The following is a 56782-nucleotide window of genomic DNA, read 5'->3' as shown; positions in this document are numbered from 1 at the left end:
CTGTTATCCAGTCAGGCATGAAGTTGCTTGCCATCTGCAAGGCGTGGCCTCCGCCATGGGCGGAGCGAGGGCGTTCGTTCTGACGATCGCCACGCCGCTCTGCGCCTAGCGCATGGCCCGACCGTTTCGCCGGTGGCGCGAACGGACTCCCAGAACATCCCTGGATAACACCATGATCAAGTCAGTGATCCCCACCGCTGCGGGCAAAAGCGGCTCGGCGTCTGTGCGCGCTGCTGTTGCACAAGAAGCGTTTCGCGACCGCGAGGCATTGTTTGCCGATCTCGACACCAGCGCCGCTGGCCTCGACGAAGAGCAGATTGCCGAGCGGCTTGACCGTGATGGCAACAATGAGGTGTCGCACGAGAAGCCACCGCATTGGGCGCGCCAGTTGCTGCGTGCGTTCAAGAATCCTTTCATCATCGTGTTGCTGGTGCTCGCGGTGGTGCAGATCTTCGCTACTCCGGACGATCTGTCCGGACCCATCATCATTGCGGTGATGGTGGGTATCAGTGTGCTGCTCAGCTTCAGCCAGGAATACCGTTCCTCGCGCGCGGCGGAAAATCTCAAGGCAATGGTACGCAATACCGCCACGGTGACGCGCAAGGCATCGGATGGGCACAGTGAGCGGATCGAAGTGCCGGTGGGCGAACTGGTGGCGGGCGATATCGTGCATCTGGCCGCCGGCGACATGGTGCCGGCGGACCTGCGTCTGCTCACCGCGAAAGACTTGTTCATCAGCCAGGCCATCCTCACCGGTGAGTCGCTACCGGTGGAAAAGGTGGCGCCCACGCAAGCGCAGATCGAGGCGCACGTGAGTGGTGCTCTGCATGAGAACCCGCTCGACCTCACTACCGTTGGCTATATGGGTACCAACGTGGTCAGCGGCACGGCCAGCGCGGTGGTGGTGTTGACCGGTTCGCGTACTTACCTGGGCTCGATCGCGCGCACAATTACCGGTCAGCGCGTGCAAACCAGTTTTGATCGCGGCGTGAAAGGCGTCAGCTGGCTGCTGATCCGCTTCATGGCGGTGATGGTGCCGATCGTGTTCCTGATCCAGGGCCTGGGCAAGCACAACTGGCTGGAAGCGTTTCTGTTCGCACTGTCGGTCGCTGTAGGCCTCACTCCGGAAATGCTCCCGCTGATCGTCACCGCCAACTTGGCCAAAGGCGCGCTGGCGATGTCCAAGCGCAAGGTGGTGGTGAAGCGGCTCAACGCGATCCAGAACTTTGGCGCGATGGACGTGCTGTGCACCGACAAGACCGGCACGCTGACACTGGACAAGATCGTGCTGGAGCGGCATCTCGATCTGGACGGCGAGGAGTCTGTGGACGCACTGGAGTACGGCTATCTCAACAGTCATTTCCAGACCGGTCTGAAGAACCTGATGGACAAGGCGGTGCTCGAGCATCGCGACCTGGAAAGCACGGTGTCGCGTTATCGGGTGATCGACGAGATTCCGTTCGACTTCCAGCGTCGCCGCATGTCGGTCGTGCTGGCCAATGGCGATAGCCAGCATCTGCTGATCTGCAAGGGCGCGGTCGAGGAGATGCTGGCGATCTGCGGCTCCGAGCGCTGCGCTTCCGAAGACGGCAGCGACAGCATCGTGCCGATGACCGACGAGCGCCGCAACGAGATCAAAGCGATGACCCGCCATCTCAACGAGGATGGCCTGCGCGTGCTGGTGGTGGCGATCAAGCGGGAGCCGCCGGTTACGCACACCTATGGCGTGAAAGACGAGAGCGATCTCGTCGCGATCGGCTGCCTGGCCTTCCTCGATCCGCCGAAGGACAGCGCTGCCACCGCCATCGCCGCGCTGCATCACCACGGCGTGGAAGTGAAGGTGATCACTGGCGACAACGAAGCAGTGACGCGCAAGATCTGCCGCGAGGTGGGTCTGGATGTCACCCATTCGGCGCAGGGTCGTGACATCGAGCCGCTGGACGACGCGGCGCTGGACGAACTGGTCAAGCGCACCACCATCTTCGCCAAGATGTCGCCGCTGCAGAAGGCGCGCGTGGTGAAGTCTCTGCAGCGGCAGGGTCACACGGTCGGCTTTCTCGGTGACGGCATCAACGATGCACCAGCCTTGCGCGAAGCGGATGTCGGTATCTCGGTGGATACCGCGACCGATATCGCGAAGGAATCGGCCGACATCATCTTGCTGGAAAAAAACCTGATGGTGCTGGAGGAGGGCGTACTGGAAGGGCGCGTCACGTTCGGCAACATCATGAAGTACATCAAGATGACTGCCAGCTCGAATTTCGGCAACGTGCTGAGCATCCTGATCGCCAGTATCTTCCTGCCGTTCATGCCGATGTTGCCGCTGCAGCTCCTCGTGCTAAACCTGTTATACGACATCTCACAGCTGTCGATTCCGTTCGACCGCATGGACGACGAGTATCTGCGCAAGCCGCGCAAGTGGGATGCCGGTGACATTGGTCGTTTCATGGTGTGGATCGGTCCGGCCAGTTCGGTATTCGACATGACCACGTTTGCATTGCTGTGGTACGTGTTCGGAGCGAACAATCCGGCGCATCAGGCGTTTTTCCAGTCCGGCTGGTTCATCGAGAGCCTGCTCACGCAAACGCTGGTGGTGCACATGATCCGCACGCGCAAGATCCCGTTCCTGCAAAGTTCGGCAGCCGCGCCGGTGCTTGGCCTGACCACGGCCATCATCATCATCGGCATGCTGATTCCCTACGCCAGCATCGGTCACAAGATCGGCATGGTCGAGCTACCTGGCATCTATTTCGGCTGGCTGGCGGCAACCGTACTGGCCTACTGCGTGTTGACCCAGGTCATGAAGCTGGTTTACATCCGCCGTTACGGCCGCTGGCTCTAGTCAGCCGTTGTAATGCGAAATGAAACGATGTGGCGCCGCAACCGATGCACGGTGACGGCGCCGCATCGATCCGCTCGCGTCGTTCACGCACGGAGATAAGTGTCATGAATGGAACCCTCATCCTGCTCGATATTGCAGGTTACGTCGCCCTGCTTCTGTGGGGCACACACATGGTCACCAGCGGCGTGCTGCGTGGCTACGGCAGTGCGTTGCGTCGCTGGCTGGGTCGCTATCTGAGTCATCGTCCGGCGGCATTTTGTTTCGGCATGGGGCTGACGGCGCTACTGCAGAGCAGCACCGCGACCGGCATGATGGCGACCTCCTTCGCGGCCAGCGGATTTCTTGGACTGGCGCCGGGGCTCGCGGTGATGCTCGGTGCCAATGTCGGCAGCACGCTGGTCGTGCAGCTGCTGTCGTTCGATATCGCACTGGTTGCGCCGGTGCTGGTACTGGCCGGCTTTGTGGTTCATCGTCGCAGCGACGATGCGCGTTACGAAAACATCGGTCGTGTCGCGATCGGTCTTGGCCTGATGCTGCTGGCGCTGCACTTGCTGGTGCTGTCATTGGGACCGGTTGAAAACGCCTCTGCGCTGCACGGTGTGCTGCAGAGCCTGGCCAGTCAGCCGGTGCTTGCCGTGCTGGTGGCGGCGGTACTCACGTGGGCGTGCCACTCAAGCGTGGCCGTGGTTCTACTGATCGTGTCGTTGGCCACGGCTGGCGTTGTCGATGCACAAGGGGCGCTGGCGCTGGTGCTTGGCGCGAATATCGGTGGCACGTTGCCGGCCTTGTTCGATGCGCATGGCAATGTTGCCAAGCGGTTGCCGTTGGGCAACACCTTGGTACGGTTGTTTGGCTGCCTGATCTGCCTGCCGTTGCTGCATCCGCTGATGCAGCTGCTGGCACCGCTCGGTAATTCGCCGGCGCGCATGGCGGTGAATTTTCATACCGCCTTCAATCTTGCGCTGGCATTGATCTTTATCGTGCCGGTCGAGAGCCTTTCGCGGCTGCTGATTCGCGTGCTGCCCGAACCACCGCGGCCAGCTGATGCCGGCGTGCCCCAGTATCTGGACGAAGGTGCGTTGGACAGTGCCAACGTCGCACTGGCCAACGCTGCCCGCGAATCCATGCGCATGGCCGACATGGTCGAAAACATGCTGAAGGGATTGGTCGAGGTGTTCGGCAAGGACGATCGTCAGCGGGCAGCGGCCATCAGCCGCATGGACTCGACGCTGGATCGCCTCGGTGTGGCCATTCGCGAATACCTGGCCGGTCTCGGCGGCGAAGCGTTGAACGAGGAGGACACAGAGCGCACCCAGGAAATTCTGACCTTCGTCATCAATATCGAGCATATCGGTGATATCACTGCCAACAATCTGATGGAATTTGCCGCCAAGAAGGCGCAACGGGGGCAGGATTTTTCGGCAGACGATATCCAGGATCTGGCGCTGATGCATGGTCACGTGATGGAGAGTCTGCGGCTGGGCATGACGGTATTTCTGCGCAGCGATTTGCGTGCTGCGCAGAAACTGTTCGCACGCAAGGAAGTGTTGTGGCGGTTGGAAAACGAGATTTCAGAGCGGCACATTCGCGCGTTGCGCGAACGCCGCGATGAAGGCGGTGCGGGTGATGTCTATCTGCGGATCCTGCGTGATCTCAAGCGAATCCACTCGCATCTGGCCGCGCTGGCTTATCCCGTACTCGAACACGCCGGGTTGTTGCAGGATCGGCTGATTCGCGAAGCGGTCGGCGCATCCTGCGCCACCCCATGACGATGAACCTCATCACCATTCACAGCATGAAGAAGGAGAACACCTGCCTTGGACCCGGATTCCAGAAATAGATTAGCCATAAGTCGATCACTCAGAACCAGATCACCGAATATCCTGCCGTCGTTCTGACGCCGCATGCGCGCACGCTCCATCAAGGAGTGGTGCCCGAACGCGGCGGCCGTTGATGGCCTGACCGCGGTTCGGGATGCGCCCGGCAGCTCTTATCGGAGCCGCCAGCTTTCCCTGCCGTTCCCGCGCTGCGCCGACTCTGCCCAGTCGGTGCACGCATGAGCCTGTTGCATGAAGGGGAAGCCCATGCGCTTTCAAACCACAAAAAACATGACCTGTCGTTTCGCCATGGCGACCCTGATCCTCTCGCTGGGGGCCTGTTCGCACGCGCCAAAAGAGGCGCCACCGCAGCCAGCGGTCATCGATGATCACGGCCTGTTGCGGATACCCGAGCACTCGCCGCTGCGCACGCGGCTGCAGGTGCAGACGGTCGAGTTGCGCGCGCTGCCGCACACACTCGCCGCACCGGCGATGGTCGAGGCCGATCCGGCGCGTACGGCCAATATCTTGCCGTCCCTATCCGGCAAAGTGGTCTCGCTGAAGGTCGGTCTTGGCGACACGGTGCACCGCGGACAACTGCTTGCGGTGATCGGGTCGGGTGATTTTGCGCAGGCGGTTGCCGATGTCGCCAAGGCCCGCGATGCGCTTGACCTGGCGAAGAAAAGCCTCGACCGAGCGAGCGGGGTGCAGCAGGCAGGCGGCGCGGCGGTCAAGGATCTGCAGGCTGCGCAAAGCGGCTACAACCAGGCGTTGGACGAATACCAGCGCGCGCAGACGCGACTGGCGGCAGTTGGCGGTACGGCCGATAGCGGCAAGCATGCTGCCGGTCCCGGCATCAGCGTGCTCGCGCCGATGGACGGCAGCATTACCGCGCTGTCGATCGCACCAGGCACCTACGTCAACGACGTTACCGCGTCGATGATGACCATTGTCAATCTCGATTCGGTTTGGGTCACCGCCAATGTGGCCGAAGACGATCTCGCACTGGTTGTGCGCGATGAGCCCGTCGACGTAACGCTCTCCGCCTATCCGGGCAGCGTGCTGCACGGTCGCGTCAGTTCCGTCAGCAGCGTGTTGCAGCCCGATACTCGCCGCGGCATGGTGCGCATCACCGTCAGCAATGCCGATGGCCGCCTGAAGCCCAACATGTTCGCCACCGCTACGTTCGCTGCGGCGCAACCGGCGCAGGTGTTCGTACCCGAGTCGGCTCTGCTGATGAACAACGACAGCACCACCGTGCTGGTCGAGGTATCGCCGTGGACGTTCCAGCGTCGCACCGTGCAGCTGGGCGATGACGAAGGCACCGGCACGCGTGTGCTGGCTGGCCTGCGTCAGGGCGACCGCGTGGTGGTGAAGGGTGGAGTGTTGCTCAATGATTGATGCCATCCTGCGGTTTTGTTTCCACCGCCGCGTGCTGTTCCTGGTGGTGACGGTGCTGGTTGCGCTGTTCGGGTACTACTCCTGGACGCAGCTGGCGATCGAGGCCTATCCCGAACTCAGCGACGTCACGGTGCAGGTCACCACGCAAGTGCCGGGCCTGGCTGCCGAGGAGATCGAGCAACAGATCACCACGCCGCTGGAGCGCGGACTGTCCGGCACGCCAGGTCTGGTCAATATCCGCTCCAGCAGCACGTTCGGGCTGTCGCTGATTACCATGGTTTTCAAGGACGGCGCCGAAGATTACTGGGAACGCCAGCGCGTCACCGAGCGGTTGTCGCAGGTCACGCTGCCGACGGGGATTACGCCCAGTCTCGACCCGGTTTCCGGCCCGGCCGGCGAGATCTATCGCTATACGTTGGAGTCGGACAGCAAGAACCTGATGCAGCTGTCCGAGCTGCAGAACTGGGTGATCGTGCCGGCCCTGCAGCAGGTGCCCGGGGTGGCCAACGTCGACGTGTTCGGCGGATTCACCAAGGAGTTCCAGCTGGAGCTCGATCCGGCCCAGCTGCTGCGCTACAAGGTCAGCGTCAACCAGGTCAGCAGCGCCATTTCGGCCAACACTGCCAACGCGGGCGGCGGCCGCATCACGCGCGGCGAGCAGTCGTACATCGTGCGCGGCATCGGCATGGTGCATACGCTGAAAGATCTTGGCGATATCGTGGTCACGCAGTCCAATGGCGTGCCGGTGTTCGTGCGTGATCTGGGCAAGCTGCAGTACGGCCATCAAGTGCGCGAAGGCATTCTGGGCAAGGACAACAACCCCGACACGATCGAGGGTATCGTCGATCTGCTGAAGTACGAGAATCCGTCGCGCGTGCTCGAAGGCATCCACGCCAAGGTAGCTGAACTCAATCAGCGACTGGCTGCGCAGGATGTGCGCATCGTGCCGTATATCGATCGCGACGACCTGGTCAAGGCGACCAAGGAAAAGGTGCTGCACACGGTGATGGAAGGCGTCGGCCTGGTCTGCATCGTGCTGATCCTGTTCCTCGGCAACATGCGCGCGGCGCTGGTGGCGGCGGTGGCGATTCCGATGTCGCTGGTGACTGTGTTCATCCTGATGCACTTTCTCAAGATGCCGGCGAATCTGTTTTCGCTGGGCGCGATCGACTTCGGCGTGATCGTCGATGGCACGATCGTGGTGACCGAGGCGATCCTGCGTCGGCGCGAGGAGAAGCCGGACGAACCACTGACCGAAGACGATGTGATGACGATGACTTCGCATGTCGGTCGCTCGATCTTCTTTGCCACGCTGATCATCATCACCGCGTATGCGCCGCTGCTCGCATTCGAGCATGCGGAAGGCAAGCTGTTTGCACCGATGGCTTTCACCGTCGGCTTTGCGTTGCTCGCCGCGCTGTTATGCACCATCACACTGACGCCCGGGCTGACTTTCATTGCGCTGCGCAAGCCACGCAAGCTGTTTCACAACAAGCCACTGGAACGATTGCAGCATGGCTACAGTCGCTTGCTCGATCGGCTGTTGAATCATCTGCCGCTGGTCTACGTGATCACCGGCGTGGCGCTGCTCGCCGTGGTGCTGCTGGGTGGTTCGCTGGGCCGCGAGTTTCTGCCGGACCTGGACGAAGGTTCGCTGTGGCTGCAGGTACAGATGCCCACCGGTCTGTCGCTGGACAAGGCCAGCGAGATGACCGGCGAGCTGCGCCGCGCGGTGCGCGAGTTTCCCGAGGTGTCGTACATCGTCACCCAGCTCGGTCGCAACGATACCGGTACCGATCCTTGGACGCCCTCTCATGTGGAATCTGCCGTCGGCCTGACGCCTTACAGCAGCTGGGCCAACGGCGAGACCAAGGCGCAGTTCCTGCGCAAGTTCAACACGCGCCTGCAGCAGCTGCCTGGCATGAGCATCGGTATCAGCCAGCCGATCGTCGATGGCGAAAATGACATGATCGGTGGCGCACACAGTCCGCTGGTGATGCGCATCTACGGTGACGATCTGGTCGAGATGCGGCGCATCGGCAATAGCATCGTGGATGTGCTCAAGGGCGTGCGCGGTACCGCCGATGCGTCGATCTTCCAGGAGCCACCGATTCCGCAGTTGGCGATCCAAGCCGATCGCATGGCAGCCGCACGTTACGGCATCAATGTGGCCGATATCAGCGCGCTGATTCAGACGGCCATCGGCGGCGCACCGATCACCCAGGTATATGTCGGTGACCGCACCTACAACGTCACCGCGCGCGTGCCGCAGGCGGTGGCCAACAATCTGGAGGCGATCGGCAACCTGCCATTGTCTGCTGCCAGCGGCGCGCAGATTCCGCTGAAAGAGGTTGCGCACATCAGCCTGAAGACTGGTGAGAGCACCATCTCGCACGAGAAGAACGAGCGCGCACTGACCATCCGTGTCGACAACCGCGATCGCGCGCTGTCGGAGTATCTGGCCGACGCGCAGCAGCAGATCGACCGGAAGGTGCATTTCGACAAGCAGGTTTATCGCACCGAGTGGGCTGGCACGTTCGAGAATCAGCAGCGCGCGCAGGCGCGTCTGATTGTGGTGCTGGGCCTGGTGATGGCGATCATGGCAGTGTTTCTGTACGCCGAGTTCGGCAAACTTCGGCAGTCGTTTCTGGTGCTGGCCGTGGTGCCGTTGGCTACATTAGGTGGACTGATTTCGTTGCACCTGCGCGGCGAGACGCTGAACATTGCGACGGCGGTCGGCTTTATCGCGCTGTTCGGTGTGGCGGTGCAGAACGGCATCATCATGATCTCCAACATCAATCGCGTGCGCGCAGGCGGTTTGTCGATCGAGGAGGCGGTAGTGGCCGGTGCCACCGAGCGGTTCCGTCCGGTGCTGATGACCGCCACAGTAGCCAGTGTCGGCATGCTGCCTGCCGCGATGGCTACCGGCATCGGCACCGACGTGCAGCGCGGGCTGGCATCCGTCGTGGTCGGTGGCTTGCCGATCGCGACCCTGCTGACGCTGTTTATCCTGCCGGCGTTCTACTTCGCGATGGAGTACGCCATCGAGCGCCGCGCCGCCCGCAAGTCACCTGTGGCGGGGGAGAAATGAGCATGCGTATTTCACTGACGTCGATGTGCGCATCGCGCCGTCCGCAAGGAGACCAGACGATGAAAGTTCTTAATTACGGACTACCACACCATCACGTAATGGCAGTTCGTTCCGTCATCTTGCTGATGCCTCTGTTCGTGGCCGGCTGCATGGTTGGCCCGAACTTCAAACAGCCGTCCGCACCGCCGGTCGATCACTACTCCGCGCAGCAGTTGCCGGTACCGATGGGTGCCGCCGGTGGCAACGATGCCCAGCACTTCGTTGCGGATATGCAGGTGCCTGCGCAGTGGTGGACGCTGTTCCATTCGTCGGCATTGAACCAGCTGATCACGCAGGCGCTGGCATCCAATCCGGGCATGCAGGGCGCGCGCGCTGCGCTGCGCCAGGCGCAGGAGAACGTGGCGGCGCAAAAGGGCTCGTATTACCCGTCGGTCGATGCCGGCATCAACACGACCCGTCAACGCAACGCATCGACACTGGCCAGTCCGCTGCAGTCCAACGCGAACTACTACACGCTGACGACGGCTCAGGTCAGCGTGTCGTACATGCCGGATATTTTTGGCGGTAACCGGCGTGCGGTGGAGTCGCTGCAGGCGCAGGCCGATGCACAGCGTTTTCAGCTGGAGGCGACCTATCTCACATTGACCTCCAACGTGGTGCTCGCCGCGATCCAGGAGGCCGGCTTGCGCGCGCAGATCGCGGCAACACACGACATCATCGATGGCCAGTCAAAGATTCTCGACACGGTGCGTCGTGAATTTGCCTTGGGTCAGTTGGCCGAGTCCGATGTCGCCGCGCAAGTCGCGTTGCTGGCGCAGGCACAGGCGACGTTGCCGCCATTGGAAAAGCAGCTGGCGCAGCAGCGCGATGCGCTGGCGGCTCTGCTGGGCAATTACTCCAGCGACGATCTGGCTGCCCATTTCAGTCTGGCCGATCTGCAACTACCGCACGATCTGCCCCTTTCGATTCCCTCGCAGTTGGTGCGACAGCGGCCCGATGTGCGTGCGGCCGAGGCGCAATGGCATGCGGCCAATGCGCAGGTTGGCGTGGCCATCGCCAATCGTTTCCCCAAGCTCACCCTGACGGCGGGAGCCGGTAGTTCGCCCACGCGTTTCAACGACATCTTCAAGGATGCGACGAATTTCTGGAATCTTGGCGCCAACGTCGCGCAGTCGATCTTCGAAGGTGGCAGCCTGATGCATCAGGAGCGCGCCGCGAAAGCAGCCAACGATCAGGCCGAGGCGCAGTATCGCGGCACGGTGATCGCCGCGTTCCAGAACGTGGCCGATACGCTTTATGCGATCCGTTCGGATAACGATGCGCTTGCTGCCGCACAGACTGCCGCCAGTGCGGCATCGAAAAGTCTGGTCATCGCCCAGCATCAACTGGCTCTGGGCGATATCGGTGAGGCGGTGCTGCTCACGACCCAGCAGACGGCACAGCAGGCGCAGATCGCGCTGGCCAGTGCGCAGGTCAGCCGCTATGCGGACACCGTTGCACTGTTTCAGGCCTTGGGCGGTGGTTGGTGGAATCGGCAGGACGTACCGGGTGCGCAAAGGACTTCTGGCGTTGCGCCGTTGGCGGACGCTCGCGCGCAATAGCGCCAAGCGAAATCAGGCGCTGCTGCACTTCCACGCCAGCATCGCTGGCAGCTGGTTTGCCTGGTGTCAGGCAGATTCGTTGTCAGCGGCGCGCCGCCGATGCCGCCACCACAGCACCAGCAGCAGTATCACGATGATGCCGACAAGTACCCACAGGCTGCTTTGTCCACGCCCCATCCATGTCATCAGCCACTCGTGATTGTCGGCGCCGAAATAGCCCAGATAGACCCAGAACGGCACGCTGATCAGCGCGGCGAGTCCGTCCATCAGCAGAAAGCGTACAAACGACACGCGATGGCTGATGCCGGCAGTGATGTAGACGGTGGTGCGCATACCGGGCAGAAAGCGCGCGATGAACAGCATGCGGTTGCCGTAGCGGACGAATTTTTCCTGCACCATCTTGTAGCGGGCAGGCGTCAGGATACGTGACACAAAGCGCCATTTCAGGATGTTCGCGCCGTAGCGGTGACCGAGCAGAAAGATCGCCGAATCACCCAGCAGCACGCCGAACATTGCCAGCGCAAACATGCCGTGCACGTTGACGTAGCCGAGCCCGGCGATGACGCCGCCAGCGACCAGAGTCACGTCTTCGGGCAGCGGCAGACCCGCGCCGCAGATCATCAGCGCGATAAATACTGCAACGTAGCCGTTCTCGGCAAAAATCGTGACCAGTCGTTCGAGCAGATCCATGCGTGCCGGCGCGCGGCCGGTGGTTGGCGGCAAAGCGGCATCATCCCACACGTTGCATGACCATTGCCCGTGGGGCGACAGTCTGCCCCACGGCGAAGCCACGTTGCGCCGCCTCAATTGCCTCAATCGGCACGATTTTCAGCTGATTCAGCGCAACGCCGCAAAAGCGTCATACGCCAACCTGGTGATCGCCGATTTCAGTTACGGTCACGCGCCTAGCAGGCCTCGCACTGTGCGAAAGACGCTGCCGGGGCGCTAAGACAGCGGGTCGATGACCAGACAATGTGCCTTACGGTGCACGGGAGCGCCAGGCATGCGGGATTACCTGTCATCAGGAATGCTGGCGGTATGTCTTTGTGACATAACCGGCTAGCTCAGGTCCGAGGTAAACAGTTCGCGAATCGGCAGGAGGGCACGCAGCTCGTCTTTCTCGGCCGCGGTCAACTGGTTTATGCGACTTTCCAGATCACGTTTCCGCATGAGGCTTGTCTGATGCTCCAGCCGGGCTATCGCGTCGAGGAATTCGCGACTTTGCCTTTCCGGCTCGCCCACTGAAATGGCCGCCATCAGCTTCTGCAGCGCTGGATATTCCTCGCGCTCGGCAAAATGTTCCACCAGCATCGCCGAGTTGATACCGGGGCGCGAGCGCGCAATGTCGAGCAGTTCGATCAGCAGGCCGATACCGGGTTTGTCGAGTTGCGAAAAACGATAGGGCTTCTCGAGGTGGTCAGCGACGCCTGGCTGCGCGAGCAGTAACGCGATGGCGCTGCGCACCAGTGAGCGTTGTACCGCAACCGGCCGTTGCACTGCGCGCTGCGAGGATGGCTCGTGCTGTACCAGTGCACGCGCGCCGCTGCGTCGCTCCAGCTCCTGGCCCATCAAGTCCCGAAACGCGCCGTCGGGTAATTTGGAAATCAAGGGACGCGCGCGTTCAGCAAGACGCGCGCGTCCGTCGAGGCTGCCCATTTCGACATCGTGCGAGAGTTCGTTGAAGAAATAATCCGACAGCGGCATCGCTTCCTTGATGCGCTTCTCGAAGCCTTCCTTGCCTTCTTTGCGCACGAGCGAATCCGGATCCTCGCCGTCGGGGAGAAACAGGAAGTACGCCTGGCGCCCATCGCGCAAGCGAGGTAGCGCCGATTCCAGCGCTTTCCATGCGGCCGCGCGGCCGGCGCGATCGCCGTCGAAACAGAACACCACGTCTGGCGCGGCGCGGAACAGCACTTCGGTATGTTCCGGGGTGGTCGCGGTGCCCAGCGTAGCGACTGCAATCGGCAGCCCCGCCTGATGCAATGCGATCACGTCCATATAGCCCTCGACCACGACGATGCGCTGCAGGTTGGTATTGGCCTGCTTCACCTGCCACAGGGCGAACAGCTCGCGGCCCTTGTGAAACAGCGGCGTCTCGGGGGAGTTGAGGTATTTAGGTGTCTGCTCGGCCTGTAAGACTCTTCCGCCAAAGGCGATAACGCGACCGCGCCGATCGAGAATCGGAAACATCAAACGCTCGCGGAAGCGGTCGTATTTGCGGCCCTGCTCGCTGCTGGCCACCATGCCGGCCTCGTTGAGCAACTGCAGGCGCCGCTCGCTATTGCCCAGCGACTTGATCACGCCGTCGTAGCCGGCCGGCGCCCAGCCGATGCGAAAGCGCTGGATGGTTTCCGCATCCAGCCCGCGTTTTTTGCAATACGCCTGCGCGTCCGTGTTTTTCGGCAGTTCGCTCTGATACCAGCTGGCCGAGCTGTCGAGCAGGGCATAGAGGTCGGTCTTGTCCTCGCGCGGTGCCCCCTCGCGACCACCTTCGCGAGGTACCGTCATGCCCAGCGTCTGTGCGAGTTCCTCGACTGCGTCGGGAAACTCCAGCCGCTCGTAGTCCATCAGGAACTTCACCGCACTACCGTGCGCGCCGCAGCCGAAGCAATGGAAAAACTGCTTGGCCGGACTCACGTAAAACGACGGCGTGCGCTCGTTGTGGAAGGGACAACAGGCCGTCCACTCGCGCCCGGCCTTCTTCAACGGCACACGCCGCTCGATCACGTCGACGATGTCGACGCGGGCAAGCAGTTCATCGATAAAGCTGTCGGGGATAAGGCCGCGCATCAGATCACTAGTCTAGCGGTTGCAGGTATGGAATTTGGCCGGGCGAAGCGGCGCGCGGCCCAAAACAAACGGCGCCCGAAGGCGCCGTTCGAGGTGTCGCTGATCAAGCCGGTCAGAACAGGTGGACGATACCCACCAGGCCCAGCACGATGATCAGGAAAATGATGATGAAGATGGCAAACAGCACCTTGGCGATGGTCGCCGCTGCGCCGGAAATGCCGCCGAAGCCGAGCCAGCCGGCGACGAGCGAGATGATGGCGAAAATGATGGCCCAGTGTAAGGGATGCATGGGATGCCCTCTTTGATGTAGGTAATGGCCGGAATGGCCGCACGCAATTGGTGCGGCATTCTTAGGGCATGACCGTGAAGAGAATGCATGAATTGGCGGGCCGACCATGAATATGTCACGTTCGCAGAATATTGCGCTGCGTTCGTCCCGCAATCCGCGTCCGGCGCGCGACGAGGCTCAGCCCAGACGCGCCTTGATCTTGCCCGACACCACGGCCATGTCGGCGCGGCCAGCGGCCTTTTCCTTGACCGCCGCGACCACCTTGCCCATGTCGCGGGCCGAGCTGGCGCCGGTCTCGGCTATTGCCGCGGTCACTAGCGCATCGATCTCGGCATCGTTCAACTTGGTCGGCAGGTAGGTTTCGATCACCGCCATCTCGTCGCGTTCGATCACCGCCAGATCCTCGCGACTGGCCGCCTCGAACTGGCTGACCGAGTCACGCCGCTGCTTGAGCATCTTTTCCAGTGCGGCGAGTACCTGGGTGTCATCCAGCTCGATCCGCTCGTCCACTTCGCGCTGCTTGATCGCCGCCAGCATCAGACGGATCACGCCCAGTCGATGCTTCTCGCCGGCGCGCATGGCGTTTTTCATGTCTTCGGTGAGCTGATGTTTGAGCGTCATGCGGGGTATCTCCAATAGAGAGGAAATGGCGTCGAGGTAGTCATTCTACGGAAACGACAAAGCCGGCGTTGCCCTGGAGGACAACACCGGCTAGATCGATCCAATGTGCTTGCGGTGGCTGCGAGCGGCTCTTGGTTAGAGCTGGCGCCAACCGTGTTTCCTGTGTGCCTGGCGCGAAGCGCCGGCGGACCTGCCGATGAACGGCAGATCGGGAAACTCAGTACAGGCGGGTCTTGCGCGACACGTCACGCGACAAGCGGCGCAGGTGGCGCTTGACAGCCGCCGCGCGCTTGCGCTTGCGCTCCTGGGTCGGCTTCTCATAGAACTCGCGCTTGCGCGTTTCAGCGAGCACGCCGGCCTTTTCGCAGGTACGCTTGAAACGACGCAGTGCGATCTCGAACGGCTCGTTCTCGCGAACTTTTACGTTGGGCATGGAAACTCCGAGTGGTAATCTGCCCGCGGATACGGGCCTGTTGAATAGGGCGAGCCGCGAAGTATACCGTGCATACCACTGAATTTTCAAAGCCCCGATGAAGCCCGATCTGATCAAGCCCGATTTGACGGGCTCATTCCGATGAAACCCGACTTGAACAAGCCCGATCTGGTTAGCCCCGACCTTATGAAACCCGATCTGATGAAACCCGTACTGGGTATCGAGACCTCCTGTGACGAGACCGGCGTGGCGCTGCTGCGCTGGGAGCCGGATGCGCCCGGTCGCGGGTTGCTGGCCCACACCCTCTACAGCCAGATCAAGTTGCACGCTGACTACGGCGGGGTGGTGCCCGAACTGGCCAGTCGCGACCATGTGCGCAAGTTGGTACCGTTGATCCGCCAGGCGCTGGCCGAGGCCGGATTGACCGTCCAGGACCTTGGCGGTGTGGCTTATACGGCCGGCCCCGGGCTGGTCGGCGCGCTGCTGGTCGGCGCCTCGGCTGGCCGCGCGCTGGCCTGGGCGCTGGGGGTTCCGGCGATCGGCGTGCATCACATGGAAGGTCACCTGCTGGCACCGCTGCTGGAGGACGATCCGCCTGAGCCGCCGTTCGTGGCTCTGCTGGTATCCGGTGGCCACTCGATGCTGGTCGAGGTGAAAGCCATCGGCCAGTACACGATTCTGGGCGACACGCTGGACGATGCCGCCGGCGAAGCCTTCGACAAGACCGCCAAGATGATGGGCTTGCCGTACCCCGGTGGCCCGATGCTGGCGAAGCTGGCCGAGGATGGGCGCGCGGGCGCCTTCCGCTTTTCCCGCCCGATGACCGACCGGCCCGGGCTGGATTTCAGCTTTTCCGGGCTCAAAACCCAGGTGCTGCTGGCCTGGCAGCAGTCCGACAAGAGCGATCAGACGCGCGCCGATATCGCCCGCGCGTTCGAGGAGGCCATCGTCGACACGTTGATCATCAAGTGCCGTCGTGCCCTGCAGGCCAGCGGTGCGCAGCGGCTGGTTATCGCCGGCGGTGTCGGCGCCAATCGACGATTGCGCAGCGAACTGGCCACGGCCGGCGCGAAAGATGGCTTCAAGGTCTACTTTCCGCGGCTGGATTTCTGCACCGACAACGGGGCCATGATCGCCCTGGCCGGTGCGATCCGCCTGGCCAGTGGGCAGCATCAGGATGATTCGGTGCAGGTGTATCCGCGCTGGGACTTGCAAAGTCTGCCGGCGGCTTGATCGAGCCTTGTCTTCGGTGTTGCCAGTCACGCCTTAGACTCACGTGATCCGACATTCCCCGACATATTCCAGTAGAAAGCGCTCGATTAAGTACCCTGGCGTTGCCGCACAGGCATCTGCGAATGCTGCGAACAGAGAGCGTCCGATATCGGAAACGCATGCTCCACGGCCATGCGCAACATGGTCGGTGTGACGTAATGCCGATGTACGTAGTCGATCATCGCCATGTAGACGTGCCCGTACCGATTCTTGCAGCGCACGCGGGTACCGATGGTGATGTCGATGCGCTCGGCATCGACAATCTGCACGCCGACACAGGATCGAAAAATCAGATGCTTGTCGTTGGCGCCCAGAATCACCTGCGCGCGTGCATTGCCGTCGATGGATTGATCCAGTACCGGGTAGCGTTGATCAAACAGGTTGCACGTTCGGGGTGATAGCAACGAAGACACCGGACAGCCAAGCGGCGAGGTGCGAAGGCCAATCGGTTTCACCAGCCAATTGCGCAACGCCATCATTCGGGAGACGTTTGGGGGCGGGTTTTCCAGAAAGCCGTTGAGCAGTCGGCTGAGTAGCGTCGCCGCGGAGGCATGACCAACATCCTTGCCATTCAAGCTGATAAAAAATGTGTCCTCATGATGGAAGGGTTGATCCGTTAATTGCTGACACAGCAACGAACCGGATGGAGGTTCTGCCAGTTCCATGACGGCGTGGTCACCACCGCTTCTGGTAAGAAAGCCGGTTGATCTTAGCCACGCACCCGATCTGCCACGAATGAGTCCCAATGATCCGCGCGCGTATTTGCAAAGAAAGCCTTGCAATGTCCCCGGCGCTGCATCCAGCGACAAATCGGTGGTGGGTATCTGGATGCAGTGGCTCGAAAGGTTGTTGACCAGTTCGGCGACCGTTGGCGGCAGCAACATGGTCAGCGATGGGACGTTGGCTTCGCCGGCAAGTACTTCGTCTCTGATGGCATCGGGCAAATCACCACCCAACTCATTGGTGTGGCATGACAGCGCGAAGAAGGCTGGGTGCAGACGATTCTCCGATTGTGGCGCGAATTGATGCCAGGTATCGCCACCAAAGCGCACAGTAAACAAAGAGTCGGGCGGGATATTGATGTAGCGAAGAGCGTGAATGAAACTTTGCGGATCACGTTCGATTTGCTCGGGCGAGGCAGTAGAAAAACGCAGCTGCACGCCGCCGCTGCCGGAAACAGCGGTGAATACGCGATGGCCCGCGTGCCGATGAAATGGATGGCCGCCTGGACCAACCGCAAAAGAATGAAGGGCGGTCGCATCGCCGTGTTCGAAGTCGGTGCTGCCGAGCCGTGCCGATGGTTCTTCCAGCGCATCGACAAAGGTCTCGTGCGCCTTCTGACGCGCTAGCGCTCCGGCATACAGACTGTCACCCGAGCCATGTCCAAGCTGCGCTATCAGAGAGACTTCAACAGGCAGGCAGCCTGTGCGGGTGGGAAGTCGCACGGACGGAAAGGTCTTAACCGCTTTCGCATGCTTCGACATGACGTTCTCCGGAAATGGCTGGCGTATTACCTAGGTGCTGGCCTTTTTAGCGGCCAATTTGCGGGACTCACGCTTGAGCGGTCCGGCCGTGGGGCAGATTTCAAATGCAAAGCCGGTCAGGGTATTGACCAGGCTTTCCTTGTTCAGCCGATAGAAAACGAACTGTCCGCGCCGTTCGCTGGTGACCAGGCCCGCTGCGTCCAATAGCGACAGGTGGCGGGAGATTGCCGGCGCGCTCATGGCAAAGCGGCTGGCAATGTCGCCTGCGGTCAGTTCCTGTGCCGACAGATACGCGAGGATTTCCCGCCGTGGGCGTGAAGCGAGCGTTTCGAAGATACGGTCGACAGTCATTAGGCTTTTAACCAATTAACGTATTAGTTAAATATATAACTAGAAAAAAGGAAGTCAAGCATGAGGTGAATCGTTCAAGTCGGAACTAGATGCGGGTGCTTGGTCAGCGTGAACGACGACTCACCATTGTGTGCGCTCGGGCAACAGACCCTTGAGTTCGGCATCGGTGAGATTGCGCCACTGGCCGATTTTCAGGTGGGCGAGCTTGACGTTGTCGATGCGCACACGGCGCAGTTGGGTGACGCGGTAGTCGAATGCGGCGGCCATCAGGCGGATCTGTCGATTCAGCCCCTGGGTCAGTACGATCGAGAAGCCGTACTTGGCGATGCGGCGCGTACGGCAGGGCTTGGTCAGCTGGCCGTGGATGCGCACGCCCTTGGCCATGCCGCTGAGGAATTCATCGGTGATGGCCTTGTTCACCGCCACCAGGTATTCCTTCTCGTGGTGGTTTTCGGCACGCAGGATTTCATTGACGATGTCGCCGTTGCTGGTCAACAGGATCAGACCTTCGGAATCCTTGTCCAGCCGCCCCACCGGGAAAATCCGCTGCGGATGATCGACGAAATCGACGATATTGCCGTCCACGCTTTGGTCGGTGGTACAGGTGATGCCGACCGGTTTGTTCAGTGCGATATAGACGGCCTTCTTGCCGCCCGGCGTGGCCGCGAGAATGCGTGCCTTGACGATCTCGTCGTCCACGCGCACCTCGTCGCCGTCCAGCGCCTTGGCGCCGGTCGTGACGACTTCACCGTTGATGGTGACGCGACCGGCAAGCAGCAGCTCGTCTGCCTCGCGGCGAGAGCAGATGCCAGCTTCGCTGATGTATTTGTTGACGCGCATGAGACCGGAAATGTGGGTGACTTTGGCTTTTATGTTCGTCATTCCAACGAAAGCCGGAATGACGAACACATCAGGTTATGAAGCGTCCAGTGGGTAATGTTTTATGCGACAAGGAGCATCCTGACCTTCTTCATGATGACAAAAGCCATCCAGATACTGATAACGCATCCGAACGGTTTGTCCGATCTTCGGCCAGCGCTTCCTCGGCACATTATTCTGGTAGTCGGGTGTTTCCGGATCGAAGGTGATCGTGTCGCCGACCTGAGGGCATTCGGCATCTGCCTGTTTTGGCGTTACCTGTCGAACTTTCGCCTGCAACTGCGGCACCGGTTTCGTCACGCCGGTGATTTCAACGCGCATCTGGCAGATCTGCCATTGGGCAGCCATCGCTGCCTGTGACGTTGCCAGCAGGCATGCGACGCCAAGACTCGCGAATTTACGATAGTGCTCCATGACGATCACATCGACGTCCTTTTTCCTTGTACCGATTTACGACCGCAGCCCGATTCCGCGCTTCAGCAGGGTCAGCGCGATGATCGACAGGCCCGCGACAAACACCAGCATCACGCCGAAGGCCACCCAGATATTCACGTCGGTGATGCCCAGCACGCCGAAGCGGAAGGCGTTGACCATGTAGAGGATCGGGTTGACCCGCGAGATGGCCTGCCACGGTTCGCCCAGCATGTTGATCGAATAGAACACGCCGCCGAGATACGTCAGCGGCGTCAGCACGAAGGTCGGTACCAGCGCGATGTCGTCGAACTTCTTGGCGAACACCGCATTGACGAAACCGGCCAGTGAAAAAATGGTGGCGCCGAGCAATACGGAAAGGAAGGTAATGATCGGATGCACGACATTCAGCGACGTGAAAAACAGCGCGATCAACAGCACCAGCACACCGACCACCAGTCCACGGGCTACCGCGCCGGTGACGTAACCGAGCAGGATCACCCAGTTCGGCATCGGTGACACCAGCATCTCCTCCACCGAGCGGCTGAACTTGGCGCCGAAGAACGAGCTGGAAATATTGCCGTAGCTGTTGGTGATGATGCTCATCATCACCAGGCCAGGCACGATGTACTGGATGTAGCTGAAGCCGCCTTCGATGGTGCCGATGCGGCTGCCGATCAGCTTGCCGAACACCACGAAATACAGCGTCATGGTGATCGCCGGCGGAATCAGCGTCTGCGTCCAGATGCGCATGATGCGCACGATTTCGCGGCGCACCAGTGTCTGCAGCGCGACGAGGTTGGTCGAGGTGCTCATGCCGCTTTCTCCCCGGTGGCGTCGTCGTGGCGTCCGTTTTCGACAAGTCGTACGAACAGTTCCTCCAGCCGGTTGGTCTTGTTGCGCATCGAGGTGACCGTGATGCTGTTGGCGGACAACGCAGCGAACAGAGCGTTGAGATCCTGCGCGCGCGGCATGTCGGCTTCCAGCGTGTGGTCATCGAGGCGACGCAGGACGATGCCCGGCAGGGTTGGCAGCTCGCCGAGGATGCCGCTGATATCGAACACGAAGGTCTCCACGTCCAGCGTCGCCAGCAGACTACGCATGCTGGTGTTCTCGACAATGCGGCCGCCATCGATGATCGCGATATTGCGGCACAGTTGCTCGGCTTCCTCCAGATAATGCGTAGTGAGGATCACCGTGGTGCCAGCGGCATTGATGCCACTGACGAACTGCCACATCGAGCGGCGGATTTCGATGTCGACACCCGCTGTCGGTTCGTCGAGGATCAGCAGCTTCGGCTCGTTCATCATGGCGCGGGCGATCATCAGACGCCGCTTCATGCCGCCAGACAACATTCTCGCCTGATGCTGTGCCTTGTCCCACAGACGCAGCTCCTTCAGGTATTTCTCGGCGCGTTCCGCGGCGATCTTGCGCGGCACACCGTAGAAACCGGCCTCGTTGACGCAGATGTCGAACAGCTTCTCGAACTGGTTGAAGTTGATTTCCTGCGGAACCAGGCCGATCAGCCGCATCGCTTCGTTGCGCTGCTGATTGACGGAAATGCCAAAAATCTTGGCGTCGCCACCGCTGGAATTGACCAGCGAAGAAAGGATGCCGATCAGTGTGGATTTGCCGGCGCCGTTAGGGCCGAGCAAGGCAAAAAAGTCGCCGGGTTGCACAGTCAGGCTGATGCCCTTGAGGGCTTCGACGCCGTTGCCGTAGGTTTTTCGCAGATTCTCGACGACGAGTGCGGGTGTTGAGGTCATGAGTGACGCCGTTTGGGGGAAAGCCGCGGGGAAACCCGACGTCTGGTGCGTCTTGAACCGACAGGTTCGAAAAAAATGACGCGCCAGCGTTTGGTCAGCGGCTCTTAGCCACTTATTATAGCGGGCTTGTCGCTGCCACCCGATCCCTTCGGATGCACGCATCGTTTCCATACGCACCACCAGGACGCCCATGGCCGATCATTTCCAGCTCCGTCTCGTCGACAGCCGCATGCTGGCGTCCTCGGTTCGTCATCTTGTTTTCGAGCGTGTGGATGGTCAGCCACTGGCATTTCAGCCGGGGCAATTTCTGCAGGTGCATTTCCACTACGACGACGGCACCGCGACCAAGCGCAGCTACTCGGTAGCTACTGTTGGCGACGGCGCATCGCCGGTCGAGCGTATCGAGATAGCGGTGAGCTATGTGGAGGGTGGTGCGGCGACCAAGCTGCTCGGCGAGCTGCCCCATGGTGGCATCATCGACGCCAGTGGCCCGTATGGACGCTTCTGCCTGCATGAAGCGGATACCCATCCGCGCTATCTCCTGCTGGCCACCGGCACCGGCGTAACGCCTTACCGCGCGATGCTGCCGCAAATTGCCACACTACTGGAAAAGGGTGGCCGTGAAGTGGTGTTGCTATACGGCGCGCGCACCGAAGAAGAGCTGCTGTATGGCGAAGAGTTCGAGGCGTTTGCGCAGCAGCATCCCGGTTTTGTGTTTCACGGCTGTCTGAGTCGGCAGCCGCGTTCCGTGCCGCGTTCCAGCGATCGCAGCGGTCACGTGCAGAACGTGCTGTCCGAACTGGCGCCGAGCATCGAGCGCGATATCGCCTACTTGTGCGGCAATCCGAACATGGTCGATGCCGCATTCGCCGCGCTGAAGGAATTCGGCCTGCCGGTGCCGCAGATCAGGCGCGAGAAATACATTTCCTCTCGCTAACCCGCCCCAGAACACATTGTTCGTGCCGCTTCCGGGCTCTCATGCTCGAATGACTGAACAACTGAGCCACCGCGTCCGACACGGCGTCAGCGCCTCCAAAGTGTGACGTGATTGGCAGTTTGTTGCCTTGTGCCGGAAAGGTGGCTTTCTGGGGCAAAAGTTTTGATAAATCGTGCCGATAGCAACTTGAGTACTCCGTAATAGCTACGGAGCACCGCGAGGCGCGGTATGAAGTCGTCGATCAGTTTGTTGTTGGTGAGCATCGCCATTGTCGGCATGCTGAGTATGCCGTGCCTGGCCACAGCAGGCGGGGTGGAAGCTTCAGGTGGACGGATCAGCTTCATGGGGGCCATCGTCGAGCCCACATGCTCGGCGAGTGTCGCCAGCATCGATACCGTGGCATCGATAGCGACGAGCCACAATGTCACGCCACTTCGTTTTGCATGTGGCACTGCTCGTACCGCAACGGATTCCAGCCAGTTTTATTCATTGACCGTCGTCGATCTCGATGCCGCTACGATCAATCATGATCGAGTGCTCGACTACTTTGCCGGTTATGTAAAAGCTGCAGGTAACAATATGGCAGCGGCGAAGCTTGTTACGCAGACTTTTGAGTGACCATCAATTTGTCGGTGTTTGTTCTGAACAGCATGCTCGCAGAGATAGCGCTGTTACACCGAAATTGACGCCGCAGCTACACCATTGCTACCGAACCGGCCTCCTTAACGGCAGTTACCGGCGAAGCTTTAACTGCTTTGTCACATCGGCAAATGTGCTTCGGCACGGGTGTTGAAGCGGCCAATATGGCTCGCGTCTATGCGTTGAACGTTGTGCGTTTGACGAGCACGGAATCCGATCCCGCACTGAATGTTTTGATAATTACGTCAAAGCCTGTGGGCCCGATGCAAAGGATCCTGTGCTGGTTTTTCAAACCTGCGAGTGATGTTCCAGCGAAGGTTTTCGTGACTTGTGCCCGTTCGAATCAAGGGTAGGCGATCGTGAACGTCACGCTAGTATTCACCGTGCCAGCACCCGCCGCTCCGCCAGAGGCAATGTACTGCGCGTAGTAGTTAAGCGTTGCACCCGTGCCAACGAGGCTGTACTGCGACGAGTTTTGTGCAGTGGCCTGCGCACCCGTCAGATTGATCACGGAGTAAGCCGCAGCGCTGCCCCCGGGGCCGTTCAATAATTGCACTTCGATGTTTGCGGCCGAACCATTATTTAGCAGATTACCGCTGCTGGTATCAACGTTTGCTGCCGAATAGAAATAGGTTGTGAGCTTGGTCACGCTGGTGGGGCAGCCTGTTATCGAGATGCTGAAAGCAGTTGCGCCGGTCGTTTGTCCATTGGTCGACAGTGACGAAATCCCCACGGTTGGGAGCTTCACGGCGATGCTTTGGGAGGCGGTGGTAAGGGTGCAGCTCGGTGCAGTCAAGCTGATGGAGGGAAGAACGAGGTTGGCGTTCAAACTCATGCTGGTGGCGTAGTTGCCGGGCCCCGCAGGGATATACCACCAGAAAGGAATCAGGTTGATCGAGGGTATGGTGCCAGGTGCGATCGGGCCAGTCTTGATCAGGGTCGCTGTGTAGCTTGCTGTCACCGTGCCACCGGTTCCCGAAACGGACCCCGGTACATAGCCCGCCGTGCTGGTGGGGCCACAGGCAAGACACGCTGCGCTCGTTGCCTGAACCGGTGTGGCTTTGACCAGCACGGCAACGCCGGACACACCGGTGGCAAACGTGATACCTGGGCCGGCCGTGTTATTCGTAGGATCCAATGTGGCCAAGTATTGACCTGCCTGGATTGTTGCCGGGTTATTGAAGGTCGATAGACCCGTGCAAGTAAAGAGCATATTGGCCGTGCCTGTGGCCAGCGTGCTTCCCACCGCCGTATTGCTCGGAATGGTTACGGTGGTGGGGAAGCTGAGCGTCGCTGATGAGGCTGTGCAGTTAGGGGCGGCAGCGGCAAGTGGCGCCCAGCCAATCGCGACGATCGCCAGCAACAGCCACACAAAGAGTCGGGCGCATCGCGGAGCGTTATTGAAACGATGCGTCATGTTCCACTCCTCGTGACCTGCGCGACCGCGCTGGGGCGTGCGCAAGTTGCCTGGATCTCTTGGTAGGCTTTCGCCTGTTTGTCCTTTGCTCGTGGCGCAAGCTGGTAGGTGAACGAGCACGACTGTGCTGCTCCACTGTCATCCTGCCAGCGCACGCTCAGTTCACCGGACTGGTTGACACCCCGCACCAGGATTTGTCCGGCTTGGCCAACCACACCCAGTGAGATTCCTTTCTCGTTGAACACTTCCGCGCCGAATGGCAATGCTTCACCGTTTGCGAAGTTGGCGTGCACGATCAGCGCGCGACCATTCTCGGTCTTGAACTTCAGCATCACCACCGCACCCGCATAAGGCGCTACCTGCGCACTGGTGGCGTCGAGCTGCACGTCCAGCGGCAGGCCCTTGGGATCGATCTGGATCGTATTGAGGTTGTAGGGTGTGAGGTAAGGCACCAGCGCATAACCGAAGTGATCAACGCGCGCACCGGCTGCACTGTTCAGCTGTGCACCAGCGGCGCCGGGCACGTAGATGATGCCGATAGTGTCGCCCACCGGCTGGCCGAACGTGATGCCACCCGGATGTACTACCACGGCCCCGCTCACGCCCACTGACGCCTGTGAATAGCCGCTTCCATCACCATAGCTGGCGTTGAACACCGCGTACGGGCTGCGGTAACCCGCATTCACGCTGCCGGCATTGCCGCCGCCGTCGCCACTATGCGTTGCCGTGGCGCCATAGTTGAATTGGCTATCGCTGCCGAAAGTGCCATTCAACATGGCCTGATCCTGCGAGCTGCCGTTTTGATCGTGCGTGATATTCAGTGTGAGGCTCGGTGCGTGCGGACTGCCGCCCAATGGCAAACTGAAGCTCACCATGTACTCGTTGTCATACCGGCCAAGTGGGTCGACCGTACGCATGGCTGAGATGTTGTAAGACAGCCGATGGAAATGGTTGCTATAGCCCACCTGAAACTGCGTGTCGTTACCGGTACGATTCCAGTAGTCGCTGGCAGAGACGTTGGCATAGATCGAACCGCCATTTTTCCCCAACGGTTGGCTGAGCGAGAGTGTGAAGTTGTTGCGTTGACGTTCCACTCCTGTGGCAGAGAGAATCGGATTGGCAGTGAACGCGCTTCCATTGAGTGTGGCTTGCTGGGCTGGCGTGAGTACGCTCTGCTCCGGAACGCCATCGATCGTTGTCACTGGCTGCGGCGGCACGTAATCGAAAGCGTTGATTCCCTGACGTGCGTAGTCGCGGGCCTGGACGGCCTGGCTCAGGTTTAGAAAACCACCGGTCGAATAACGGTATGCAGCGACCGACAGCGTCGTTTGCGTTGACGTAATGATCTTGCTGTAGGTCACCCGCATGCTCTGACCGGACTGCGTCGAATAACCGGGAATGTGTGTGTTGGCTTGGGTAACGTCCAGGGCCAACGCACCATACCGTGTATCGATCGCTGCACCCACTAGCGCAGCGGCATAGCCCTGCGAGCCTACGATGCCGCTATACCCTGTCAGCAGGTTGTTGAAGCCATGCTGCACCGTGGCCTGCACCACGGCGGGTTTGTCCTGGATCGATACGTTGCGTAGTTCACCGATGGCGACGTCAAAACGGGTAATGCCGGGGCGCAGCAATTGCGCCACCGAAGCATAGGGCACGATAAAAGTACTTACGCGGCCATCCGCTTCGGTTACCGTGACATCCAGGTTGCCGCCATAGCCGGTCGGGTAGAGATCGGTGAGGGTGAATGGACCGGGTGCCACCGTGGTCTGGTAGATCTGCACGCCGTTCTGGCGCACCGTGACTTTGGCATTGGTGTTGGCTACACCACGTACGACCGGCGCATAACCCTGCAGCGATTGCGGCAGCATGCGATCGTCAGTGGCGAGTTGCACGCCGCGTATGCCGTAGCTGTCGAATACCGCACCATCGGTATAGCTGTCGCCGATCGTCAACAGCGAACGCAGCGAGGGCAGGTCGCGCTGCACGTAGGTATCGATATTCTGCCATTGGTGCCGCGCCGGGGTGCCGGCCGTGGCCGACTCCCAGTTGACGGTGGCATTCTCGCGCAGATGCCACGGGCCGAAATTGAGGCCCGTGTTCAGGCCAAGATACGACGTCGTCTGGCTCTGGCCCTGAGTGTTGCTGTGATAGCTATCGAAGTTGTAGTTCAGCAACGCCGCAGGCACACCCGCGTCCCAGTATTCCGGGCTGACATAACCGCGTGGCATCTGGCCGAGATAAGCCTGTGGCACGCTGGTGTCCAAGCGCAGGTCAGCCATGTCGAATGTCATGTTGGCGTCCTGAATCAGGCTGCCAATGCTCACGCAGGCTGTCGGATCTTTCAGTTGCGCGGTGGTCTCGTCGGACAGCTTGGCCGGATGCAGCCCCAACTGCTCGAGCAGTTGGCGATCCACACACGGCGTGGCGCTGACTTTTTCCGCAGCGGCAGCGAAACGCACGTCGCTGCGGCCAACCCAGATATTGTTGAGATAGATGTCCGTGTTGTAACTGCCGGGTAGCACCGGATTGCCGTGTTCGAAGCGGGACAGGTCCGTGGTGTTCTGGCCGGCACCGGACAACAGGCTGCGGTCGAAATCGGCGTAGCCACCGCTGGCACTGGCATCTGCAGGACTGGCCGATGCATCCGCGCCATTGACGGGCGATGCACTCGATGCACCAGTCCAGCTGGCTAGCGCAGTGGCAATACCCGCACAAAGAAGAACGCGACGGCACGCCACAGGCCAGTATTGGCCGAGTTGGTATGTGGCATGCCGGGAGTTCACCGCGAAACGGCGCCCTTGAGGACTACGTCGGCGCCGTAGTCATTGATGCAGTCGTACTGAATCGCGCTGCCGACATCCGGAGCCTGTTTCAGGTCCGATATATTCAAGCGCAAATCGGACAGCGGCGCCACCATGCCGGTGTCGACCTTGTGCGCTGTGCCACCGACATTCACCGTGATCTGGCCGATGGTCACGTAATAAGGTGTGGGGTTGTGCACCACCAGGGTGCCCGATCCCGCTTCGCTGCCAGCCTTGAAGCTCAGCTCGCCCGGCGCTTTCACTGGATCACCCGACAGGGTGGCAGGACGATAGAACAGCTTCAGCCGCGAACGGATCGCCATCTGCATGTAATTCTTGTCGAGGAATTGCGGGCCGCTTGGCTTCGGTGGAATTTCCAGCACGTTGAGCCAGAACACCGACTCACGGTCAGTCGGCAATGGCTGTTGGCTATGGGTAAACAGGATGCGCAGACTCTGATCGCGATTCGGCTCCATGCGGAACAGCGGGGGCGTGATCAGGAAAGGTGTATTCACCTTGTCCGGCGTGGATTGTTGGTCGCCGCTGTCGATCCATGCCTCGACCAGCGCCGGCGTGGTGTTCTGATTGGTCAGGCGTACAGTGACTTCGCTGTCCTTGGCCGGAAAGATCACCCGGGTGCCGGAGATGATCACATTGGCTTGGACGGTGAATAGCGCGCAGCCGATGACCAGCAGCGCCGCGGTCAGGGCGCGGATCGGTTTGTTCATCGGGATCTCGGATGCCAGTGAGGGTTACGCTGCGGCCGGAACTCCGGCCGCAGCAGCGAGACTTGCTAGCTCTTACTGGTAATTGAGGTTGTACTGAACGGAAGCAGCGACGCTACCTGCCGTGGCAGCGGCAGTTGGAGCCACATAGCCGGCGTAATAGGCAAACGTCGGAGTGGCGGCCGATAGCAATTGCGTGCCCGCATTCTGGGCGCCCGACGCACCCTGCAGTGTCAACACATTGGTCAAGCTCTGGCCATTCGACAGTGCGACTTCCACATTGGTGGCGGTTCCGGTGTTGGACAAGTAGCCGGTGGTGGTGTCAATGCCCGTCCCCGTGAAGTACGGGAAGACCTTGGTATAGCCGGTCAGCGAAGTGCAGCTGCTCAGGGTGAGGGTTACCGCGGTCCAGCCGGCCGACGAGCCAGCAGTTGAAAGTACCCCGTTAACCAGCGGAGTGGTTGGCAGCGCGATAGCCAGGGTAGAGGTGCTACCGTTCACAGCCACGGTGCAGGTGGACGCGGTGAGCGTGCCCGTGAAGGAGATGGTGCCGGAGCTGGTGTTGGCCGCTTCAGTCGTCTGCGGGACGAGTGCAGCGATGCCGAAACCGGCGATCAGTGCGGCGGAGAGAAGAGTCTTGTTCATGCGTATCCCTATGTAATGTATGGTCTTGAGTGACTGATTCTTGACGCGCTATTGGACAGCTGTTGGTGTTGGTAGCATTACCCCGACGGCAGCCTTGCGCGCGGCTGGGTCCAGCCAACATCAGCAAGCTGTGTGCCAAGTCTTGTTTTAGAGCGATTCCCCGGCCAATGGCCTCCCCCGATGATCATCCCTAGGCGTCGGGATGTCGTGCAGACGAACGCTGTAACTCATCTACCCGACGAATTATGTCATTCAATTGTGCGAACTGCGTCACCTTTTCTGACGAATTGCGTCATTCAGAAGTGCGAACTATGTCACATTATTTTGTATTCAGGGTCACGCGCCCCTCATCACAAATGTGACTTTCACCACTGGTTGAGTGTAATCATGTCAAGTTTACTTGACATGATTTGGGTGTGTTGAAGGGTGTGGATTCCCGACAGACAACGAGCGCGGCGGGCCGGTTTATGAATGCTCCGGCGCCAACACCGCAGCATTATGGGGCGCCTCTCGCAGCACGGTTGTGCGCCAACACTCGTCAGTAAGTCACGCTGACCGTAATGGTGTCGGTATATGTGCCGGGCGTGGGGGTGGCCTGAGCGGCCACGCGGCCATAAACGGTGTTGGTCTGCACGGCGCCATTGCCGGTGCCGGTCACGGTATCGCTGTTGACGGTGTTGCCCCAGCGTGTCGTTCGTCCGCTGTCCTGATAGAGCTCGTAAGTAATCAAATCTCCGCTACTGCCAAGCATGTGCCGCGTGGTGCCGCTGGCGTTCTGGCCGTTGTCCAGTCCGATCTGGAACGCTGTGCTGTTGGTGCATTGAGTCTGCAGGGTGGTCGTCGCATCCACGTTGGCGGTAAGCAGGCTGGCGGGGGTACCAAAATTCAGGTTGTTGGCCGCGGTAATGGTGCAGGTCTTTGTAACAGCGGCATTGGCCGTGAAGCTGAAGGCGCTGGCGTTTCCGGTGCCGCAGGTCGAAGGCGTGGTGGTGTAGTTCGAGGCCACCGTTATCTCGGCATCGGTTCCGGCAAAGGTGCTGATATAGGTGCCGGCGGTCAGGCCTATCTGGGCGTTGGGTACGCTGGCGTAAATCGTTGCCGTGCCACTGAGGATGCCGGGCAGCAGGAAGGTGAGTCCCAGAGGCACGACAACTGACGTTTGATAGGGCGCACTGTTGACGGCTGAGAACAGCGAACCCCAGACCTGCGTGCGCGCACTGTCCTGATACATCTGGAACTGCAGGCTCTGCCCGGTGCCGGCCGTCATCACCCGATTGGTGCCCTGAAGGCCACCGGTACCGTTGCCGATGTTGATGCAGAAAGTGGTGTTGGCAGCCAGGAGCAGGGAGGGGTTTTTACAGGTCCAGCCGATCGATGCGCTGGTGGTGGCGCCGGTGACCAGTCCGTCCACGGTGCCAAAGTTGATGGTCGGCGCGCTGGTGACGCTACAGGTAACCGAGGCGGCTTGGGCGTGCGCCATGCGTGGCGTTAAAAACGCGATGCCAATCAGCAGGACGAATGCAGCAAGTGTGCCTGTCAGGCTCATTGACCTCATGGCGATACCTCCGCCACACAGTGCAAAGGCCCGATGTGCGGGATCGTGTTGCCGACCTTGTGGTAATCGAACGCGACGTGGCAGCTGCCGTCTGGCGTGACCACATCCAGCACGGTGTGCTTTTGCAGGGTCTCCAGATAGGCTTGCCCATCGAAGCCGACGAGCGCGGGATCACCGCTGACCTGTCCATGCACCCGCACCTGGCTTCCCAGCGGCAATGCCTTGCCAGTCTTGTCCACCAGCGTGAGCACACCGGCCTGTACGGGCGTGATGCCGAACTTCACCAGCGTGCCGGCGCGATCGGTCGGCGTTGCGATGGCCTTGACGTGATCAATGCGCACATCCTGTGGCAACTGCATCGGGTCGATGGACACCTGATTGTTCTGGTACGAATTCAAGGGCTCGACCAGCAGCATGCCGTGGCTGTCTGTTGTGCCAATCGAATTGTTTTCAAGTTTTACAGGAACACCGGCGATACCGTCAGTAGATACGACCGCGAAGGCGTCGTCGATGCGGCGCGAGGCAAACAGATCGCCTCCCATCAGCACCAGTGATCCGCTTGCGCCGGCATAGGCATAACGCTGGTCGGCGATCGAACTGACACCGGCGTCCACCATGCCGTAGCGACCCAGATAATCCAGTTCGCCCTGGCCACCATTCTGATCGCCGCCCTGACGCAAGTCGGCACGCCAGCCCCAGCCGCCCTGGCTCGGTGCCGACTTGCTGGCGTCGAGACTGAGCCCGGTACTTGAGCCATCGCGCTGTATGCCGGTGCTCACCGTGGTGTTGTCATCCAGCACGATGTTGAAGCCGGCAAACAGGCTGCGATCACTGGCATTGTCGAGGTTCTGGTTCGCACTCAAGCTGAGCGACATGGCATGCCCGATCGATTTGAACCAGTACACGGTGGCGTAACGCGAAGGGTCCTGCGCCGGATAACGCAGATCCAGATAGCTCACACCGAACTCGCCCAGATGTCCGGTGCTATAGCCGACAACGGCCTGGGTGCTCACGCTCGGCGGTGGCGCGCCATACAGCGAAGCGACGTCGAGGTAGTCGCCGCGGGTGCGGGTTTCGTCAACGCTGAAATTGAATCGGTTGTTGCGCCAGCTGTAGCCGAGGCTGTACTGCGAGCCGCTCTGTCCGGCGTGCTCGCTTTGGGCGAGCGATGCCGAGAAAATGCCGCTGCTGTCGCCGAGCAGCCAGACCCCGCCGGCGCCCGCCTCGGTCAGTCCGGCGGTAGCCTCACCGTGAAGTTCTGCGGTGAAATGATCGCTGACGCCGTAGCGCCAGTTGCCGCTGGCGGCGGGATCGTGCCCGTAATCAAACGAGGCCAAGCCATAGTTTTCGCGTACATACCCCAGTTCGGTCGACCATTGCGACAGCCCTTGTTGCAGCAATTGGTGCGTGTCGTACAACGAGAAATTGAGCGTGGTGGCGCGGCCCAGCGCATCGGTCAGTACGATCTGCGCATTGCCCGCACCGCTGATGTTCGGAATGGAATTGAGTTGAAACGGGCCGGTAGGGACCTTGCCGCTGTATTGGCGCAGACCATTGACGTACAGATCGACATCCGAAGGCAGGGTGGCTGAGCCTAGAAACGCTGGCAGTGGCGCCGTGATCAGGTAGGGCTGCAGCGCAAAGTCCGTGCCCAACTGGATGCCGCCAATACGGGTCGAGCGTGTCCACGATTGCGCAGCGGTGAGTGTGTCGCCGATGCGCAGGGTCATCAGGCTGTCGGGAAACGAGGTACTCCACGCGGTGTCCAGACGTACGGTCTTGTCATCCCAGCCGGTGCCATCGGCATGCGTGGCCTGCGATAGGCTGGTGGTACTGAACACTCCGGCAGGCCCGAAGATACGCAGCTCGGTGAAAGCGCTGAGGCTGTTGCTGCCATGTTCCCCCTGCGTGCCGTACAGGTCGTAATTCAGCAACGCCCCGGGCGAAGCGCTGGGTTTTTGTACGGATACTGCAGGCGCATTCAGCACGGTCGTCGACAACCGCAGCATGCTTAGTGGCACGCGTATCTTCACGCTCTGCTGGTTCGCATCGTAGACGACCATGCTGCCGGGCAGGCTGCTCAGCCGCAGCGGATCGGACATGCCCGACGGCAGCGCGAAACCGAGCTGGTGCAAGGTGACCTGGCTTACCCACAGCTGCCCGTCGCGAAGGCTGAAATGGGCCAGTCCGCTCGATGCACCGTTGAGTATCACGTCAAGATACAGTTCATTTCCTCCCGTTCCGACGATGCCATTGCCGTCAGCGGTCAGCGCAGGATTTGCCGCCGACATTGCATTGTCGGCTTTGTCCGCCGAGTGGGCAGCTGGTGCGAGCAATCCTTGCAATAGAACTATCTCAGCGAGGACGATCGGCCAGCGACAGCTTTTGCGTAGCCTTTTCGCCATTGATCGATGCCTCCAGCGTGCCACCAGACGCGAACACGGCCACGGGCGGTTTCAGAACCCAGCGCATAGTGGCGCCAGGAAGCACGTAACCGAGCAGGCCAGGAGTGATTTCGCTGCGCTGGCCGGCGCTGTTGATGAAACTGAGGCTGGCGAGCTGTGCGTGACTGCCGCCGGTATTGCCAACCTGCAATACCGCATGGTCGCCATCCTGTTGCAGACTCCAGTGCAATATCGGTGGCGCAGCTGCCGCACCAGCAGGCTCGACAAACACCGGCAGCGTGTAGTGCAGCACAAACTGCAGGCCCTTCTTGCCATGCATGTCGACGGGCAGTTCGTCGATGGCGACGCGGTATGCATCCTCCACTGCGCCAGGGCCGTTCGGCGGAGCGCCCAGGCGGATGACCCGCACCAGTTGTTGCTCACCCACAGCCAGTTGCAGTATCGGTGGACTGATGACCAACCCTTGCGAGAGGCTCAGCTGATCGCCGTTGGCATCCTGTGCCCAGTGGTAGACACGCACCTGTGCATGGATGACGTTGTCACCGGTATTGCTCAACCACAATCCATCGGCGTTTTGCGAAGGCTGGAGACTCAACGTGACTGGCGCCACCTGAAGTCCGCTCGCCATGGCGCAGCCACTTGCGGCCATTGCCACAAGAAGGGCGTAACGCCATCGTCGCCACGGGGAAGCGCCGTGCATGGTCGATCAATAGTTGACGTTGACGGTGACGGTATCCGCGTAGCTGTCGGGCGTGAAGTTGGCGCTGGCGGCGGTCGCATAGACGGTTAGCGATTGGGCTATACCCGTGCCCGTGCCTGCCACGCCATTGCCTACCGTTGTGGATGTCGCCGTGTTGCCCCAGATGGTGCCTCCGGCTCCGGCGGTCGACGTCAGCTGGTAGGGCACCTTGTCGGTATTGGTCGCGGGTGCTGTGGTGGAAACCATCGTGCCGGCGCCAGCCGTGTTGGCGTTCGACGGTGCCAGACCAACGTAATAAGGCGTGGTCTTGGAACAGTTGACGCTGATGGTGTTGCTGTTGGTGGTGTTCACTGCGGTGCCAGCAACCGAGCCCAGGTTGATATTGGACGCCGTGCCCGCCGTGACGGTGCATGCCTTGGTGATGGTGATCAATACCTGGAAGGTGGCGGTGGCTGGATTGGCGGCGTTGGCGGAAGCTGTGACGCCGACAAGTACGGCGAATGCGACAGCGTGCAGCGTATTTTTTATGGACATTGGGATTCCCCCCGGGTAGCTGAACCAATGAGGTAAACGCCTCGAGCCCTATGCAGGAGGCGATCCCTGTGTCTTCGAGTCTCAGGTAACCCGGTGTCGACCAATGCACAAAAAGTTACATTTTCAGGCTGCTATCTAGAGAGCGCACCAGATTAACCTGGCTCGCGAATCGCGCCGAATCGGGCGTAAGTGTCAAGCACGCTTGACATGGGTGCGAGGGAGAGTATAGATTGCTTATGTCAAGTCTGCTTGACATTTTCAGCAGCGTGATCGGGGAAAGCCAATCCAGCGCGCCGGCCAGGGAGTTTCGCCTCTTGCCGACGAAAGCTTTGATGGCTCGATCAACGGCCAAGATTCTGGAAATACCGAATGAACTCCGAAATCGTTTCGAGGACACGTCCATGCCCCGTCTGAAGCAAAAGCGCTACCAGCAGCACCTGATGTTTGCGATGACGATTTATGCAGTCGTCATGGTGTTGGTGTGGCCGCTGGTTCGCACAGTTACCGATGCACCGACGAAATGGCTGCTGGCGTTGGCGCCTTTGCCGCCGATGCTTTACGTCATCGGCCTGATGGCGCGACGTATTCGCGATAGCGACGAGCTGGAGCAGCGCACACACCTCGTCGGATTAGGTGTGGCCACCGGTGTTGTCGGGGCTTTGAGCCTGGCGGGTGGCTTTCTGGCATCGGCGCAGGTCCTGCCACTGGATGGCAGCATCATGATATGGGTTTTCCCGCTGATGATGGCTTGCTACGGCGTGACTCGCTGGTGGGTGGCGCGTCGATACAGCGATGATCTGGGCTGCGATCCAAACGATTCGATGGCCTTGCAATGGCGTCTTGCGATAGCGGCTGCCATGTTCGGTTTCGTTGCGCTGTTTGCCTTTCTGAAACGAGACGCTTTTCACGCGTGCATGTTGCTCGGCATGGCGTCGACCATTGGCGTGGTTGCGCTGGCCCGGGGTGTCATTTATCTGCGCAAACGTCACGCTGAAAGGATGGAGAGCCGAAATGTCCGTTGAGGCGAATGCCCGCCCGTGCATGCCGATGGTCAGGCCTCCTCAATGAATAACCACGTGCGTGAACTACGCGGCGAGCAGGGCTGGTCCCAGGCCGATCTGGCCGAGCGGCTGGATGTTTCCCGGCAGACCATCAATGCCATCGAGACCGGCAAATACGATCCCAGCCTGCCGTTGGCGTTCAAGATCGCGCGATTGTTTGGCCGTTCGATTGAATCCATTTTTATACCGGGTGAGGAGTAGTAGGCATGGCGCTGAAAGGACGTACGCTTTTCCGGATCGGTGTCGTTGCCGTGGGAGTGGGTTTGCTCGCCTGGAATCATTTCCATACGAAGGACGAATCGCCAGCAATCGTCGTTGCGACGCCAGCGACATCAGCGATGCCGGAGCCTCCGGCGAAACCGCGTACATGGCAACTCGGCGCGGTGACGCTTACCGCGTGCGAGCTCGGTCAGCCCAACAGCGGGCTCAGTACGGCGGCTTGGTGCGCCGCGTTTCCGGTAGCGGAAAATCGCGCGGACCCGCACAGCCGCACGATTACGTTGAAGCTGGCCGTGCTGCGTTCCAGCGCTCAGGTGCCGGGCAAGGACATGCTGGTGTTTCTCGCCGGCGGTCCGGGGCAGGCGGCAACCGAAGCGGCCAGCACGGTTGCCTCGGTGCTGCAGCCGCTGCGCACGCATCGCGATGTGCTGTTGCTCGATCAGCGCGGTACCGGTGGCTCCAATGCGCTCAGCTGCAAGGATTCCGATAACGTCACCGCCCAGGACGACGAAGACAGCGATGACGTCAGCAAGATCCGCGGCGCGGCTGCAGTGTGCCTCAAGCAGATCAGCCAACGCGCCGATCCGCGTTACTACACCACCACGGTGGCCGCGCAGGATCTGGAAGACGTGCGCAAAGCGTTCGGCTCACCGACGTTCGACCTGGTCGGTGTCTCGTACGGCACACGCATGGCGCAGCAGTACCTGATGCATTATCCCGATGCCGTGCGCAGCGTGGTGCTGGACAGCGTCGTGCCCAACTCGCTGGCGCTGGGTGAAAGCTTTGCGCAGACGCTGGACGAGGCTTTGAAGCTGCAGTTCGCCCGCTGCACCGCTGAGCCAGCGTGCAAGCAGCGTTTCGGCGATCCGGACCAGACGCTGTATCAGCTGCGCGATGCACTGCGCGCCAACCCGCATCAGGTGAGCTTTCGCGATCCGGAAACCTATCGGACCGTCAAGCGCGTATTGAACGAAAGCTCGCTGGCCAGCGTGGTGCGCATGTTTGCGTACACGCCGCCCACCGCTGCGCTACTGCCCATGTCGATCGATGCGGCGGCACACGGTGATGTGGGCCCGCTGCTGGGTCAGGCCAAGATTCTTTCGGGTGATCTGTCGGAACTGATGGGCAGCGGCATGCAGTATTCGGTGATTTGCAGCGAGGACGCCGACCTGCTGACATCGCGCCCGCAAGACGAGCAGACCATCCTCGGCACGCAAATGGTCGATGCACTGAAGGCCGTGTGCTCGGTTTGGCCAAAAGGCACGCGCCCGGCGGATTTCCACCAGCCGCTGAAAACCGACAAGCCGATCCTGTTGCTCGCCGGTCAGTACGATCCGGTCACGCCGCCGCGCTATGCCGAGGAGGTGGCGAAGGGCTTGCCCAACGCACGCGTGCTGGTGCTCAAGGGCCAGGCGCACAGCGTCATGGCCGCCGGTTGTACGCCGAAGCTGATCAAGAAATTTGTCGAAGATCTCGATCCCAGGGTGCTTGATGCCAAGTGCCTGGACCTGCTGCAACCTACCCCGATATTCATCGATTTCAACGGAGCCACACCGTGATCGAAGTGAAAGATCTGCACAAGGCCTTCGGCGCGGTGAAGGCCGTCGATGGCGTCAGTTTCATAGCTCGTGATGGCGAAATTACGGGCCTGCTCGGGCCCAACGGCGCCGGCAAAACCACCACGTTGCGCATGCTCTACACGCTGATGTCGCCCGATCGCGGCCAGGTATTGGTGGACGGCATCGATGCTGATGTCGATGCATTGGCTGTGCGTCGACAGCTCGGCGTGCTGCCCGATGCGCGCGGCCTCTACAAGCGGCTCACCGCGCGGGAGAACATCGATTATTTCGGGCGACTGCATGGCCTGCCGGAGGATTTGCTGAAGATGCGCCGCGAGGCATTGATCCAGTCGCTCGATATGGGTGACATCGGTGACCGCCGTACTGAAGGCTTTTCGCAAGGCCAGCGGGTGAAAACCGCCATCGCCCGTGCCTTGGTGCACGACCCGCGCAACGTGATTCTGGACGAGCCGACCAACGGTCTGGATGTGATGGCTACCCGCGCATTGCGACAGTTCATGCAGCGGTTGAAGGACGAAGGCCGCTGCGTGCTTTTTTCCAGCCACATCATGCAGGAGGTCGCTGCGCTGTGTGACCGCATCGTGGTGATTGCACGTGGTCGCGTGGTGGCCGACGAATCGCCAGACGCACTGCGTGAGCAGACCGGCGAAGCGAATCTGGAAGATGCATTCGTGAAAATCATCGGCAGCGAAGAGGGGCTGGCTGCATGAATACGCCGAATGTAAAACGCGCCTATCGCAGCCGCGCCTTCATCACCGTGTTTCTGAAGGAAGTGAAGGAAAACCTGCGCGATCGTCGCACCATGATCAGCGCTTTCCTCACCGGCCCGCTGCTGGGTCCGATCTTGTTCGTGATGCTGCTCAACGTCCAGCTTGGCCGTGAGCTGGACAAGGCCGACAAGCCGGTACCGGTGCCGATGATCGGTGCGCAGTACGCACCGAATCTGATCGATGCGCTGAAGGCTGGCGGCGTGGTGCCAGGCGCAGCACTGGCCGATCCTGAAAAAGCGGTGCGCAAGCAGGATGCCGATGTGGTGCTGCGCATTGCCCCCAGCTACGGCAAGGCCTGGCGCGAGGGTCAGCCGGTGCAGGTGGAGATGATTTACGACTCGTCGCAACGCGATGCCAATACCTCGGTAGAACGCGTCAGCCAGCTGGTGGAAAGCTATGCGCGCCAGCAGGGTGCGATGCGGCTGGTGGCACGCGGATTATCGCCAACCACGGCATGGCCACTGGTGGTAGCCAGGCGTGATCAGGCGACGCCGCAATCGCGCGCCGTGCTGATCTTCGCGATGTTGCCGTACTTTTTCATCATCACCATTTTCATGGGAGGCATGTATCTGGCGATCGACCTCACTGCCGGCGAGCGCGAGCGCCAGTCGCTGGAGCCGCTGTTTGCCAATCCGGTGGCGCGCTGGAAAATCTTCAGCGGCAAGCTGGCGGCCATCTGCGTCTTTTCCGCCGCCAGCCTGTTGATCACCCTGGTGGCGTTTGGGGTGGTGGGGCAATTCATACCAGCAGAAAAAATCGGCATGGAGCTGGACCTGGGTGTGCATTTCGCCGCCCACGTGCTGCTGCTGATGCTGCCGGTTCTCGTGTTGTTGGCGGCCTTGCAGTCTCTGGTGGCGGCCTTCGCCAAAACCTATCGCGAGGCGCAGACCTACCTGTCTTTGCTGATGCTGGTGCCGGCGATTCCCAGTCTGGTGCTGGCCATTCTGCCGGTCAGGGCGGAGCCGTGGATGTACGCGGTACCGCTGCTGGGGCAGAACCTTGGCATCATGCAGCTGCTGCGCGGTGATGGCATCGAGTCGATGCAGCTCGGGCTTTGTCTGGCCGGCAGTTTTGCCGCCGCCCTGATCGCTGTGCTGGTGACCATGCAACTCTATCGATCCGAACGGCTGGCGATTTCGACCTGACGCACCGTGATGAATCAACCCGGCGGTTGCGCCAGTTCGCTGGCGCTGAGATAGCCGTCGTGGTTGCGGTCGAGCCGATGAAACTGCCGGCGCAGATTGTCCTGAAACTCGCGTAGCGAGATCGGCCTGCCGCGGCCACCCGGCAGCTCGCTGGATTCCAGAATGCCGTCGCCGTTGGTATCCATGCGGTGAAAGCTGCGGCTCATGTACTCGACGTACTCGGTCTCGCTGATCTTGCCATCGCCATTGCTATCCATCAGCCGCAGGTACTCGCGCGGCGTCTGTGGATAATCCTGCGCCGCGCAGATTGTCGTTGCCAGCAGCAAGCCAGCCACGACAAGAAGTGCTGCGAACTGAAACGTAGATGGACGTCCAAATCGCGCGACGGCTGACACTCAGCGCACGCCGCGGCCGATGCCGATGAACTGCAGAAATTCCATGCGGGTGCGCGCATCATCACGGAACGAGCCCAGCATCTGACTGGTGACCATCGATACGCCGCGCTTGTGCACGCCGCGCGTGCTCATACACTCATGGCTGGCATCGATTACTACCGCCACGCCGGCCGGGTGCAGGTTCTCCTGGATGCACTGGGCGATCTCGGCGGTGAGTTTTTCCTGTACCTGGAAGCGCCGCGCAAAGCCGTCGACCACGCGTGCCAGTTTGCTGATACCAACCACCCGATTGGTCGGTAGATAGCCCACGTGCGCACGACCGATGATCGGCGCCATGTGATGCTCGCAATGGCTCTCGAATTCGATATCGCGCAGCACCACCATCTCGTCATAGCCGGCCACCTCCTTGAAGGTACGCCGCAAATATTCGCCCGGATCGGACAGGTAACCGCTGAACCAGTCGCCGTAGGCCTTGACCACGCGCTTGGGCGTATCCAGCAGGCCTTCGCGGGAGGGATCTTCGCCGGCCCAGCGCAGCAGTGTGCGCACGGCCTCCTCGGCCTGTTCTCGGGTGACGTCGGTGGGTGGCTGCTTGCTCATAGTGGTCCTTGGAACTCAGACAGGCTTGCCAGTGTAGCGGGCCAGTGACATTTGCGATTGACGTTAGCGTGGACAGGCATAAAGCCGCAGCTCTGCCCACGCACGTTGTGTGTTTTACGAAGAAGCATCGGGAAACAAGTGTCGCTCCAGCGCCTCGTAAAGCAGTGTCACCAATAACGCCGCCAGAGCGCCTAGCGTGACCTCGCCCAGGCGAAATAGGGCGAACTGCAGAAACGATCCCTGATGCGGCACCAGCATGATGATGGTGGTGGTGATGCCGCTGATGCGACCGGCCGCGCCGAGATTGCAGGCCCAGCAAAACATCGTACCCAGCATGACCGCCACGATGTAGGCCCAGTAATGATCATGGCCAAGCAGGGCGGCACCGATTCCTATCAGTCCGCCGAAGATGGCGCCGATAAACTGGTCGCGCGACGAGTTGCGCACTTCGGCAAAACTGCTCTGGGTCACCGAGATGGCGGTGATCGCGGCCCAGAACCCCGGCTGCAGTCCTAGCCCCAGCGCGCCAAAGTAGCCAAGGCTTGCCGCGGCGGCGACACGAACTGCCTGGGCAAAACCGACCAGCACCCGCTCACGTCGTGGCAGCGTTTTGCGCAGCCGTTCAAGTTCGGCGGCGAGTGCTCCGAGTCGTCGATGGTGCTTGATCAGTGGGTTGCGCGCGGCACTCATACGGTGCTGTCGTCATCCGCGCCGATACGAGGCTCGCTTGCGTCTTCAATCAAGGTTTCGCCCAGCAGGCTGGCGCTGTCGGTGACCGATAGTGTTTCTACTTCGCGCAGTTTGCGCTCGATCACGCGTGTGCGCTGGCCTGCGCTGTCGATGCTGTTGCGCACGGTGTCGAGCTGCTTGCGGGTCTTGTCCAGCACGATGCCGAACTTACCGAATTCGGTTTTTACTGCGCCGAGAATCTTCCACACCTCGCTGCTGCGCTTGGCGATTGCCAGCGTGCGAAAACCCATCTGCAGGCTGTTGAGCAGCGCGCTCAATGTGGTCGGCCCGGCCACGGTGACGCGATGATCGCGCTGCAGGCTTTCGAACAGGCCGGGGCGCCGGATCACTTCGGCGTAAAGGCCTTCGGTGGGAAGGTAAAGCACCGCGAAATCGGTGGTGTGCGGCGGTGACACGTATTTGCTCTGGATGCGCTTTGCTTCATCGCGCACGCGATTTTCCAGTGCTCGTCCGGCCGTGTTGGCGGCCTCGATATCGGCGGCCTCCTGCGCGTCGAGCAGGCGCTGGTAATCCTCGACCGGAAACTTCGCATCGATGGGCAGATAGACGTGCTCGCCTTCCTCCTGTCCCGGCATGCGGATCGCGAACTCGACACGGTCGTTGGTGCCCGGCACGGTGATCACGTTGGAGGCATATTGCTCGGCGGTCAGCATGTCTTCGAGCAGCGCACCGAGCTGCACTTCGCCGAAGGTGCCGCGCTTTTTGACGTTGGTCAGCACGCGCTTCAGATCGCCGACGCCAATAGCCAGGTTCTGCATTTCGCCAAGGCCACGCTGCACCGCTTCGAGGCGATCGGAGACCAGTTTGAACGATTGCCCGAGCCGCGTTTCCAGCGTCGACTGCAGCTTTTCGTCGACGGTTGCACGCATCTGTTCGAGTTTGGCCGCGTTATCTTGCTGGATCGCACTGAGCTTGGCTTCCAGCGTGGCGCGCACTTCGCCCATGCGCTTTTCGTTATCGGCTGTGAGTGCGGCGAGGCGCAACTGCTGTTGCTCACCGAAGTGGTTGAGCGCAAGCGTGAGTTCTTCGCGGCTCTTGCGCGCATCCTCGGCCAGTCGCATGGCTAGTGACTGCAGGCCGGCATCGGTGCGTTCGGTGAGTAGGTTGAGGCGCTGGCCGAAGTCGTCGATGCGTGCCAGCTGCTGCTGGCTGATGCCGACGAGCTGCTCGCCGACATGGCCGCGGAAGCGGTCGAAACCCTGCTGAAGCTCGTCGCGTCCTGAGCGCTGTTCTTCGCGCAACGTGCGCTGCAAGCGCTCTCCATCGTCCTTCAGCGCATCCAGTCGCAGGTTGAGTCCTGCATCCGCGTGGCCGCGTCGCAGCGTGATAACTTGCAGCACGATCATCACCAGCACGGCGAGGAGCAGAACGATCAGCAGTATTTCAGCAACAGACATGGGGCATTCCAGCAAAGGCTAGCCATCAGTTTACGCGCTGGCGACTCAAGCGCTGCGACGACCACCCGCCCGCAGGCGGCGACGCAGGTAGCGCAAGGTGAGCTGCTCGAGCTGGCGGGCGTGATGCGCCGCGTTGGCAGGGATGGCGCGCTGCAGGTCGCCGTCCTGCCAGCCTTGGATGATCAGTGGGTGGATGTAGGAGGCGCGGCATACGGCCGGCGTGTTGCCGAGCGTAGCGGCGACTTCCTTGATGGCCGCAGTCAGTGCGGAGCGTATCGTACGCTCCCCGCCTTTTTCCGGCAGCGGCGTGCGGGCAAGCACGCCGGCGGCCTGCACCGTGCCGCCCCAGGTGCGGAAATCCTTTGCCGTGAACTCGCCGCCACTGGTGTTGCGCAGGTAATCGTTGACCATCTCCGAATCCACCGGCTGGCGTTTGCCGCCCTCGTCGAGATACTGAAACAGGCGTTGCCCCGGCAGCTGCTGCATACGATGGATAATTTTCGCCAAACGCCTGTCGTCCAGCTCAAGCTCGCGCTGCTGGCCGCTCTTGCCGCGAAATTCGAAACGCAGCCGCCCGCGATGCAGGCGCACATGGCGCGAGCGCAGCGTGGTGAGTCCGAAGCTCTTGTTGTCGCGCGCATAGCGATCGTTACCAATGCGGATCAGCGTTTCGTCGAGCAACCGCACGATCAGTGCCAGCACTTTCTCTTCGGGCAGACCGGGCTGCGCGAGGTCGCTGCGCACGCGTCGTCGAAGCTTCGGCAGCACATCGCCGAACTCGAGCACCCGATCGAACTTGCCGTGATCGCGCATCGCACGCCAGCGCTCGTGGTAGCGGTACTGCTTGCGCGCGCGGGCATCTCTCCCTGTGGCCTGCAGATGCCCGTTGGGGTTGGTGCAGATCCACACATCGACATAGGCCGGTGGAATTGCCAGCCCGCGGATGCGCGCGAGTACTTCTTCGTCGGTAATACGCAGCCCCTTGGCATCGAGGTAACCGAAGCCCTTGCCGCGACGCTGGCGCGCAATGCCTGGCTGATCGTCGCTGACGTAGCGTAGGCCGGCAGCGCGTACTTCGCTGCGCAGCACGGGGTCGATTTCAGGAGCGATTTGGCGTTGGCTCATGCCAGCAGTGTGGACTTACGCGGTCAAACTGGCGTGCACGCGGATCTCGACAGAGGCCCTTCGCTCCGTTTATCGTCAGCGCAGGAGTGGCGCAGGCAGGAAGTTCTGCCGCCGCTACTCCGACGTCGCTCGGACGGTTCCGGGCGCTTACGTACAACGAGGCTGTCATGACCGAGCAGGGTTTCTCGCGCCGTTTCGAGCGCATCGAACGTCTTCCCCCCTATGTCTTCAACATCACCGCTGAGCTGAAAATGGCGGCGCGGCGCCGCGGCGAGGACATCGTCGATCTCAGCATGGGCAACCCGGATGGCCCCACGCCGCCGCATATCGTCGAGAAGCTGTGCACCGTGGCGCAGCGCCCGGATACACACGGCTATTCCACATCGAAGGGCATACCGCGCCTGCGCCGCGCCATCACGCGTTGGTATGGCGAGCGTTACGGCGTGGAGATCGATCCGGAAAGCGAAGCCATCGTCACCATCGGCTCGAAGGAAGGCCTGGCGCATCTGATGCTGGCCACGCTGGATCGAGGCGATACGGTGCTGGTACCCAACCCCAGTTACCCGATCCACATCTACGGCGCGGTGATCGCCGGTGCACAGATTCGCTCGATACCGATGGCACCGGGCATCAATTTTTTTGCCGAGCTTGAGCGCGGCATCCGCGAGAGCATCCCCAAGCCGAAGATGATGATCCTCGGTTTTCCATCAAACCCCACCGCGCAGTGCGTGGAGCTGGATTTCTTCGAACGGGTGGTCGCCCTGGCCAAGCAGTACGACGTACTGGTGGTGCACGATCTGGCCTATGCCGATATCGTCTACGACGGCTGGAAGGCACCATCGATCATGCAGGTGCCCGGCGCCAAGGACATCGCGGTGGAGTTTTTCACCCTGTCCAAGAGCTACAACATGGCCGGCTGGCGCATCGGTTTCATGGTGGGCAACGCCGAGCTGGTCAACGCGCTGGCGCGGATCAAGAGCTATCACGACTACGGCACGTTTACACCGCTGCAGGTCGCTGCCATCGCTGCACTGGAAGGCGACCAGCAGTGCGTGCGCGATATCGCCGCGAACTATCAGCAGCGTCGCGATGTACTGGTCAAGGGCCTGCATGAAATCGGCTGGATGGTCGAGGTGCCGAAAGCCTCGATGTACGTCTGGGCGAAAATTCCCGAGCCGTATGCGAAGCTCGATTCGCTGGCGTTCGCCAAGAAGCTGCTGGCCGATGCCAAGGTATCGGTGTCGCCGGGCATTGGTTTCGGCGACTACGGCGATGACTACGTGCGCTTTGCCCTGATCGAGAATCAGGACCGGATTCGCCAGGCGCTGCGTGGCATCAAGGGGATGTTCCGGGCAGACGGTTTGCTGCCGCCGGCTTCGGCAAAAGCAAAGGTATCGCCGTCGGTGTAGTGGCAGGTTCCCAGGAGCGAAACGTGTTATCTCAATGATGCGTTCCGCCACCGGTCGAATCGATCGATGGCGGAACTTGCCGGCGAATGCCAAACCAGACGACAACCGAAGCGGTGACCAGCAGTCCACTGGAAAGCCACGCGGCCGCATGCATGCCGGGCACGATGTGAAGATCCCCGCCGGTTACCAGCGCACCAAACGCGGCGACGCCGATGGCGCCGCCCGCCTGTCGGGCGGCGTTGAGCACGGCTGATGCAGTGCCCGACCAGGTTTTTTCGACGCTGGCCAGGATCGCCGTCGTCATCGCCGGTACGCCCAGTCCCATGCCGCTGGGGATCATCACGAACGGTGCGAGCATCGCCAGATAGCTGCTATGCGCATCCAGTCGCGTGAGCAGGGCAAAGCCGCAGGCACCGATCAGCGCGCCCAGCAGCATCGGCAGGCGGCTACCGTAATGGCCGACCATCCAGCCACTGATCAGATTGGCCACCACAAACGTGGCAGTCAGCGGCAGAAAGGCCAGCCCTGCCTGCGTGGCGGTGTAGCGACATATGTGCTGCAGATACAGGCTGAGGATGAAAATCAGGCCGTAGTAGGTCAGGTTCACCGCGATACCGAACAGCACCGCCGGGCTGAAATTCGGCAGGTGGAAAAAGCTTAGCGGCAGCATCGGTTGCGTCACTCTACCTTCGACGCGCACGAACAACACGGTGCTGATCACCGCCAGCGCGAATCCACCCAATACCAACGGATGGCGGATACCGAGCGGCCCGATCTCGATCACCGCGGCGGTGAGGCAAGTCAGTGCGGCGATTGCCAGCAGCTGTCCACCCAGGTCCAGATGCTGCTGTGGTTTGCGCGGTGTTTCGGCGACACGCAGGGTCATCAGCATGCCGATCATGCATAGCGGCAGATTCACGAAAAAGATGCTGCGCCAGCCGAGCCAGCTCAACAGCAGCCCGCCAACAATCGGGCCGGCGGCGATGGAAACACCGGCGGCAGCCGTCCATAGACCGATGGCCTTTGCTCGCAATTTTGCATCGTGCGCGCAAGCATGGTTGAGCAGCGCCAGCGACGGGGGCACCAACAACGCTGCGCCGATGCCTTGCACGGCGCGCGCCGCGATCAGCTGGGTTGCCGTCTGCGCCGCGCCGCAGGCCGCAGACGCCAGCGCAAAACCGGCCAGGCCGATCAGGTAGGCACGCTTGGCGCCCAGTCGGTCACCCATCACGCCGGCTGACAGCAGCAGCACGGCGAACACCAGGCTGTAGGCATCCACCACCCATTGCAGGCCGGGCACGCTGGCGGTCAGATCAATGCTCAGTCGCGGCAGCGCCACGTTGACGATGGTGACGTCCAGCTGCACTACGGCGAAGCCGAAGCTCGCCGCAACAATGGTCCAGGCGATGGACGTCTGTCTGCTGCTGGAGATTGAGTTCACGGGTCAGTTCCAAACGGTGAAGCGGGTCTACGTATCATCGGGCCAGTTTGCGTCGATCGGTGTCGCGCGGCTCACATCACCTTGCAAATCACCGCTTTCAGATAGCGGCCTTCCGGTACGTCGGTACGGAACGGATGGTCGGCGCCGGCGCCACGTACCTCAAGAACCTGGATCTCGCGCCCGGCGTTCAGCGCCACGCGGCGAAGCATTTCGAGGAAATCCGCTTCGCTGACCAGTCCGGTGCAAGAGCAGGTCAGCAGGATGCCGCCGGGTGCGATCGCGTCCATCGCCATGCGGTTCATCGCGAAATATTTCTTCAGCGCATCGAACACCTTGCTGCGGTCGCGGGTGAGCTTGGCCGGGTCGAGGATCACTGCGTTGTACTGCTCGCCACGCGCCACCGCGGCACGTACCCAGTCGAAGATGTCGGCCTGTTCGAAGTTCACGGTGACGTTGTTGGCGGCGGCGTTGGCGCGGGCGACTTCCAGGATGCCCGCATCCAGATCCACACCGGTGGCCGACAGTGCGCCAGCGGCCATGGCATGCACTGCGAAACCGCCGGCGTTGCAGCACAGATCCAGCACGCGCTTGCCGCGCGCCAGTTCGGCAAAGCGGCGGCGGTTGTCGCGCTGGTCGGCGAAGAAACCGGTTTTGTGGCCCGAACCCGGTGCGGCGTGGAAGCGCAGCTTGTGTTCATGCACTTCCACGGCTTCGGGCACGTCGCCGCTGCGACAATCGAATGACTCCTGCTTCTGCACATGCGATTCGGCAAACCAGTACAGCCGTGCGCCTGGGAAATGCGTGAGCAACGCAGCGTGGATCGCCTCGCGGAAACGCCACATGCCGGCAGCGAAATATTCGATTACCAGAATGTCGGCGTAGCGATCGACGATAAGGCCGGACAAGCCGTCGCCTTCGCTGTGCACCACGCGCCAGGCATCGCTGACGTGGTCGATCTGCAGCAATTCGCGACGCAGCGTTACCGCGTGGTCGATGCGCCTGGCGATCCAGTCGGCATCGATCGTTTCGGTTTCGTCGTTGCTCAGAAGTCGCAACGCGATGCGCGCATGGCCATTCCAGAAGCCGCGCCCGACGAAGCGGCCCTTGGCATCCTGTACTTCGACCACACTGCCCGGTGGCAGTCGTGCTTCGGGCTTGTAGATCTGCGCTGACCATACCCAGGGGTGGCCGGGGTTTCGGTCGGACTTCAGACGGATCACGGGAAGAGTGGCGGGGGGACTAGCTTGGTCAACGGGCGTATTCATCCACGCATGATAGCGTGTGAGCGCAAACCACCGGCATGGGCAGTCGCCCGGTGTGCTCAGGGGCTGCCGTTATCGAGTGTCGCTTCGGTATGGCCGTGCGGCGATGGCTGATCGTCCAGGCCCATGTTGACGAAGACGATTTTGTCGATGGTGAGAATGCTCTTGTGGGTCACCATGTTGCGCACCTCGCAACGCAAAGTGATCGAGGTGCGGCCGAAGCGGGTGGCGTTGATGCCCATCTCGATCACGTCACCCTGACGCGCCGAGCTGACGAAGTTGATCTCCGACATGTACTTGGTCACCACGCGGCTGTTGCCCAGCTGGGCGATCACGTACACCGCCGCCTCCTCGTCGATCCAGCGCAGCAGGCTGCCACCAAAAAGCGTGCCGTTGGGATTGAGATCTTCGGGCTTCACCCATTTGCGGGTGCGGAAATTCATCGGCAGCATGTCTATTTCACGTTCGCTGGGCAAATCAGGAGAGTTCAGCTTATCTATTTGCCGTGGACTCGTCGTTGAGCTCAATCTGCTTTGAGCACGGCCAGTTCATTGCCGTTGGGATCAGCGAAATGAAAGCGGCGGCCACCGGGAAAACCGAAAATCGGCTTCACGATGATTCCGCCTGCCGATGTTACGGCGGCCAGCGCCGTCTCCAGATCATCCACCGCGATTACCGGTAGCGGCGCGCGCGACGCTTCAGCCATATCGCCCTGCAGGCCGGTATCGACATCGCCTGTCATCGTGCACGCGTAACTCGGGCCAAAGTCGGTCAGCTCCCAGGCGAAGACTTTCGTATAGAACTGCTTGGCGGCGTGCAGGTCGGCGGCAGGGAGTTCGATGAAACTGATGCGGGCCATTGGCGTGCCTCGGTTGGAATGGATGAACTCGGTGTGTATCAGGCCGGACAGATACTGGTGGCAAAGCGAGATGCCGATCAGCGCAAGCGCAGTGCCAGCCATGACAGCAGCGCCAGCAGGTTGAGGCCGATACGCGAAGTGCCCGGACCGGCCAGCGCCAACTGAAACCCCTGGATGCCGAAGCGCCAGTCGAGACCCAGATGCGGCGGCATGTGCAGGGTGGAAAATACGTTGACGAAGGCGCCGCAGGACAGCGCATAACTGAACACCGAGGTGGCGATCAGCGGCAGCTGCAGCAGTTGAGCCCAGCGCGAAAACGTGATGCCGCGTTCGCTGTTGTCCAGCAACAACACGCCGGCGACCAGTACAAAGGCGAACAGGGCCAGCTCGATCAGCGCAAAGATGCTTTCGTGAGTCGAGCCCAGCGGCAGCAGTCGACGCAGCGCGGCTACGACGCCGTAAAAGCCACCGGCAATTTCAAGGATGCCGATCAGGCGGAAAAGAACAAGGCGCATGCGGAACTCCGAAAGGGGTGCGAAGAGTGGCAGAAAAAGCCGATGTTGCGGAAGCGTCGGCGCAGGCTGGTTTGCCGACGGTCATGCCAACTCATCAGCCAGTTCGTGCAGATCGGCGATGTGCTGCTCCCACCAGCGCGATTCGGCGGCGAAGGGAAACGCCGTAGGAAACGCGGGATCGTGCCAGCGCGCGGCGATCCAGCCGGCATAGTGCATCTGTCGCATGGCGCGCAGCACGGGAATCAGGATCAGTTCGTCGTCGTTGAAATCCCGAAACTGTCGATAGCCTTCAAGCATCGCATCCATCGTGTGCGCATCGCCGGCGAGCATCCACAGATCTTGCACCGCCGGTCCCATACGAGCGTCGTCCAGATCGACGAAATGCGGGCCGTCGTCGGTCCACAGCACGTTGCCGGGGTGGCAGTCGCCGTGCAGGCGCAGCTGGCGCAGTGGGCCGATCGCCGACTGCCGCTGTGCGATCGCGGCATCGAGCCGATCGGCGGCGGCGCGGTAGTGGCTTTGTAGTGATGTAGGCAGCAGCGATGAACCGAGCACGGCCTGCATTGACTGCCGCACCATCGTGTCGCGATCAAGTGTGCCGCGATGGTCGAACGGCTGGCGCGCACCGACGGCATGCATGCGCGCGATCAGCCGGCCCAGCCATTGCAGCTGATCGGGCGAGTCCAGCGTCGGCGCACGACCGCCACGGCGGGGTGTGAGTGCGTAGCGAAAGCCGTTGTGCAGCAGCAGCGTGCGATCGGCGAAAACAAGCGGTGCAACCACAGGCAGCTCGGCCGCGGCCAGTTCGAGGGTGAAAGCGTGTTCCTCGACAATCGCCGCATTGCTCCAGCGGTTGGGCCGATAAAACTTGGCGATCACTGGTTGTGACGGCTCCACTCCCACCCGTTCTAGCCCTACCTGCCACACGCGGTTTTCGTAACTGTTGAGCGCCAGCAGACGACCGTCGGTCCACAGCCCGCAGGCACCAACGGCATCGAGTATGCAGTCGGGGCTGAGCGTGGCGTAGGGCGCTTCCTGGTTCAAAACGGGCTCACAGTAGATGTGCTCATTTCACATTCGTCCCGATGACACGTGCTGGCACTACCGCCATGGTCAGTCGCGAAACGCATACCAGCGCGCCGTCTTCGTTCTCGATGCGGATTTCCCACACCTGGGTGGTGCGCCCCAGGTGCAACGGTCGGGCAGTGCCGGTGACGATGCCGCTGCGTACGCCGCGGATGTGGTTGGCGTTGATGTCGAGGCCGACAGTAAGTTCTTTTTCCGGGTCCAGCGTGAGCATCGCCGCGCTGCTGCCCAGTGTTTCGGCCAGCAGCACCGAGGCGCCGCCGTGCAGCAGGCCGAACGGCTGGTGCGTGCGATGGTCTACCGGCATCGTGCCCTGCAGCCAGTCGTCGCCGACCGCGGTAAAGCGGATGCCCAGCACCTCCATGGCAGTGTTGGTATTCCAGCCGTTGATGCGATCGAGGTCGGTGTTCTGCTTCCAGATAGGCGTGATGGGTGTGGTCATCGTTGATTCCTGCGAGTCGAACCACCATTGTTGTCCGCTGTCACCGCCGCGACAATGCATCAGGAAAATCCCGGGTGTTTACTGCCACGATCAAATCCTCCGGCCGCCAGTTTTCCGTGGCGACCGACGAGCCCGTACTGGAAGCGGCGCAACGTGCCGGCATCGCGCTGCCGTACTCCTGTCGTTCTGGTGTCTGCGGTAGCTGCAAGGCTACCTTGCTGTCTGGTGAATGTGCCTACACGCACAATCCGCCGGTAGCATTGACTGCGAATGACAAGGCCCATCACGCGGTGCTGCTGTGTCAGGCCACGGCAACCAGCGATCTGCTGCTGGACGTGCGTGAAGTCACCTCGGTGGAAGCCATCGCAAAACGTCAGCTCGATGTCATCGTGGCCGCGAAATGGCAGCTGGCCAGTGATGCTGTTGGGCTGCATCTGATGCCGGCAGCGGGCGAAACCGCACTCAACTGGGTGCCAGGTCAATACCTGGATGTGGTTTTGGACAACGGCAAACACCGGCCGTTTTCCATCGCCAACGGCCCGCAGGCGGACGGCATGATCGAACTGCACGTGCGCCAGGCGGTCGGCGGCGGCTTTACCTCGTGGGTTTACGAAAGCTTGAAGGTCGGCGATCGGCTGCGCATCGAGGGACCGCTAGGTACCTTCGTGCCGCGCGAGGATTCCGAACGGCCGATGATCTTCATGGCCGGTGGTACCGGTTTTGCGCCGATCAAAGCGATCGTCGAGCACTTCATTGCGCTGGGCACACGCCGGCCGATGCACGTCTACTGGGGAGCCCGCAGTGCAGCCGATATCTACATGCCCGCGCTGGCCGAGAGCTGGATGCGCGTGGCGCCGAATCTGCACTTCCATGCTGTGGTGTCCGATTCGGAACAGGCCGGAGGATTGCGTAGCGGGCTGGTGCACGAGGTAGTGCTGGCAGATCAGCCTGATCTATCCGACTACGACGTCTACATGAGCGGACCACCGGCGATGATCGAAGCCGGTCATCAGCTGTTTCTCGATGCCGGGTTACCCGAGGATCGGCTCTACTACGACTCGTTCGAATACGCGCCCGATGTGCTGGCGCAGATTCTCAACGGCCGGGCGGGGATTCATCACCTCTAGAGCGCCAGGTCAGTGCACGGACGGGTTCAGCTTGTGGATGCCGAACTTCGCTATCTACGAGGGCTTGCCGGCAACGCTCTTGTGACAAGTTTGACAAGAGCGCGTTGTCTATTTCTTGCCTTTGGCAAGAGGCAACTGCGCCTGCTGCCATGCCAGCACACCGCCGCCCAGGGTATAGACCTTGGCAAAGCCGGCCTTGACCAGCTGCTGAGAAGCTTTGATCGAGTTGCCGCGCCCATCCTTGTCCATCACCACCACCGGTAGTTCGCGCGCCTTGGCCAGATCCTTGTTTTCGGGATCGAACTGGCTCATCAGCACGTGCTTCGCGCCGGGGACGTGCATTTTCTCGAAGTCGAGCAGGGCCGACAGATCGACCAGCAGCGGACTCTCGCGGTTGATCAGCAAAGTCAGGCCGGCAGGTGTCAGTACCTGGGTCTTGCTGAAGAGTTCGGCGATCTGCATGACGATCAACGCCAGCAGCAGGATCGCGAACAGCGCTGACAGCGCCGCGTGGTTGCCGATAAATTCGGGCAGCTTGTGCAGAAAATCGTTCATCTGTGTTCCACAGGCGTGCTGGGCACGCCTATCCGGGTAAACTGTCGATTATACGGGCTGCGTGGGGTCGGCAGGCAGCCGACCCGTCAATCGCGCTACTGCTGCGTGATATCCGGCAGTCCGCTGGTCAACCACCAGTGCTTGCTGGCTTCGTCGTAGCGCCAGGTCTGGTGATCGACGATGCTGCGCTCGAACTGCGTGTTGATGTTGACCAGTCCGATATGCACGGTCTGCTCGACCTGATTTTCTCCGGCCGGTAACGGTCCGTTGCCCTCGTCGTATTGACTGACCTTGACCTGCTTGTAGCGCGCCAGATCGAGCGCTGTCAGTGGGTGATCGGCGCGTATCTTCGGGTCGAGAAACATTGCCGCGCTCTGAAAATCGTCCCAGCGCAGCACGTTGGCGTAGGCGTTCAGGGTTGCAGTCAGCGTGTCGCTACGCTTTTGCGAGGCGCAACCGGCCAGCAGAAGCATGGAGGCAATGGCGAGAATGCTCAGTATACGGCGCATGGATGCTTGCCTCGGTCAGTGGCGGCTGGGTTCGGAATGGATCGATAAAGCGGTCGATCTATTCTGCCCCAAGCGATTGCCGGCGTCTGTTAGAGCCTGTTTACGATCTCCGCGTGGCCCGCGTCGGGAGTGGTTTGCGCGCAGGCCAAGGAAGAAGGAGGGAGTGTACGTCGGTACACGACCGAGTGATGACGCCGGCATGGGTGCAAACCGACCCGGCCCGAAGGGTTGAGTCGTGGCGGCCGCCCGGCGGCCGCGCTCGCACCGAGAAAGGTGTAGACCACGCACCATTACCGCATGACCGCCACGGCACAACGCGGGCTGCGTGGAGATCGTAAACAGACTCTTAAGCCATCCGCCGTTTGGCGACGAAGCGTGCGCACAAGGTGGCCGCTGGCTTGCCATGTTCGCCAGGCACCATGCAAATCACTTCGATACGCGCCTTGCCGCGGGCATCCAATGTGCGAAAGAAAGTGGCCCAGTCGGCGTGCGTGGACAGCTTTGCCTCGCTGCGGAAATCCCGCACCACCGGCGCCAGATAATGCACGCTGGACTCACCCACGAACAGATCGCAGTCCTCGCCACGCTGGCGCAGCGCCAGTTCCACCAGCGCCCAGCCGTTCAGTGTCATCACGCTGACCAGGCTGCCGCCAAATGCGCTGCCCTTGTCGTTCACGTTCGGCGCGAGTGGTGCCAGCAGGGTGAGATGGCCTTCATCGCAGTCGCCCAGTCGGATGTCCATCGCCAGCGCCATGGGAATTTCATCGCGCATGAACTGCACCAGCTTCTTTGCTTGCCTGGCCAGGTTCTGCGTTGGGAGTTCGATGGTGCTCACGTTGATCAACAGTCCGTGGAATGGGTGAATACCCAATTGTAGGTAGGTAGCTACACTTACGGCTAATGGCAACGACCGGATGCGATGCGTAGATGCAGCGGCAAATTCCCGCAGGCGGCAAGAATCTGGGCGGCCGTACCGTGGTGATCACCCGCCCCGCCGGCACCGCCGCCGCACTGGCGCGAAAAATACGCGCCCATGGTGGCATGCCGATGCTGTTACCGGGGTTGTCATTACGCAAGGTCGCCGATGAAGCCAGCGCCCGCCTCGGTCTAGAGAAAGCGTTGACGGATGACGTGCTGATTTTCACCAGCCCAGCCGCGGTGCGTTTCGCGGCGGCGCTGTCAACGCTGAAAACATCAGCGATCACGCTGACCGTTGGACAAAGTACAGCGCGTGCGCTTCAAAGGCACGGTATCAGCGCAGCGCTGGTGCCGTCGCGTCAGGATAGCGAGGGCCTGCTCGATCATCCCGCGTTGCGCGATTTGCGGGATCGCCGCGTTGCCTTGATCGGCGCGCCCGGCGGTCGCGGCCTGTTGGGTGAACAACTGAGGGCACGCGGTGCGCAGTTGCGTGAAGTGCACGTTTACCAACGTGCGGCACCACGGCTCGATCGTCGCCACGTCGATGCGCTGCTGCAGTTGCCCGTTTCGGCGCTGGTGCTTCTATCCAGTGCCGAAGCCTTGAATCATCTTTGCCATCGATTGCCGCCGCCGGCGCTTGCCAGGTTGTTTGCGGCAACGGCTGTGGTCAGCAGCGAGCGGTTGGCCGTGGCAGCGCGCGCAGCGGGTTTTGGCTGCATCGCGCAAGCCGCGTCGGCACTCTCGGCTGATCTGCTCGATGCGGCTTCGCGTGCTGGCTGATTGTGTCCGCCTGATTTCATCGGCGTCCTTCACAAGGACTTGCTACGACCCTGAACACCGGGGCTGGTAGCATGGTTCAGAGATCAATACAGACAAACCGAGTGAGAACGCCGTGCCCGAGAGCATTCGCCCCGATTCAACGCCAGCCGATCCGAAGCCAGCCGATCAGAGCCCGACAAGACCGGCGCGTCCCACACCGGTGAAACACGAGCCGAGCCCGCGCGGCGGCACGCTCGCCTTGGCCTTGCTGTTGGCGCTGATCGCACTGGGTGCTTCAGGTTACGTCGGTTGGCGCCAGTGGGAGCAGGCGCAGGTCAGCACGGTCGATAGCAGCAACCTCGCCTCGCTGCAGCAGCGGGTGGGCGCGCTGGAAACCACGCTCTCAGGCGTCAGCGGTGAGCGCACCAGCCTCAACCAGCGCCTCAGCGATGCCGACCAAGTCAACCGTTCGCTGCGCGAGGAGCTGTTGGGTCAGGCTGACCGTACGCGCAATCTCGAAGATGCGGTGGCGAAACTGGCCGAGAAGAGTCTGTCCGGTCAGGATGGCATGCTGCTCGACGAAACCGAATCGCTGCTGCGCATGGCCAGCGAGCGCTACACGCTGTTCCACGACGCGCAGGGTGCGGCGGCGGCCTATACGCTGGCCGATCAGACGCTGGCTGGGGTCAATGACGGCACGTTCTCCAGCCTGCGCCAAAGCATTGCCGCCGAGCGTGACGCCCTGGCCAAGAGCCAGCCCGCGAGCCAGGCCAGTTCGCTGCAGGAGCTGACCGAGCTGCGCTCCGATCTCGCCACGCTGCCACTGAAGGCATTGGACAGCCCATCCACGACGGTGCAAACGCAAACGGTCTGGCAACGTATCAAACAGGCGCTGGCCAGTGTGGTCAGCGTGCAGCGCTCCAACGGTGCGCCGCTGGCGGTGGCTGATGCGCGCTTCGCACGCGAGCTGGCATCGCTCGACCTGGCGCAGGCGCAGAGCGCGCTGCTGGCTTATGACGCCAACGCCTATGCGGCCGCCTTGCAGCGCGTCGATGTGGCGTTGTCGACTCAGTTCGATAGCAATAACCCCGACGTGCAGCAGGCGCGCGTCACGCTCAAGCAGCTTGGTGCGGCACTGCCGCCGAGCCCCCCGGTGCATTTGGGCGCTGCGCTGAGCGAATTGCGTAATCTGCGCACCGTGCATGCATTGAAGCCCGAGTCCGCCGGCGCTGCCCCAACCCCGTCGAGCAGCAGTGCAGCACCGGCCAACGGAGCCAAGCCATGAAGCTGTGGCGCTGGATTCTGCTATTGCTGGTGATCGCCGCGTTGGTGGCTTTTGGCTGGCATTGGGCCGCCAACGATCCCGGCTATGTCTACGTGCAAATACATGGCTGGTATGCCGAGAGAACCGTCGTTACCGCTGTACTTACGCTGCTGCTGTTCTGGGCCGTGCTCAGCGGGTTGTGGTGGTTGATTCGCTGGCCGTTCGGCGCGTTTTCGCGGCGCCATCGGCGCGTGAGCCGCCAGCGCATGAGCGATGGTCTGATCGCGCTGGCCGAAGGTCGTCACGGCGATGCCGAGCGCGATCTCAACCGTGCATCGCGGCTGGACAGTTTTCGTGGCGCTGCCTTGCTGGCTTCCGCCGAAGCCGCGTCGCGTCGCGGCGAACACGCTCGTGCACTCGAAGCACTGGATCATGCATCGCAGTCTGCGCCGCAGGCAGCTCGCGTGTTGCGTGCCCGTGTGTTGCGGCGCGAAGGCAAGCCTGGCGAGGCGGTAGCGTTGCTTGCGCCCGAGTCGGACAGCGGCAGTCTCAGCCCCGGCGGCTGGCGCGAACTCGCGCTGTCGGCGCTGGCCAGCGGTGATCTGCGCCGTGCGCGCCAGGCGCTGGAGCCGTTGCAGAAAAGCGCCGCGTTCGGCACTCGCGCCTACAACGCGCTGGAATCGAAAGTGCTGGTTGCCACGCTCAACGCATCGCCCGATGGCGCCGTACTCAACACGCTGTGGTCGCAGTTGCCCAAGGCACAGCGCCGCGTGCCTGTCATCATCGACGCCTACGCGCGGCGCGCCGCGGGTTTTGGATTGATCCTGCCGGCGATGGACGAAGTCGAATCGGCGCTGCGCCGCGAATGGTCGCCGCTCCTGATCGAAACCTACGGCACGCTCGGCAACAACGATATCGACGCACGCCTGCGCCGCGCCGAAGGCTGGCTCGACGCCCACCCCAACGACGCCAGCCTGCTGCTCACCCTGGGCCGCATGTGCCTGCGCCTCAAGCTGTGGAGCAAGGCACAAACCTATCTGCAGCGCGTGCTCGCGCTAGCGCCCAGCGCATCGGTGTGGGAGGCGCTGGGCGATTTGCACGCTGGCCAAGGCAACGATGCGCTCGCCAGTCGCTGCTACCGAAACGCGCTGGCGTCCGCACGTGGCGAGGCGATCGAACCGCTGCCACTGAATCCACAGACCGGCAGTGTGGATACACGTCCGATCACGATTGAAGAGCGCAGCGAGCTTGGGGTGCCGCGGCTGCGGGAGTGAGTGCGAATGTCCTGAATAGTAAAATGTCTGCTTTCAACCCAAGCGGACGTAACAGCTAATGGGAGAGAAAAGATGCGTTGGCAGTTGGCGTGTATTCCATTGTTGTTCTTCACTACCGTCTCATTGGCCTTTGCTCAAAAGCTGCATGGCTTGGAGCTCGTTTATACCAGGAACGATACAGTTTGCGATGGTCTTGGGAAGATGCTTCGTTCCGACATGCATTGCCGCCCTTTAGACGACACTTCCTGCGGACCATCCAAAGCTTCAGGGCTTGGGGCTTACCCCGGTGATTCCTATAAGCAGATAGCGGTTAACGAGTACGGCTATACGGAAATCGCTTTGCCGACCGTCCCTCCAAAAAACGGCGTGGCCATTGTTTACGTGGAAGAGTTTCAGGGCGATCACCGTGCCCGATTAATGGAGGCATGGAAGATTACTGACACGGATCTCCAGCATGTACTTGCGCTTCCTCCAGGCCCCATGGTAGGAAAGAATGGTTCGCAGATAAGCGTAGCGAAGGAGACGAACTCTGCGGCTTTTTCAGCGATGCTTGGCCACGGTCAAAAAGTTGCAAATGAATGGTCGCCAGTGGTTCCGTTTGGTGAGGCCCAGTTTCTAATAAGTAGGGAGTGCGAACGTTCCAGCGAAGGTTGGAGCTACGGGATGCACGTGTGTCCGAAGATCACGGCCATTTCCGTCTATGAAATCAATTCTCATCAGCCCGCGCTGCAGTGCAAATTTCGTCCACGAAATACTGCACGGGATGACAAGAATAAGAAATAGAGAAGCAGACCTTCAAAAGGCGTTCGCTAGCAGCCGAGGCTGTGTGAAAACAACTAGCCACATGGTGTCGCTATCCTAACCTGACTTGGTGAGTGGATTCGGGCATGAAGCGATTCGTCGAAGGTGTT

General features: G+C 61.2%; 54 protein-coding genes (1 of these 54 cut by a window edge). 20 read left to right on the top strand and 34 right to left on the bottom strand.

Going from position 1 to position 56782, the window contains the following annotated elements; all coding sequences use genetic code 11:
* The 6 genes from HDE80_RS15185 to HDE80_RS15160 all read left to right on the top strand — a co-directional run.
* Positions 1–21: the final stretch of a hypothetical protein gene (locus HDE80_RS15185; protein WP_184672283.1), read on the top strand. 234 nt of this gene lie to the left of the window's left edge; the window shows 21 of its 255 coding nt (coding positions 235–255); its start codon lies beyond the left edge, outside the window; it ends in the stop codon at positions 19–21.
* A gap of 151 nt (positions 22–172) precedes the next feature.
* Entirely contained in the window at positions 173–2842 is a 2670-nt protein-coding gene (mgtA, locus tag HDE80_RS15180; protein WP_184672280.1) for a magnesium-translocating P-type ATPase, read from the top strand.
* A 104-nt stretch (positions 2843–2946) separates the two neighbouring features.
* Positions 2947–4611: a Na/Pi cotransporter family protein gene (locus tag HDE80_RS15175; protein WP_184672278.1), complete on the top strand. Its 1665-nt coding sequence runs from the start codon at positions 2947–2949 to the stop codon at positions 4609–4611.
* A gap of 315 nt (positions 4612–4926) precedes the next feature.
* On the top strand, positions 4927–6060 hold the full coding sequence (locus tag HDE80_RS15170; RefSeq protein ID WP_255483822.1) for an efflux RND transporter periplasmic adaptor subunit: 1134 nt from the start codon (positions 4927–4929) through the stop codon (positions 6058–6060).
* Complete coding sequence (locus tag HDE80_RS15165; protein ID WP_184672274.1) at positions 6053–9151, top strand: CusA/CzcA family heavy metal efflux RND transporter; 3099 nt, start codon at positions 6053–6055, stop codon at positions 9149–9151. The genes HDE80_RS15170 and HDE80_RS15165 overlap by 8 nt, the downstream gene beginning before the upstream one ends.
* Positions 9152–9249: 98 nt before the next feature.
* Positions 9250–10752 (top strand): efflux transporter outer membrane subunit, encoded by a 1503-nt coding sequence (locus HDE80_RS15160; protein ID WP_184672607.1) that lies wholly within the window; start codon positions 9250–9252, stop codon positions 10750–10752.
* 66 nt (positions 10753–10818) lie between these two features.
* Here HDE80_RS15160 and HDE80_RS15155 read toward each other — a convergent pair whose 3' ends face one another.
* From HDE80_RS15155 to rpsU, 5 genes are all read right to left on the bottom strand, one after another.
* Entirely contained in the window at positions 10819–11442 is a 624-nt protein-coding gene (locus HDE80_RS15155) for a DedA family protein (protein ID WP_184603040.1), read from the bottom strand.
* Positions 11443–11811: 369 nt separating this feature from the next.
* On the bottom strand, positions 11812–13542 hold the full coding sequence (gene dnaG, locus HDE80_RS15150; protein ID WP_184672271.1) for a DNA primase: 1731 nt from the start codon (positions 13540–13542) through the stop codon (positions 11812–11814).
* Between the two features lie 112 nt (positions 13543–13654).
* The gene (locus HDE80_RS15145) at positions 13655–13831 is read right to left on the bottom strand and encodes a DUF1328 domain-containing protein (protein WP_184602648.1); all 177 of its coding nucleotides are present in this window, start codon (positions 13829–13831) and stop codon (positions 13655–13657) included.
* Between the two features lie 177 nt (positions 13832–14008).
* The gene (locus tag HDE80_RS15140; protein ID WP_184672269.1) at positions 14009–14452 is read right to left on the bottom strand and encodes a GatB/YqeY domain-containing protein; all 444 of its coding nucleotides are present in this window, start codon (positions 14450–14452) and stop codon (positions 14009–14011) included.
* Between the two features lie 217 nt (positions 14453–14669).
* Entirely contained in the window at positions 14670–14885 is a 216-nt protein-coding gene (rpsU, locus tag HDE80_RS15135) for a 30S ribosomal protein S21 (RefSeq protein ID WP_077483322.1), read from the bottom strand.
* 201 nt (positions 14886–15086) lie between these two features.
* Between rpsU and tsaD the strand changes: the two genes are divergently transcribed.
* Entirely contained in the window at positions 15087–16118 is a 1032-nt protein-coding gene (gene tsaD / locus HDE80_RS15130) for a tRNA (adenosine(37)-N6)-threonylcarbamoyltransferase complex transferase subunit TsaD (RefSeq protein WP_184672605.1), read from the top strand.
* 86 nt (positions 16119–16204) lie between these two features.
* Here tsaD and HDE80_RS15125 read toward each other — a convergent pair whose 3' ends face one another.
* From HDE80_RS15125 to HDE80_RS15100, 6 genes are all read right to left on the bottom strand, one after another.
* Complete coding sequence (locus tag HDE80_RS15125; RefSeq protein WP_184672267.1) at positions 16205–17641, bottom strand: DUF2867 domain-containing protein; 1437 nt, start codon at positions 17639–17641, stop codon at positions 16205–16207.
* A 30-nt stretch (positions 17642–17671) separates the two neighbouring features.
* Entirely contained in the window at positions 17672–17992 is a 321-nt protein-coding gene (locus HDE80_RS15120) for a metalloregulator ArsR/SmtB family transcription factor (protein WP_184672265.1), read from the bottom strand.
* A gap of 120 nt (positions 17993–18112) precedes the next feature.
* Positions 18113–18832, bottom strand: a complete 720-nt coding sequence (locus HDE80_RS15115; RefSeq protein WP_184672603.1) for a pseudouridine synthase — start codon at positions 18830–18832, stop codon at positions 18113–18115.
* Between the two features lie 75 nt (positions 18833–18907).
* A complete protein-coding gene (locus HDE80_RS15110) occupies positions 18908–19294 on the bottom strand; it encodes a hypothetical protein (protein ID WP_221437617.1) in 387 nt (128 codons plus the stop codon).
* Between the two features lie 27 nt (positions 19295–19321).
* Positions 19322–20098 carry an ABC transporter permease gene (locus HDE80_RS15105; protein ID WP_184672262.1) on the bottom strand — a complete coding sequence of 259 codons (777 nt, stop codon included), beginning with the start codon at positions 20096–20098 and terminating at the stop codon, positions 19322–19324.
* Positions 20095–21048 (bottom strand): ABC transporter ATP-binding protein, encoded by a 954-nt coding sequence (locus HDE80_RS15100; protein ID WP_184602643.1) that lies wholly within the window; start codon positions 21046–21048, stop codon positions 20095–20097. Before HDE80_RS15100 ends, HDE80_RS15105 begins: the two co-directional genes overlap by 4 nt.
* Before the next feature lie 190 nt (positions 21049–21238).
* Between HDE80_RS15100 and HDE80_RS15095 the strand changes: the two genes are divergently transcribed.
* Together HDE80_RS15095 and HDE80_RS15090 are read left to right on the top strand one after the other, a co-directional pair.
* On the top strand, positions 21239–21985 hold the full coding sequence (locus HDE80_RS15095; RefSeq protein WP_184672259.1) for an FAD-binding oxidoreductase: 747 nt from the start codon (positions 21239–21241) through the stop codon (positions 21983–21985).
* Between the two features lie 228 nt (positions 21986–22213).
* On the top strand, positions 22214–22603 hold the full coding sequence (locus HDE80_RS15090) for a hypothetical protein (RefSeq protein WP_184672257.1): 390 nt from the start codon (positions 22214–22216) through the stop codon (positions 22601–22603).
* A gap of 364 nt (positions 22604–22967) precedes the next feature.
* Here HDE80_RS15090 and HDE80_RS15085 read toward each other — a convergent pair whose 3' ends face one another.
* The 8 genes from HDE80_RS15085 to HDE80_RS15050 form a co-directional block, all read right to left on the bottom strand.
* On the bottom strand, positions 22968–24041 hold the full coding sequence (locus tag HDE80_RS15085) for a fimbrial protein (protein ID WP_184672254.1): 1074 nt from the start codon (positions 24039–24041) through the stop codon (positions 22968–22970).
* Positions 24038–26827, bottom strand: coding sequence for a fimbria/pilus outer membrane usher protein (locus tag HDE80_RS15080; protein ID WP_184672251.1), 2790 nt, complete (start codon positions 26825–26827; stop codon positions 24038–24040). The genes HDE80_RS15085 and HDE80_RS15080 overlap by 4 nt, the downstream gene beginning before the upstream one ends.
* Positions 26824–27573, bottom strand: a complete 750-nt coding sequence (locus tag HDE80_RS15075) for a fimbria/pilus periplasmic chaperone (protein ID WP_184672248.1) — start codon at positions 27571–27573, stop codon at positions 26824–26826. Before HDE80_RS15075 ends, HDE80_RS15080 begins: the two co-directional genes overlap by 4 nt.
* Before the next feature lie 72 nt (positions 27574–27645).
* Positions 27646–28215, bottom strand: coding sequence for a type 1 fimbrial protein (locus HDE80_RS15070; RefSeq protein ID WP_184672245.1), 570 nt, complete (start codon positions 28213–28215; stop codon positions 27646–27648).
* 538 nt (positions 28216–28753) lie between these two features.
* Positions 28754–29770 carry a spore coat protein U domain-containing protein gene (locus HDE80_RS15065; protein ID WP_184672242.1) on the bottom strand — a complete coding sequence of 339 codons (1017 nt, stop codon included), beginning with the start codon at positions 29768–29770 and terminating at the stop codon, positions 28754–28756.
* Positions 29767–32061: a fimbria/pilus outer membrane usher protein gene (locus HDE80_RS15060; RefSeq protein ID WP_255483819.1), complete on the bottom strand. Its 2295-nt coding sequence runs from the start codon at positions 32059–32061 to the stop codon at positions 29767–29769. The genes HDE80_RS15065 and HDE80_RS15060 overlap by 4 nt, the downstream gene beginning before the upstream one ends.
* A 64-nt stretch (positions 32062–32125) precedes the next feature.
* Positions 32126–32803, bottom strand: a complete 678-nt coding sequence (locus tag HDE80_RS15055) for a fimbria/pilus periplasmic chaperone (protein WP_255483818.1) — start codon at positions 32801–32803, stop codon at positions 32126–32128.
* 78 nt (positions 32804–32881) lie between these two features.
* The gene (locus tag HDE80_RS15050; RefSeq protein ID WP_184672236.1) at positions 32882–33409 is read right to left on the bottom strand and encodes a spore coat protein U domain-containing protein; all 528 of its coding nucleotides are present in this window, start codon (positions 33407–33409) and stop codon (positions 32882–32884) included.
* A 401-nt stretch (positions 33410–33810) separates the two neighbouring features.
* Between HDE80_RS15050 and HDE80_RS15045 the strand changes: the two genes are divergently transcribed.
* Genes HDE80_RS15045 through HDE80_RS15025 form a run of 5 tightly spaced genes read left to right on the top strand, consistent with a single transcriptional unit; the run spans position 33811 to position 38184 of the window.
* Positions 33811–34431, top strand: a complete 621-nt coding sequence (locus HDE80_RS15045) for a hypothetical protein (RefSeq protein WP_184672234.1) — start codon at positions 33811–33813, stop codon at positions 34429–34431.
* Between the two features lie 42 nt (positions 34432–34473).
* On the top strand, positions 34474–34671 hold the full coding sequence (locus HDE80_RS15040; RefSeq protein ID WP_184672233.1) for a helix-turn-helix transcriptional regulator: 198 nt from the start codon (positions 34474–34476) through the stop codon (positions 34669–34671).
* Positions 34672–34676: 5 nt separating this feature from the next.
* Complete coding sequence (locus HDE80_RS15035) at positions 34677–36248, top strand: alpha/beta hydrolase (RefSeq protein ID WP_184672231.1); 1572 nt, start codon at positions 34677–34679, stop codon at positions 36246–36248.
* A complete protein-coding gene (locus HDE80_RS15030) occupies positions 36245–36979 on the top strand; it encodes an ATP-binding cassette domain-containing protein (protein ID WP_184672229.1) in 735 nt (244 codons plus the stop codon). Before HDE80_RS15035 ends, HDE80_RS15030 begins: the two co-directional genes overlap by 4 nt.
* A complete protein-coding gene (locus tag HDE80_RS15025; protein ID WP_184672228.1) occupies positions 36976–38184 on the top strand; it encodes an ABC transporter permease in 1209 nt (402 codons plus the stop codon). The genes HDE80_RS15030 and HDE80_RS15025 overlap by 4 nt, the downstream gene beginning before the upstream one ends.
* A 14-nt stretch (positions 38185–38198) precedes the next feature.
* Here the strand turns inward: HDE80_RS15025 and HDE80_RS15020 are convergent, their stop codons facing one another.
* From HDE80_RS15020 to HDE80_RS15000, 5 genes are all read right to left on the bottom strand, one after another.
* Positions 38199–38519: a hypothetical protein gene (locus tag HDE80_RS15020; RefSeq protein ID WP_345776461.1), complete on the bottom strand. Its 321-nt coding sequence runs from the start codon at positions 38517–38519 to the stop codon at positions 38199–38201.
* A 60-nt stretch (positions 38520–38579) separates the two neighbouring features.
* Positions 38580–39179, bottom strand: coding sequence for a GTP cyclohydrolase I FolE (gene folE / locus HDE80_RS15015; RefSeq protein ID WP_184602626.1), 600 nt, complete (start codon positions 39177–39179; stop codon positions 38580–38582).
* Between the two features lie 114 nt (positions 39180–39293).
* Positions 39294–39869 (bottom strand): FUSC family protein, encoded by a 576-nt coding sequence (locus HDE80_RS15010; protein WP_184672226.1) that lies wholly within the window; start codon positions 39867–39869, stop codon positions 39294–39296.
* Complete coding sequence (gene rmuC / locus HDE80_RS15005; protein ID WP_184672224.1) at positions 39866–41326, bottom strand: DNA recombination protein RmuC; 1461 nt, start codon at positions 41324–41326, stop codon at positions 39866–39868. Before rmuC ends, HDE80_RS15010 begins: the two co-directional genes overlap by 4 nt.
* Before the next feature lie 45 nt (positions 41327–41371).
* A complete protein-coding gene (locus tag HDE80_RS15000) occupies positions 41372–42451 on the bottom strand; it encodes a DNA topoisomerase IB (RefSeq protein WP_184672222.1) in 1080 nt (359 codons plus the stop codon).
* Positions 42452–42618: 167 nt separating this feature from the next.
* On the opposite strand from HDE80_RS15000, the gene alaC reads away from it, so the two are divergent.
* The gene (gene alaC, locus HDE80_RS14995) at positions 42619–43860 is read left to right on the top strand and encodes an alanine transaminase (RefSeq protein WP_184672220.1); all 1242 of its coding nucleotides are present in this window, start codon (positions 42619–42621) and stop codon (positions 43858–43860) included.
* Between the two features lie 31 nt (positions 43861–43891).
* Here alaC and HDE80_RS14990 read toward each other — a convergent pair whose 3' ends face one another.
* From HDE80_RS14990 to HDE80_RS14960, 7 genes are all read right to left on the bottom strand, one after another.
* Positions 43892–45301: an MFS transporter gene (locus HDE80_RS14990; RefSeq protein ID WP_221437616.1), complete on the bottom strand. Its 1410-nt coding sequence runs from the start codon at positions 45299–45301 to the stop codon at positions 43892–43894.
* 71 nt (positions 45302–45372) lie between these two features.
* The gene (locus HDE80_RS14985) at positions 45373–46566 is read right to left on the bottom strand and encodes a class I SAM-dependent rRNA methyltransferase (protein ID WP_184672218.1); all 1194 of its coding nucleotides are present in this window, start codon (positions 46564–46566) and stop codon (positions 45373–45375) included.
* 56 nt (positions 46567–46622) lie between these two features.
* On the bottom strand, positions 46623–47006 hold the full coding sequence (locus tag HDE80_RS14980) for a hotdog domain-containing protein (protein WP_184602621.1): 384 nt from the start codon (positions 47004–47006) through the stop codon (positions 46623–46625).
* 80 nt (positions 47007–47086) lie between these two features.
* Positions 47087–47524, bottom strand: coding sequence for a VOC family protein (locus tag HDE80_RS14975; RefSeq protein WP_255483816.1), 438 nt, complete (start codon positions 47522–47524; stop codon positions 47087–47089).
* The gene (locus HDE80_RS14970) at positions 47500–47937 is read right to left on the bottom strand and encodes a hypothetical protein (protein WP_184672216.1); all 438 of its coding nucleotides are present in this window, start codon (positions 47935–47937) and stop codon (positions 47500–47502) included. Before HDE80_RS14970 ends, HDE80_RS14975 begins: the two co-directional genes overlap by 25 nt.
* An 81-nt stretch (positions 47938–48018) precedes the next feature.
* Positions 48019–48981, bottom strand: coding sequence for a serine/threonine protein kinase (locus tag HDE80_RS14965; RefSeq protein WP_184672214.1), 963 nt, complete (start codon positions 48979–48981; stop codon positions 48019–48021).
* A gap of 22 nt (positions 48982–49003) precedes the next feature.
* Positions 49004–49465: a hotdog fold thioesterase gene (locus HDE80_RS14960; RefSeq protein WP_184672212.1), complete on the bottom strand. Its 462-nt coding sequence runs from the start codon at positions 49463–49465 to the stop codon at positions 49004–49006.
* A gap of 74 nt (positions 49466–49539) precedes the next feature.
* Here HDE80_RS14960 and HDE80_RS14955 point away from each other — a divergent pair, with 74 nt between their 5' ends.
* Positions 49540–50592, top strand: coding sequence for a 2Fe-2S iron-sulfur cluster-binding protein (locus tag HDE80_RS14955; RefSeq protein ID WP_184602616.1), 1053 nt, complete (start codon positions 49540–49542; stop codon positions 50590–50592).
* A 108-nt stretch (positions 50593–50700) separates the two neighbouring features.
* Here HDE80_RS14955 and HDE80_RS14950 read toward each other — a convergent pair whose 3' ends face one another.
* The 3 genes from HDE80_RS14950 to HDE80_RS14940 all read right to left on the bottom strand — a co-directional run bounded on the left by HDE80_RS14950 (position 50701) and on the right by HDE80_RS14940 (position 52482).
* On the bottom strand, positions 50701–51147 hold the full coding sequence (locus tag HDE80_RS14950) for a rhodanese-like domain-containing protein (RefSeq protein ID WP_184602615.1): 447 nt from the start codon (positions 51145–51147) through the stop codon (positions 50701–50703).
* A gap of 95 nt (positions 51148–51242) precedes the next feature.
* Positions 51243–51656 carry a hypothetical protein gene (locus tag HDE80_RS14945; RefSeq protein WP_184672210.1) on the bottom strand — a complete coding sequence of 138 codons (414 nt, stop codon included), beginning with the start codon at positions 51654–51656 and terminating at the stop codon, positions 51243–51245.
* Between the two features lie 346 nt (positions 51657–52002).
* Complete coding sequence (locus HDE80_RS14940; RefSeq protein ID WP_184672594.1) at positions 52003–52482, bottom strand: YiiD C-terminal domain-containing protein; 480 nt, start codon at positions 52480–52482, stop codon at positions 52003–52005.
* Positions 52483–52583: 101 nt separating this feature from the next.
* Between HDE80_RS14940 and HDE80_RS14935 the strand changes: the two genes are divergently transcribed.
* From HDE80_RS14935 to HDE80_RS14920, 4 genes are all read left to right on the top strand, one after another.
* Positions 52584–53354 carry a uroporphyrinogen-III synthase gene (locus tag HDE80_RS14935; protein WP_184672208.1) on the top strand — a complete coding sequence of 257 codons (771 nt, stop codon included), beginning with the start codon at positions 52584–52586 and terminating at the stop codon, positions 53352–53354.
* Positions 53355–53466: 112 nt separating this feature from the next.
* On the top strand, positions 53467–54618 hold the full coding sequence (locus HDE80_RS14930; RefSeq protein ID WP_345776460.1) for a uroporphyrinogen-III C-methyltransferase: 1152 nt from the start codon (positions 53467–53469) through the stop codon (positions 54616–54618).
* Positions 54615–55871 (top strand): heme biosynthesis HemY N-terminal domain-containing protein, encoded by a 1257-nt coding sequence (locus HDE80_RS14925; protein ID WP_184672206.1) that lies wholly within the window; start codon positions 54615–54617, stop codon positions 55869–55871. Before HDE80_RS14930 ends, HDE80_RS14925 begins: the two co-directional genes overlap by 4 nt.
* A 72-nt stretch (positions 55872–55943) precedes the next feature.
* Positions 55944–56654 (top strand): hypothetical protein, encoded by a 711-nt coding sequence (locus HDE80_RS14920; RefSeq protein ID WP_184672204.1) that lies wholly within the window; start codon positions 55944–55946, stop codon positions 56652–56654.
* Positions 56655–56782: the final 128 nt, after the last annotated feature.

This window comes from Rhodanobacter sp. A1T4 (assembly GCF_014207185.1).
Taxonomy (GTDB): domain Bacteria; phylum Pseudomonadota; class Gammaproteobacteria; order Xanthomonadales; family Rhodanobacteraceae; genus Rhodanobacter.
The sequence above is the reverse complement of the archived record's forward strand: the minus strand, read 5'-3'. Positions and strand labels throughout refer to the sequence as shown.

Coding starts and splice junctions, on each gene's coding strand:
- HDE80_RS14920 (WP_184672204.1), top strand. CDS start 55,944: ATGCGTTGGCAGTTGGCGTGTATTCCATTGTTGTTCTTCACTACCGTC.
- dnaG (WP_184672271.1), bottom strand. CDS start 13,542: ATGCGCGGCCTTATCCCCGACAGCTTTATCGATGAACTGCTTGCCCGC.
- HDE80_RS15140 (WP_184672269.1), bottom strand. CDS start 14,452: ATGACGCTCAAACATCAGCTCACCGAAGACATGAAAAACGCCATGCGC.
- HDE80_RS15060 (WP_255483819.1), bottom strand. CDS start 32,061: ATGTCGGCGGCAAATCCTGCGCTGACCGCTGACGGCAATGGCATCGTC.
- alaC (WP_184672220.1), top strand. CDS start 42,619: ATGACCGAGCAGGGTTTCTCGCGCCGTTTCGAGCGCATCGAACGTCTT.
- HDE80_RS15145 (WP_184602648.1), bottom strand. CDS start 13,831: ATGCATCCCTTACACTGGGCCATCATTTTCGCCATCATCTCGCTCGTC.
- rpsU (WP_077483322.1), bottom strand. CDS start 14,885: ATGCCCAACGTAAAAGTTCGCGAGAACGAGCCGTTCGAGATCGCACTG.
- HDE80_RS15045 (WP_184672234.1), top strand. CDS start 33,811: ATGCCCCGTCTGAAGCAAAAGCGCTACCAGCAGCACCTGATGTTTGCG.
- HDE80_RS15075 (WP_184672248.1), bottom strand. CDS start 27,573: ATGAACAAACCGATCCGCGCCCTGACCGCGGCGCTGCTGGTCATCGGC.
- HDE80_RS15100 (WP_184602643.1), bottom strand. CDS start 21,048: ATGACCTCAACACCCGCACTCGTCGTCGAGAATCTGCGAAAAACCTAC.
- HDE80_RS15085 (WP_184672254.1), bottom strand. CDS start 24,041: ATGACGCATCGTTTCAATAACGCTCCGCGATGCGCCCGACTCTTTGTG.
- HDE80_RS15000 (WP_184672222.1), bottom strand. CDS start 42,451: ATGAGCCAACGCCAAATCGCTCCTGAAATCGACCCCGTGCTGCGCAGC.
- HDE80_RS15160 (WP_184672607.1), top strand. CDS start 9,250: ATGGCAGTTCGTTCCGTCATCTTGCTGATGCCTCTGTTCGTGGCCGGC.
- HDE80_RS14975 (WP_255483816.1), bottom strand. CDS start 47,524: ATGGCTGGCACTGCGCTTGCGCTGATCGGCATCTCGCTTTGCCACCAG.
- HDE80_RS15025 (WP_184672228.1), top strand. CDS start 36,976: ATGAATACGCCGAATGTAAAACGCGCCTATCGCAGCCGCGCCTTCATC.
- rmuC (WP_184672224.1), bottom strand. CDS start 41,326: ATGTCTGTTGCTGAAATACTGCTGATCGTTCTGCTCCTCGCCGTGCTG.
- HDE80_RS15055 (WP_255483818.1), bottom strand. CDS start 32,803: ATGGCGAGCGGACTTCAGGTGGCGCCAGTCACGTTGAGTCTCCAGCCT.
- HDE80_RS15170 (WP_255483822.1), top strand. CDS start 4,927: ATGCGCTTTCAAACCACAAAAAACATGACCTGTCGTTTCGCCATGGCG.
- tsaD (WP_184672605.1), top strand. CDS start 15,087: ATGAAACCCGTACTGGGTATCGAGACCTCCTGTGACGAGACCGGCGTG.
- HDE80_RS14950 (WP_184602615.1), bottom strand. CDS start 51,147: ATGAACGATTTTCTGCACAAGCTGCCCGAATTTATCGGCAACCACGCG.
- HDE80_RS15065 (WP_184672242.1), bottom strand. CDS start 29,770: ATGAGGTCAATGAGCCTGACAGGCACACTTGCTGCATTCGTCCTGCTG.
- HDE80_RS15095 (WP_184672259.1), top strand. CDS start 21,239: ATGGCCGATCATTTCCAGCTCCGTCTCGTCGACAGCCGCATGCTGGCG.
- HDE80_RS14985 (WP_184672218.1), bottom strand. CDS start 46,566: ATGAATACGCCCGTTGACCAAGCTAGTCCCCCCGCCACTCTTCCCGTG.
- HDE80_RS14960 (WP_184672212.1), bottom strand. CDS start 49,465: ATGACCACACCCATCACGCCTATCTGGAAGCAGAACACCGACCTCGAT.
- HDE80_RS14970 (WP_184672216.1), bottom strand. CDS start 47,937: ATGCGCCTTGTTCTTTTCCGCCTGATCGGCATCCTTGAAATTGCCGGT.
- HDE80_RS15115 (WP_184672603.1), bottom strand. CDS start 18,832: ATGCGCGTCAACAAATACATCAGCGAAGCTGGCATCTGCTCTCGCCGC.
- mgtA (WP_184672280.1), top strand. CDS start 173: ATGATCAAGTCAGTGATCCCCACCGCTGCGGGCAAAAGCGGCTCGGCG.
- HDE80_RS15155 (WP_184603040.1), bottom strand. CDS start 11,442: ATGGATCTGCTCGAACGACTGGTCACGATTTTTGCCGAGAACGGCTAC.
- HDE80_RS15040 (WP_184672233.1), top strand. CDS start 34,474: ATGAATAACCACGTGCGTGAACTACGCGGCGAGCAGGGCTGGTCCCAG.
- HDE80_RS15050 (WP_184672236.1), bottom strand. CDS start 33,409: ATGTCCATAAAAAATACGCTGCACGCTGTCGCATTCGCCGTACTTGTC.
- HDE80_RS15165 (WP_184672274.1), top strand. CDS start 6,053: ATGATTGATGCCATCCTGCGGTTTTGTTTCCACCGCCGCGTGCTGTTC.
- HDE80_RS15105 (WP_184672262.1), bottom strand. CDS start 20,098: ATGAGCACCTCGACCAACCTCGTCGCGCTGCAGACACTGGTGCGCCGC.
- folE (WP_184602626.1), bottom strand. CDS start 39,179: ATGAGCAAGCAGCCACCCACCGACGTCACCCGAGAACAGGCCGAGGAG.
- HDE80_RS14925 (WP_184672206.1), top strand. CDS start 54,615: ATGAAGCTGTGGCGCTGGATTCTGCTATTGCTGGTGATCGCCGCGTTG.
- HDE80_RS15035 (WP_184672231.1), top strand. CDS start 34,677: ATGGCGCTGAAAGGACGTACGCTTTTCCGGATCGGTGTCGTTGCCGTG.
- HDE80_RS15125 (WP_184672267.1), bottom strand. CDS start 17,641: ATGTCGAAGCATGCGAAAGCGGTTAAGACCTTTCCGTCCGTGCGACTT.
- HDE80_RS14935 (WP_184672208.1), top strand. CDS start 52,584: ATGCAGCGGCAAATTCCCGCAGGCGGCAAGAATCTGGGCGGCCGTACC.
- HDE80_RS15090 (WP_184672257.1), top strand. CDS start 22,214: ATGAAGTCGTCGATCAGTTTGTTGTTGGTGAGCATCGCCATTGTCGGC.
- HDE80_RS15175 (WP_184672278.1), top strand. CDS start 2,947: ATGAATGGAACCCTCATCCTGCTCGATATTGCAGGTTACGTCGCCCTG.
- HDE80_RS15120 (WP_184672265.1), bottom strand. CDS start 17,992: ATGACTGTCGACCGTATCTTCGAAACGCTCGCTTCACGCCCACGGCGG.
- HDE80_RS14980 (WP_184602621.1), bottom strand. CDS start 47,006: ATGAATTTCCGCACCCGCAAATGGGTGAAGCCCGAAGATCTCAATCCC.
- HDE80_RS14945 (WP_184672210.1), bottom strand. CDS start 51,656: ATGCGCCGTATACTGAGCATTCTCGCCATTGCCTCCATGCTTCTGCTG.
- HDE80_RS15070 (WP_184672245.1), bottom strand. CDS start 28,215: ATGAACAAGACTCTTCTCTCCGCCGCACTGATCGCCGGTTTCGGCATC.
- HDE80_RS15010 (WP_184672226.1), bottom strand. CDS start 39,869: ATGAGTGCCGCGCGCAACCCACTGATCAAGCACCATCGACGACTCGGA.